General features: G+C 32.5%; 58 protein-coding genes and 4 pseudogenes (2 of these 62 cut by a window edge). 35 read left to right on the top strand and 27 right to left on the bottom strand.

Features of this window, described 5'->3' with window-relative positions; genetic code table 11:
• The 4 genes in view from P5P90_RS00555 to P5P90_RS00540 are tightly spaced (at most 12 nt apart) and all read left to right on the top strand, a layout consistent with a single transcriptional unit that may run on beyond the window.
• A protein-coding gene (locus P5P90_RS00555) for a TetR/AcrR family transcriptional regulator (protein WP_340696420.1) crosses the window boundary here: on the top strand, window positions 1–201 show its end. 426 nt of this gene lie to the left of the window's left edge; the window shows 201 of its 627 coding nt (coding positions 427–627); its start codon lies off the left edge, out of view; its stop codon occupies window positions 199–201.
• Window positions 191–1,528, top strand: a complete 1,338-nt coding sequence (locus tag P5P90_RS00550) for a TolC family protein (RefSeq protein WP_278035320.1) — start codon at window positions 191–193, stop codon at window positions 1,526–1,528. The genes P5P90_RS00555 and P5P90_RS00550 overlap by 11 nt, the downstream gene beginning before the upstream one ends.
• Before the next feature lie 12 nt (window positions 1,529–1,540).
• On the top strand, window positions 1,541–2,620 hold the full coding sequence (locus P5P90_RS00545; protein WP_278035319.1) for an HlyD family secretion protein: 1,080 nt from the start codon (window positions 1,541–1,543) through the stop codon (window positions 2,618–2,620).
• A 2-nt stretch (window positions 2,621–2,622) separates the two neighbouring features.
• Window positions 2,623–4,203, top strand: coding sequence for an MDR family MFS transporter (locus P5P90_RS00540; protein ID WP_278035318.1), 1,581 nt, complete (start codon window positions 2,623–2,625; stop codon window positions 4,201–4,203).
• 150 nt (window positions 4,204–4,353) lie between these two features.
• On the opposite strand, the gene yaaA is transcribed toward P5P90_RS00540, so the two are convergent.
• Window positions 4,354–5,112, bottom strand: a complete 759-nt coding sequence (yaaA, locus tag P5P90_RS00535) for a peroxide stress protein YaaA (RefSeq protein WP_278035317.1) — start codon at window positions 5,110–5,112, stop codon at window positions 4,354–4,356.
• Window positions 5,113–5,257: 145 nt separating this feature from the next.
• Between yaaA and nhaA the strand changes: the two genes are divergently transcribed.
• The 7 genes and pseudogenes from nhaA to P5P90_RS00500 all read left to right on the top strand — a co-directional run bounded on the left by nhaA (window position 5,258) and on the right by P5P90_RS00500 (window position 13,714).
• Window positions 5,258–6,415, top strand: coding sequence for a Na+/H+ antiporter NhaA (gene nhaA, locus P5P90_RS00530; RefSeq protein WP_278035316.1), 1,158 nt, complete (start codon window positions 5,258–5,260; stop codon window positions 6,413–6,415).
• Window positions 6,415–7,720: pseudogene (locus tag P5P90_RS00525) on the top strand (TIGR00341 family protein). The gene nhaA and the pseudogene P5P90_RS00525 overlap by 1 nt, the downstream one beginning before the upstream one ends.
• A 38-nt stretch (window positions 7,721–7,758) precedes the next feature.
• The gene (locus P5P90_RS00520) at window positions 7,759–8,382 is read left to right on the top strand and encodes an alpha-ketoglutarate-dependent dioxygenase AlkB family protein (protein WP_278035315.1); all 624 of its coding nucleotides are present in this window, start codon (window positions 7,759–7,761) and stop codon (window positions 8,380–8,382) included.
• Between the two features lie 194 nt (window positions 8,383–8,576).
• Window positions 8,577–10,535 carry a DUF349 domain-containing protein gene (locus tag P5P90_RS00515; RefSeq protein WP_278035314.1) on the top strand — a complete coding sequence of 653 codons (1,959 nt, stop codon included), beginning with the start codon at window positions 8,577–8,579 and terminating at the stop codon, window positions 10,533–10,535.
• Between the two features lie 168 nt (window positions 10,536–10,703).
• A complete protein-coding gene (gene hemN, locus P5P90_RS00510; RefSeq protein WP_278035313.1) occupies window positions 10,704–12,068 on the top strand; it encodes an oxygen-independent coproporphyrinogen III oxidase in 1,365 nt (454 codons plus the stop codon).
• A 253-nt stretch (window positions 12,069–12,321) separates the two neighbouring features.
• Window positions 12,322–13,122 carry a hypothetical protein gene (locus P5P90_RS00505; RefSeq protein ID WP_278035312.1) on the top strand — a complete coding sequence of 267 codons (801 nt, stop codon included), beginning with the start codon at window positions 12,322–12,324 and terminating at the stop codon, window positions 13,120–13,122.
• 217 nt (window positions 13,123–13,339) lie between these two features.
• Window positions 13,340–13,714 (top strand): multidrug resistance efflux transporter family protein, encoded by a 375-nt coding sequence (locus tag P5P90_RS00500; RefSeq protein ID WP_278036451.1) that lies wholly within the window; start codon window positions 13,340–13,342, stop codon window positions 13,712–13,714.
• A 62-nt stretch (window positions 13,715–13,776) separates the two neighbouring features.
• Here the strand turns inward: P5P90_RS00500 and P5P90_RS00495 are convergent, their stop codons facing one another.
• From P5P90_RS00495 to P5P90_RS00460, 8 genes and pseudogenes are all read right to left on the bottom strand, one after another.
• Window positions 13,777–14,478 (bottom strand): sulfite exporter TauE/SafE family protein, encoded by a 702-nt coding sequence (locus P5P90_RS00495; RefSeq protein ID WP_278035311.1) that lies wholly within the window; start codon window positions 14,476–14,478, stop codon window positions 13,777–13,779.
• A gap of 58 nt (window positions 14,479–14,536) precedes the next feature.
• The gene (locus P5P90_RS00490) at window positions 14,537–14,992 is read right to left on the bottom strand and encodes a FixH family protein (RefSeq protein WP_278035310.1); all 456 of its coding nucleotides are present in this window, start codon (window positions 14,990–14,992) and stop codon (window positions 14,537–14,539) included.
• Window positions 14,993–15,024: 32 nt separating this feature from the next.
• Window positions 15,025–16,442: pseudogene (gene ccoG, locus P5P90_RS00485) on the bottom strand (cytochrome c oxidase accessory protein CcoG).
• A gap of 91 nt (window positions 16,443–16,533) precedes the next feature.
• On the bottom strand, window positions 16,534–17,436 hold the full coding sequence (locus P5P90_RS00480; protein WP_278035309.1) for a cbb3-type cytochrome c oxidase N-terminal domain-containing protein: 903 nt from the start codon (window positions 17,434–17,436) through the stop codon (window positions 16,534–16,536).
• 21 nt (window positions 17,437–17,457) lie between these two features.
• Window positions 17,458–17,607, bottom strand: coding sequence for a CcoQ/FixQ family Cbb3-type cytochrome c oxidase assembly chaperone (locus P5P90_RS00475; protein WP_379775702.1), 150 nt, complete (start codon window positions 17,605–17,607; stop codon window positions 17,458–17,460).
• Between the two features lie 37 nt (window positions 17,608–17,644).
• Window positions 17,645–19,825, bottom strand: a complete 2,181-nt coding sequence (gene ccoN, locus P5P90_RS00470) for a cytochrome-c oxidase, cbb3-type subunit I (protein ID WP_278035307.1) — start codon at window positions 19,823–19,825, stop codon at window positions 17,645–17,647.
• Window positions 19,826–19,827: 2 nt separating this feature from the next.
• The gene (ccoS, locus tag P5P90_RS00465; RefSeq protein ID WP_278035306.1) at window positions 19,828–20,019 is read right to left on the bottom strand and encodes a cbb3-type cytochrome oxidase assembly protein CcoS; all 192 of its coding nucleotides are present in this window, start codon (window positions 20,017–20,019) and stop codon (window positions 19,828–19,830) included.
• 183 nt (window positions 20,020–20,202) lie between these two features.
• The gene (locus P5P90_RS00460) at window positions 20,203–22,578 is read right to left on the bottom strand and encodes a heavy metal translocating P-type ATPase (protein WP_278035305.1); all 2,376 of its coding nucleotides are present in this window, start codon (window positions 22,576–22,578) and stop codon (window positions 20,203–20,205) included.
• 106 nt (window positions 22,579–22,684) lie between these two features.
• Between P5P90_RS00460 and P5P90_RS00455 the strand changes: the two genes are divergently transcribed.
• Both P5P90_RS00455 and P5P90_RS00450 read left to right on the top strand, forming a co-directional pair.
• Window positions 22,685–23,347 carry a Crp/Fnr family transcriptional regulator gene (locus P5P90_RS00455; protein WP_278035304.1) on the top strand — a complete coding sequence of 221 codons (663 nt, stop codon included), beginning with the start codon at window positions 22,685–22,687 and terminating at the stop codon, window positions 23,345–23,347.
• 136 nt (window positions 23,348–23,483) lie between these two features.
• Window positions 23,484–23,720 (top strand): hypothetical protein, encoded by a 237-nt coding sequence (locus tag P5P90_RS00450; protein ID WP_278035303.1) that lies wholly within the window; start codon window positions 23,484–23,486, stop codon window positions 23,718–23,720.
• Between the two features lie 396 nt (window positions 23,721–24,116).
• Here P5P90_RS00450 and P5P90_RS00445 read toward each other — a convergent pair whose 3' ends face one another.
• The 4 genes from P5P90_RS00445 to P5P90_RS00430 are packed head-to-tail and all read right to left on the bottom strand — an operon-like array spanning window position 24,117 to window position 26,877.
• Window positions 24,117–24,872 carry a LytR/AlgR family response regulator transcription factor gene (locus tag P5P90_RS00445; RefSeq protein WP_278035302.1) on the bottom strand — a complete coding sequence of 252 codons (756 nt, stop codon included), beginning with the start codon at window positions 24,870–24,872 and terminating at the stop codon, window positions 24,117–24,119.
• 51 nt (window positions 24,873–24,923) lie between these two features.
• Window positions 24,924–25,241, bottom strand: coding sequence for a 2TM domain-containing protein (locus P5P90_RS00440; protein WP_278035301.1), 318 nt, complete (start codon window positions 25,239–25,241; stop codon window positions 24,924–24,926).
• Window positions 25,232–25,537: a 2TM domain-containing protein gene (locus P5P90_RS00435; protein WP_278035300.1), complete on the bottom strand. Its 306-nt coding sequence runs from the start codon at window positions 25,535–25,537 to the stop codon at window positions 25,232–25,234. Before P5P90_RS00435 ends, P5P90_RS00440 begins: the two co-directional genes overlap by 10 nt.
• A gap of 2 nt (window positions 25,538–25,539) precedes the next feature.
• A complete protein-coding gene (locus tag P5P90_RS00430) occupies window positions 25,540–26,877 on the bottom strand; it encodes a histidine kinase (protein WP_278035299.1) in 1,338 nt (445 codons plus the stop codon).
• Between the two features lie 359 nt (window positions 26,878–27,236).
• On the opposite strand from P5P90_RS00430, the gene P5P90_RS00425 reads away from it, so the two are divergent.
• Window positions 27,237–27,542: a YciI family protein gene (locus tag P5P90_RS00425; RefSeq protein ID WP_278035298.1), complete on the top strand. Its 306-nt coding sequence runs from the start codon at window positions 27,237–27,239 to the stop codon at window positions 27,540–27,542.
• Between the two features lie 88 nt (window positions 27,543–27,630).
• Here P5P90_RS00425 and P5P90_RS00420 read toward each other — a convergent pair whose 3' ends face one another.
• Window positions 27,631–27,771 carry a hypothetical protein gene (locus P5P90_RS00420; protein WP_278035297.1) on the bottom strand — a complete coding sequence of 47 codons (141 nt, stop codon included), beginning with the start codon at window positions 27,769–27,771 and terminating at the stop codon, window positions 27,631–27,633.
• A gap of 50 nt (window positions 27,772–27,821) precedes the next feature.
• Complete coding sequence (locus tag P5P90_RS00415; RefSeq protein WP_278035296.1) at window positions 27,822–28,826, bottom strand: transglutaminase-like domain-containing protein; 1,005 nt, start codon at window positions 28,824–28,826, stop codon at window positions 27,822–27,824.
• 495 nt (window positions 28,827–29,321) lie between these two features.
• On the opposite strand from P5P90_RS00415, the gene P5P90_RS00410 reads away from it, so the two are divergent.
• The gene (locus P5P90_RS00410) at window positions 29,322–29,729 is read left to right on the top strand and encodes a hypothetical protein (protein ID WP_278035295.1); all 408 of its coding nucleotides are present in this window, start codon (window positions 29,322–29,324) and stop codon (window positions 29,727–29,729) included.
• A gap of 279 nt (window positions 29,730–30,008) precedes the next feature.
• On the opposite strand, the gene mazG is transcribed toward P5P90_RS00410, so the two are convergent.
• The 3 genes from mazG to def form a co-directional block, all read right to left on the bottom strand.
• A complete protein-coding gene (gene mazG, locus P5P90_RS00405; RefSeq protein WP_278035294.1) occupies window positions 30,009–30,788 on the bottom strand; it encodes a nucleoside triphosphate pyrophosphohydrolase in 780 nt (259 codons plus the stop codon).
• Window positions 30,789–30,870: 82 nt separating this feature from the next.
• Window positions 30,871–31,344, bottom strand: a complete 474-nt coding sequence (locus P5P90_RS00400) for a DUF5606 family protein (protein ID WP_278035293.1) — start codon at window positions 31,342–31,344, stop codon at window positions 30,871–30,873.
• Window positions 31,345–31,422: 78 nt separating this feature from the next.
• Window positions 31,423–32,010 (bottom strand): peptide deformylase, encoded by a 588-nt coding sequence (gene def, locus P5P90_RS00395; RefSeq protein ID WP_278035292.1) that lies wholly within the window; start codon window positions 32,008–32,010, stop codon window positions 31,423–31,425.
• Between the two features lie 198 nt (window positions 32,011–32,208).
• Between def and P5P90_RS00390 the strand changes: the two genes are divergently transcribed.
• Complete coding sequence (locus P5P90_RS00390) at window positions 32,209–34,302, top strand: FUSC family protein (RefSeq protein WP_278035291.1); 2,094 nt, start codon at window positions 32,209–32,211, stop codon at window positions 34,300–34,302.
• A 174-nt stretch (window positions 34,303–34,476) separates the two neighbouring features.
• Here P5P90_RS00390 and P5P90_RS00385 read toward each other — a convergent pair whose 3' ends face one another.
• Complete coding sequence (locus P5P90_RS00385) at window positions 34,477–35,970, bottom strand: malate:quinone oxidoreductase (RefSeq protein ID WP_278035290.1); 1,494 nt, start codon at window positions 35,968–35,970, stop codon at window positions 34,477–34,479.
• Between the two features lie 113 nt (window positions 35,971–36,083).
• On the bottom strand, window positions 36,084–36,500 hold the full coding sequence (gene ruvX / locus P5P90_RS00380; protein WP_278035289.1) for a Holliday junction resolvase RuvX: 417 nt from the start codon (window positions 36,498–36,500) through the stop codon (window positions 36,084–36,086).
• 131 nt (window positions 36,501–36,631) lie between these two features.
• Here ruvX and P5P90_RS00375 point away from each other — a divergent pair, with 131 nt between their 5' ends.
• The 3 genes from P5P90_RS00375 to P5P90_RS00365 all read left to right on the top strand — a co-directional run bounded on the left by P5P90_RS00375 (window position 36,632) and on the right by P5P90_RS00365 (window position 38,616).
• Complete coding sequence (locus P5P90_RS00375) at window positions 36,632–37,447, top strand: 2,3,4,5-tetrahydropyridine-2,6-dicarboxylate N-succinyltransferase (RefSeq protein ID WP_071183404.1); 816 nt, start codon at window positions 36,632–36,634, stop codon at window positions 37,445–37,447.
• Window positions 37,448–37,550: 103 nt separating this feature from the next.
• On the top strand, window positions 37,551–37,874 hold the full coding sequence (locus P5P90_RS00370; protein WP_278035288.1) for a glycosyltransferase family 9 protein: 324 nt from the start codon (window positions 37,551–37,553) through the stop codon (window positions 37,872–37,874).
• Window positions 37,846–38,616 carry a glycosyltransferase family 9 protein gene (locus P5P90_RS00365; RefSeq protein WP_278035287.1) on the top strand — a complete coding sequence of 257 codons (771 nt, stop codon included), beginning with the start codon at window positions 37,846–37,848 and terminating at the stop codon, window positions 38,614–38,616. Before P5P90_RS00370 ends, P5P90_RS00365 begins: the two co-directional genes overlap by 29 nt.
• Here P5P90_RS00365 and P5P90_RS14290 read toward each other — a convergent pair.
• The 5 genes and pseudogenes from P5P90_RS14290 to P5P90_RS14075 form a co-directional block, all read right to left on the bottom strand.
• Window positions 38,585–39,415: pseudogene (locus P5P90_RS14290) on the bottom strand (glycosyltransferase family 2 protein). The gene P5P90_RS00365 and the pseudogene P5P90_RS14290 sit on opposite strands and share 32 nt — an antisense overlap.
• A 23-nt stretch (window positions 39,416–39,438) precedes the next feature.
• Window positions 39,439–40,197, bottom strand: a complete 759-nt coding sequence (locus P5P90_RS00355; protein WP_278035286.1) for a lipopolysaccharide kinase InaA family protein — start codon at window positions 40,195–40,197, stop codon at window positions 39,439–39,441.
• Window positions 40,178–40,963 (bottom strand): glycosyltransferase family 2 protein, encoded by a 786-nt coding sequence (locus P5P90_RS00350; protein WP_278035285.1) that lies wholly within the window; start codon window positions 40,961–40,963, stop codon window positions 40,178–40,180. The genes P5P90_RS00355 and P5P90_RS00350 overlap by 20 nt, the downstream gene beginning before the upstream one ends.
• 5 nt (window positions 40,964–40,968) lie before the next feature.
• Window positions 40,969–41,682, bottom strand: coding sequence for a hypothetical protein (locus P5P90_RS00345; protein WP_340696418.1), 714 nt, complete (start codon window positions 41,680–41,682; stop codon window positions 40,969–40,971).
• Window positions 41,651–41,833 (bottom strand): hypothetical protein, encoded by a 183-nt coding sequence (locus tag P5P90_RS14075; protein ID WP_340696417.1) that lies wholly within the window; start codon window positions 41,831–41,833, stop codon window positions 41,651–41,653. The genes P5P90_RS00345 and P5P90_RS14075 overlap by 32 nt, the downstream gene beginning before the upstream one ends.
• A gap of 53 nt (window positions 41,834–41,886) precedes the next feature.
• Here P5P90_RS14075 and glf point away from each other — a divergent pair.
• From glf to P5P90_RS00310, 7 genes and pseudogenes are all read left to right on the top strand, one after another.
• Window positions 41,887–42,998: pseudogene (gene glf / locus P5P90_RS00340) on the top strand (UDP-galactopyranose mutase).
• Window positions 42,991–43,293, top strand: coding sequence for a DUF4422 domain-containing protein (locus P5P90_RS00335; protein WP_278035284.1), 303 nt, complete (start codon window positions 42,991–42,993; stop codon window positions 43,291–43,293). Before glf ends, P5P90_RS00335 begins: the two are co-directional and overlap by 8 nt.
• Window positions 43,274–43,753, top strand: a complete 480-nt coding sequence (locus P5P90_RS00330; RefSeq protein WP_278036450.1) for a DUF4422 domain-containing protein — start codon at window positions 43,274–43,276, stop codon at window positions 43,751–43,753. Before P5P90_RS00335 ends, P5P90_RS00330 begins: the two co-directional genes overlap by 20 nt.
• Before the next feature lie 124 nt (window positions 43,754–43,877).
• Window positions 43,878–44,447: an L-threonylcarbamoyladenylate synthase gene (locus tag P5P90_RS00325; RefSeq protein ID WP_278035283.1), complete on the top strand. Its 570-nt coding sequence runs from the start codon at window positions 43,878–43,880 to the stop codon at window positions 44,445–44,447.
• A gap of 46 nt (window positions 44,448–44,493) precedes the next feature.
• A complete protein-coding gene (locus P5P90_RS00320) occupies window positions 44,494–44,868 on the top strand; it encodes a GxxExxY protein (RefSeq protein WP_278035282.1) in 375 nt (124 codons plus the stop codon).
• A 77-nt stretch (window positions 44,869–44,945) separates the two neighbouring features.
• A complete protein-coding gene (locus P5P90_RS00315) occupies window positions 44,946–46,364 on the top strand; it encodes a CCA tRNA nucleotidyltransferase (protein WP_278035281.1) in 1,419 nt (472 codons plus the stop codon).
• 27 nt (window positions 46,365–46,391) lie between these two features.
• Entirely contained in the window at window positions 46,392–47,414 is a 1,023-nt protein-coding gene (locus P5P90_RS00310; protein ID WP_278035280.1) for a COX15/CtaA family protein, read from the top strand.
• Window positions 47,415–47,474: 60 nt separating this feature from the next.
• On the opposite strand, the gene P5P90_RS00305 is transcribed toward P5P90_RS00310, so the two are convergent.
• Entirely contained in the window at window positions 47,475–47,690 is a 216-nt protein-coding gene (locus tag P5P90_RS00305) for a thioredoxin domain-containing protein (RefSeq protein WP_278035279.1), read from the bottom strand.
• A gap of 2,128 nt (window positions 47,691–49,818) precedes the next feature.
• Between P5P90_RS00305 and P5P90_RS00300 the strand changes: the two genes are divergently transcribed.
• The 9 genes from P5P90_RS00300 (at window position 49,819) to P5P90_RS00260 (ending at window position 56,850) form a co-directional block, all read left to right on the top strand.
• On the top strand, window positions 49,819–50,376 hold the full coding sequence (locus P5P90_RS00300) for a sugar O-acetyltransferase (protein WP_278035278.1): 558 nt from the start codon (window positions 49,819–49,821) through the stop codon (window positions 50,374–50,376).
• A gap of 8 nt (window positions 50,377–50,384) precedes the next feature.
• On the top strand, window positions 50,385–50,774 hold the full coding sequence (gloA2, locus tag P5P90_RS00295) for an SMU1112c/YaeR family gloxylase I-like metalloprotein (RefSeq protein ID WP_278035277.1): 390 nt from the start codon (window positions 50,385–50,387) through the stop codon (window positions 50,772–50,774).
• A gap of 196 nt (window positions 50,775–50,970) precedes the next feature.
• The gene (locus P5P90_RS00290) at window positions 50,971–52,242 is read left to right on the top strand and encodes a chloride channel protein (RefSeq protein ID WP_278035276.1); all 1,272 of its coding nucleotides are present in this window, start codon (window positions 50,971–50,973) and stop codon (window positions 52,240–52,242) included.
• A gap of 12 nt (window positions 52,243–52,254) precedes the next feature.
• Window positions 52,255–52,857, top strand: coding sequence for an HPP family protein (locus tag P5P90_RS00285; RefSeq protein ID WP_278035275.1), 603 nt, complete (start codon window positions 52,255–52,257; stop codon window positions 52,855–52,857).
• Window positions 52,858–52,961: 104 nt separating this feature from the next.
• On the top strand, window positions 52,962–53,501 hold the full coding sequence (locus P5P90_RS00280) for an IS1096 element passenger TnpR family protein (RefSeq protein ID WP_278035274.1): 540 nt from the start codon (window positions 52,962–52,964) through the stop codon (window positions 53,499–53,501).
• A 96-nt stretch (window positions 53,502–53,597) separates the two neighbouring features.
• The gene (locus P5P90_RS00275; RefSeq protein ID WP_278035273.1) at window positions 53,598–54,656 is read left to right on the top strand and encodes a nucleoid-associated protein; all 1,059 of its coding nucleotides are present in this window, start codon (window positions 53,598–53,600) and stop codon (window positions 54,654–54,656) included.
• Window positions 54,657–54,972: 316 nt separating this feature from the next.
• Complete coding sequence (locus P5P90_RS00270) at window positions 54,973–55,857, top strand: IS982 family transposase (RefSeq protein WP_422851717.1); 885 nt, start codon at window positions 54,973–54,975, stop codon at window positions 55,855–55,857.
• 114 nt (window positions 55,858–55,971) lie between these two features.
• Entirely contained in the window at window positions 55,972–56,418 is a 447-nt protein-coding gene (locus P5P90_RS00265; RefSeq protein ID WP_278035272.1) for a hypothetical protein, read from the top strand.
• Window positions 56,419–56,424: 6 nt separating this feature from the next.
• Window positions 56,425–56,850, top strand: coding sequence for a hypothetical protein (locus tag P5P90_RS00260; protein ID WP_278035271.1), 426 nt, complete (start codon window positions 56,425–56,427; stop codon window positions 56,848–56,850).
• Here P5P90_RS00260 and P5P90_RS00255 read toward each other — a convergent pair.
• On the bottom strand, window positions 56,847–57,671 hold the 3' portion of the coding sequence (locus P5P90_RS00255; protein ID WP_278035270.1) for a hypothetical protein. Its footprint extends 45 nt past the window's final position; only the last 825 of its 870 coding nucleotides appear in the window; its start codon lies off the right edge, out of view — the gene reads right to left on this strand; its stop codon occupies window positions 56,847–56,849. The two genes, P5P90_RS00260 and P5P90_RS00255, sit on opposite strands and share 4 nt — an antisense overlap.

Below are 57,671 nucleotides of genomic sequence, written 5' to 3'. Positions count from 1 at the left end.
GGAATCTTTAGAAAAGACGTAAATATTCCTTTGATTCCACCAACAATTATGGGTACGTTTTTTCACTTTAGTATGAACAAAGCTTATTTCAAAAAACTATTGAATCTCGAAACGGATGAAGCTTTTGAGGAGTACCTACAAACTAAATTTAAAACCCATATTCAACAAACAATAAAAGCACTGCTAACCTATGAAAGCTAATTATTTACTACTCTTTGGTGTTTTTATTCTGGGAATAGCTCCCACAAATGCACAAGACAAAAAGAGTTTGTCACTAGAGGAAGCCATCCGACTGGCTTGGGAGAAAAGCAATGAAGTTACTTTAGCCAATACCAAGGTAATGACTAAAAAACACGAATTACAATCGGTTAAAAACCACAGATATCCCGATTTGAAAGCTTCTGCTCAATACCAACGATTGACAAAAGCAGATATCGATTTAAAAAGTAATGATGCAACAAATGAAAGTGGTTCACAATCAAAAGCACCCAATGTAGACCAATTAGTACTTGGACAAATAACGGCCAACTTGCCTATTTTTTCTGGATTCAAATTACAAAACAGCATCAAGGTTTCGGATAATTTATACCAAGCAGAAACAGCCAATGCTTTGCAAACCAAAGAAGAAACGGCTATGCAGGTCATCAATTATTATATTGCCTTGTACCAAGCTGAAAAAACGGTTGAATTGCTTACTGAAAATTACAAAAGTGCAGCCCAACGTGTCAAAGATTTTACCGAATTAGAAAAAAACGAAATCGTACCTAAAAACGATTTGCTAAAAACACAATTGCAGCTTTCTAAGGTAAAATTGTCTTTAGATAAGGCAAAAAGCGATTTAAATGTAGTGAATTATGAATTGGCTACCTTATTAAAATTGAATCCAGAAACTAAAATTGAAGTGAATGAAAGTGATTTGGCTATTTTGGAAATGAATACACTTCCAAAAGATGAAAATCCAGCATTAGAAAATCGTAAAGATTTAGAAGCCTTACGTTTTCAAGAAAAAGCCAGTTTAGCTAGCATAAAGGTTGCTCGAAGTGGTTATTATCCTTCGCTATCACTTTTAGCGGGTTACACTACACTGGATTTAAAAAATGTAGTAATGGTGCAAAATGCCATGAATTTTGGAATAGGTCTTTCCTATAACATCAGTGATATTTTTAAAAATGGAACCGAAGTAAAAATTGCCAAAAGCAAAGCGGCCGAACTTCAAAACGCTGAAAACATGCTAACTGACTATATTAAAATTCAAGTACAAAAAGCATTAGAGAATTATGATTTAGCCCTAAAACAAGACGAAGTTTACTCACAGGCTGTTGAACAAGGCTCAGAAAACTACCGAATCATCAAAGACAAATACGACAATGGTTTAGCGGACACCAATGACTTATTAGAGGCCGATGTTGAACAATTAAGCGCTAAAATCAATAAAACGGTAGCCAAAACGAATGTAATTCAGAAATATTACAACGTATTAGCAGCTTCAGGCCAATTAAACCAAACTTTCAACCTTTCTAAAATATAATCGATACCTAAAATGGAAAAGAAAAATACAAATAAAAAATTTATAACTATAATAGGTAGTTTAGTACTATTAGGTGTTATATATGGTTCTTACAAATACATTCATTCCTTATCTCACGAAAGCACAGATGATGCTCAAGTAGAAAAATACATGACTCCTATCATCCCTAGAGTTTCTGGTTATATTAGCAAGGTGTACATCAAAGACAATGATTTTGTAAAAAAAGGAGATACTTTATTTACGATTGACCATAAAGATTACAAACTAAAAATTGATGAGGCCGAAGCAGCATTGGCAGCGGCTCAAGGAAATTATGAAGTTTCTAAAGCTGATGTAGGTAGTATTTTAGCTAGTGTTTCGGTTTCGGATGCTAATGTAAAATCGGCTACTGGAAATATTCAAACTGCTAAAATCAAATTAGGATTGGCAACAAATGATTTCAACCGTTACAGCAATTTGTATAAAAATCATACGATTACCAAACAACAATATGAACAGGCTTTAGCTGCAAAACAAGAGGCTGAAAATCAAGTTCGCATATTAGAACAACAACAAAGAGCTACCGCTTTTCAAAAATCTGTTACACAGGCTAAATCGGTAGTATCAGACAAACAAATTGATGTCGCTTCGGCTAATATCAAAAAAGCACAAGCTTTATTAGAAACAGCTAAATTGAACTTGAGTTACACTGTAGTAACAGCAGCAATGGACGGACAGGTTTCTAAAATTGACCTTCAACCAGGACAATTGGTACAACCAGGGCAATCTTTATTTTACATTATCAATAACAATGAAGCTTGGGTAATTGCCAATTTCAAAGAAACACAATTGAACAAAATGGTTGCTGGTCAAAAAGTAGCTTTAAAAGTAGATGCTTATCCTGATTACGAATTCAAAGGAACCATTACCTCCTTTTCTCCTGCTACAGGTTCTCGTTTTTCTATTTTACCTCCAGATAATGCAACTGGTAACTTCGTAAAAACGATTCAGCGATTACCGGTGAAAATTAGTATTGATGCGACTAATGATATTGAAAAAGTAAAACTATTACGTCCTGGAATGAACGTAGAAGTAGATGTACATATTAAATAAAAATGACAGTAGCAGACGACGATTTAGTAGAATATGGCTTTAGGAGGGTTATCATAACCATTACCGCAGTACTTTGTGCTTTGCTGGAAATTGTTGATACCACTATTGTCAACGTGGCTTTGACCGATATGAGGGGAAGCCTAGGAGCTACCCTAACGGATGTGGCTTGGGTAATTACTGCCTATGCCATTGCAAACGTTATTGTAATCCCTATGACAAGCTGGCTTTCGCAACAATTTGGAAGACGTAATTATTTTGCTGTATCGATCATTATTTTTACAGTTTCTTCTTTTTTATGCGGAAATGCTACTAACATTTGGGAATTAGTTGCCTTCCGATTTGTACAAGGTTTAGGAGGTGGCGCATTGCTGGTTACAGCCCAAACCATTATTACCGAAAGTTATCCTGTAGCTAAACGAGGAATGGCGCAAGCTATTTACGGAATGGGTGTAATTGTGGGCCCTACATTAGGGCCGCCATTAGGAGGATATTTAGTAGATAATTTTGCATGGCCTTATATTTTTTACATCAATATCCCTTTAGGAATTATTGCTACATTGTTAACCTTAAGCTTTGTAAGAAGCCCTAAATACGGTGAAAAATTAAAATCCAATCAGGTAGACTGGTACGGAATTATACTTTTGGCCACTTTTATTGGTTCTTTACAATTTGTTTTGGAACACGGACAACAAGACGATTGGTTTAATGATAGTTCAATTGTCGCATTAAGCATCATCTCTATATTTGGGCTCATTCTTTTTATCTGGAGACAATTAGTGTACAAATACCCAATTGTAAACTTAAAAGTATTAAAAGACAGTAATTTGCGAATTGGAACTATAATGAGTTTCATCATGGGTTTTGGATTGTACGGTTCAACATTGATTATTCCTATTTATACTCAGGCTATACTAGGATGGACAGCTACTGACGCTGGTTTATTATTGATTCCTGGTTCCATCACCACAGCGATAATGATGCCTTTTGTAGGGAAAATGATTCAGAAAGGTGTTCCTCAAAGTTACATGGTAGCAGTAGGGTTTTTAATCTTCTTCATTTTTACATTGAGCATGTATTACAACATGACTCCTGATACGGGTGTAGAACATATGTTTTGGCCTTTAATATTAAGAGGTGTTGGTTTAGGATTGCTTTTTGTACCTATCACTACCCTATCACTCTCAACATTAAAAGGAAAGAATATTGGTGAAGGAGCTGCTTTTACAGGAATGATGAGACAATTAGGTGGTTCGTTTGGTATTGCCATCATTACCACTTTCATCACCCGATTAACACAGATGCATCGTGTGAATTTAATAGCCAATCTTGACAGTACCACTTTTGAAGTACAACAAAGAATAGCTCAGTTGCAAAAAGGTTTTATGGCTAAAGGGTATTCGATTAACGAATCACTGAAAAAAGCTTACGAAGTACTTGATTTTTCGGTCATTAAACAAAGTACTGTTTTAGCCTACATGGATATTTTTCTCTATCTAGGTTTGCTGTTTTTATGCTGCATTCCTTTTATTTTATTAATCAAAAAAGGCAAAAACAAAGTCAATCCTGCCGATGCAATGCATTAATCCAGATTGCAGAATTTAGATTTCAGATTATAAAAGCTTGATAACAAAAAGCCGTTCCGAGATCAATCGGAACGGCTTTTTACTTATTTATACTTTAAAATTTCACTTAAAAATTCAAAAACTTATATGACTTATATGTTTCAAAAAAAACTATCGAGTAAAAACCAAATGATTCCCTTTAGACAAATTAGCATCAAATTGATAGCCTTCGTAATTAAAACCTTTTAAATCTTCAATCGTTTCTGCCTGAGTATCGATAATATAACGCACCATCATTCCCCTAGCCTTTTTGGCAAAAAAACTAATCATTTTTAATTTACCATCCTTATAATCCTTAAAATCAGGAGTGATTACAGGAACTTTCAACGCTTTGGCATCAATAGCTGAAAAATATTCATTGCTGGCTAAATTTACGAATAACTCATCCTTTTTTAATTCTTTATTCAAAGCATTGGTTAAGGTAGTTTTCCAAAAATCATAAAGATTTTTTTTGTCTTCGATAGGCAATTTAGTCCCCATTTCTAATCGATACGCTTGCATCAAATCTAATGGTTTCAAAATACCATACAAGCCCGATAAAATTCGTAATTTATCCTGAAGCACCTCCAGTTTTTCAACCGGAATCGTAAAAGCATCTAAACCTGTGTACACATCTCCATCAAAGGTATAGATGGCAGGACGAGCATTTTCAGTGGTAAAAGGCGTTTTCCACTCTTTATTGCGTTGCCAGTTCAAATCAGCCAACTTATCCGAAATAGCCATTAATTCGGATAATTCTTTTGGAGATTGCTGTTTTAAAACTTTATGTACTTGACGAGATTCCTTTAAAAAAGAAGGCTGTGAAAACTGAGCCGTAGGCAATTCTCTCTCAAAATTTAACGATTTGGCAGGGGATATAACTATTTTCATAAAGGCTTATTACAAATTTATAACTTGATTCAAAAATACTAATTGCAAACAAAATAAAATCTAAAGCTTTTAATAAATATTGTATTTCGCTATTTTTGTGATTCTCCATCTCTTACTAAATCGTTAAGAGAAATAAACCATTAAGATGAAAAAAACAATTAAACGCCTTTACAAAACAGACCTATTTAAAGAATTCTTTGAAAATGAAAAATCCAGTGGACTGGTATTAATCGCCTGCACGATTGTTTCTTTATTGCTGGCAAACTCTGCTTTTTCAACTGACTATTTACATACTTGGCACATGAAAATAGGTACAGAAAGCCTTGAATATTGGATTAACGATGGCTTAATGACTATTTTCTTCTTACTCATTGGATTGGAACTTGAACGAGAAATCTACCTTGGCGAACTTTCTAACATCAAAGAAGCCTTATTACCCATATTTGCTGCTCTTGGAGGGATGTTAGTCCCTGCTGGTATTTATTTAGCGCTCAACTGGGGAACTGTGGCACAATCGGGAGCTGGAATCCCTATGGCTACTGACATTGCTTTTGCCTTAGGAGTCTTGTCTTTATTAGGAAACAGTGTTCCTTTATCCCTAAAAGTATTTTTAACTGCTCTTGCGGTTATTGACGATTTAGGCGCCATACTTGTGATTGCTATTTTTTATACTAAAACTATATTCTGGTTCAATTTAGGAGTTGCGGCAGTTATTTTATTGGTTCTTTTCATCCTTAATCGAATGAAAGTAAGAAACCTAATTCCTTACCTTATTGGTGGAGTAATTATGTGGTATTTTATGCTGAACTCAGGAATACATGCTACCATTACAGGGGTTTTATTGGCATTTGTAATTCCTTTTGGAGATGGAAGCGAAAAATCGGTTTCTTATCAATTGCAACATTATTTACACAAACCGGTAGCCTTTTTTATCCTTCCCTTATTTGCCTTAGCCAATACAGCTATCGTTCTAGGTTCAGATATTGCTGAAACATTACACTTACATTACAGTAAGGGAATCATGTTGGGTTTAATCGCTGGAAAACCATTAGGAATTGCCTTGTTTAGCTTTTTAGCAGTTGCTATTGGTCTATGTAAATTACCTAAAGACTTAAAATGGAAAACTATCATTGGGGTTGGTTTCCTAGGTGGAATTGGATTTACGATGTCCATTTTTGTAACCTTATTGGCTTTTGATGATCACCATATCATTAACAATGCTAAATTTATTATTTTACTCTCTTCACTAACCGCTGGTATTATCGGTTTTATTGCCTTAAAACTAAATTTACGAAAAAAATAATGCAAGCAATACTAACGAAAATTTTCTCTTATACCAACCTTCACAAAGGGGAAGAGGATAAATCAAAAGTTTTAGATACTGTAAAAACTAACATTTCTTTTAGAGGTTCTAATTTATGGATTTTAGCCTGCGCTATTGTTGTCGCTTCTGTAGGTTTAAATGTAAACTCGACAGCTGTAATTATAGGTGCTATGCTTATTTCTCCTTTAATGGGACCTATTGTTGGCGCTGGTTTTGGTTTAGGAACCTATGATTTTGAGTTATTAAAAAAGTCCTTAAAAAACCTATTCATTGCAACAATTGTTAGTTTAATTGTATCTACCATCTATTTTTTTATAAGCCCTTTCAAAGAGGCTCAACCGGAATTATTATCGCGAACTTCTCCTAATATTTATGATATCCTTATTGCTTTTTTTGGAGGAATCGTAGGTGCTGTTGCAATAACAAGAGTCGAAAAAGGAAATCCCATTCCCGGTGTTGCCATTGCAACTGCCTTAATGCCACCGCTATGTACAGCGGGTTATGGTTTGGCTACAGCCAATTTAAAATACTTTTTGGGAGCGATGTATCTCTATGGGATTAACTGTATTTTTATATGTATCTCCACCTTTTTAATCGTCAAATACTTATCCTACCCAATTAAAAAACAACTTGACGAAACCACTCAGAAAAAAGTAAAATACTACATCAGCAGCTTACTTATTATTTTTATTCTTCCCAGTATCTATTTTGCGTATCAATTATTTGAAGAAAAAATTCCAACATGAAATTAATGTTTTTACTGAAAAAGAGTTTACCGAAAAAGGCATCACAATTGTTTATAAAAAATCCGTTTTTAACAAAAATCCAAAACGTTTAGAATTGGGTTTTCTTAGCAAACGATTTAACAAATCCGAAATCAAAGAACTCAACGATAGGCTAAAAGAATACGATCTAAAAAACACAAAGCTGATTATTAAACAAGACACGACAGATTTAAAAAGTGACATCTTAAACGAAATCAATTTTAACAAATCCTCTTTAAGTGAAAAAGACGTAACGATTCTTTCACTAAAAAACCAAATTGAAGCCAATAATTACAATACCTCAAAACTTCTGGCTGAAATGAAAATTTTGTTCCCAACAATAGAAAACATCTCGATTTCAAATCATGTTTTTAATGCTACAACTGATAGTATACGAACAGTTCCTATTCTTATTTATAAAAGTAAAAACGAATTAGAACAAGCAGAAAAAAACAAAATCATGCAATGGTTGAAACAGCGCTTATCTAGAAAAGATATCGAAATGTATCGCCAAAACTAAAAGCTATTTACGACAATAACCCTTTAGAAAATTTAAAAATGGATTTATTTAATCCCGAATTTAACCCAAAATACAACCGCTTACCCAAAGATGGAATGGTATTGTATTTTGGAAAAGTGATGGATTACCACAAAGCGCATTTTTATTTTAATCGTTTATTAGAAACAATTGAATGGCGTAATGATGAAGCGATCATTTTTGGCCAACTTATTACTACCAAAAGAAAAGTGGCTTGGTACGGGGATCGCAATTTTAAATACAGTTATTCAAAAATTACCAAAGAAGCCTTACCCTGGACCGAAGAATTACTTGCCTTAAAACAATTAGCCGAAGAAAAAACAGAGGAAACCTACAATTCCTGTCTGCTCAATTTATACCATGATGGCAATGAAGGAATGGCCTGGCATAGCGATGCCGAAAAAGATTTGAAAAAAAATGGTGCTATTGCATCGATGAGTTTTGGTGCCGAACGTAAATTTGCTTTCAAACATAAATCCACCAAAGAAACCGTGAGTTTGTTCTTAGAAAACGGAAGTTTACTAGTCATGAAAGACGAAACGCAAACCCATTGGCTCCATCGCCTGCCTCCAAGTAAAAAAATAGCAAAAGCCCGAATTAATTTGACCTTTAGGACTATCAATACTTTCGAAACCTCTTTATAAATTCTTTTCCAAAGTCAAATCTAATTTGTAAAACAAGCTAATTTGTGCATTTTATTTGACGAAAAATCCCCTTAATTCATTTTGTTTGGGCTATAAAAAGTGATAAACATAGGAAATATTTTGTTTTTCAAGAGACCTTTAGTATCTTTCACATCGATTTAACCAATTTACAGCAACCTTAAACATTTAAAAAAATGTTAGAAGAAATGAATGATAACCTGTCACAAACGAATATGGAGACAGATGGAAACTTAGCTACTGATGTTCAAACTACTACTGATGCAGCTAATGACCTAGCTACTGAAGAAACAGTAGAAAACACGGATGTTTTAAAAAAGCAACAAGCCTTAAATGAAATCGAGGCTTCGAATGCCGAAGAACACGAAGACGAAACCCTTAAAGGCCGTCATGAAATTCCAATGCTTGACTATGACAGCCTTTCAATGGAAACGCTTGTCGATGAATTGCAAAAACTGGTTTCGAATGAAGCAGTCATGTCGATACGTGAGCATGTAGAGGAAATTAAAAAGGCCTTTTTATCTAAATACAACCATTTTATAGAGGAAAAAAAGGAAGAATATTTTGCAGAAAATCTAGACACAACAGAAGATTTTCAATATCATTTCCCTTTAAAATCAAAATTCGATCAATTTTATACCCTTTATAAGGAAAACAAAAATACCCACTTTAAAAGTCTACAAAATAGTTTAAAAACCAATCTAGACAATCGTTTAGCCATTGTAGAAGAACTAAAAGAGTTGATCAATCCAAATGAGAATATTAAGGACACGCTAAAACATTTTAACGAACTTAGAGAACGTTGGAAAAATGCAGGTCCAATTCCAAAAGACAAATACAATCACGTTTGGAACAATTATCATTTCCATGTAGAAAATTTTTACGATTATCTGCACCTAGACAGAGAAGCCAGAGACTTAGACTTTAAACACAACCTTGAGCAAAAACAAAAAATTATTGCACGAGTTGAAGAACTACTTCACGAAGAAGACATCAATAAAGCATTCCGAGAATTACAAGACTTACACCGTATTTGGAAAGAAGAATTAGGTCCTGTTTCTAAAGAATTCCGTGATGAAATATGGAATCAATTTAGTGATTTAACTAAAAAAATGCATGATAAACGCGAAGTCCTTTTCGAAAAATTGAGAGGAACTGAGCTAGAAAATCTTGAGAAAAAGAAAAATATTATTGCTCAAATTGAAGAATTGGCTACGATAAAAGTCAATGCACATTCGCAATGGTTGCTTCAAATTGAAAAAGTAGAAGCCTTAAGAGAAGCTTTTTTCTCAACTGGAAAAGTGCCTGCAGATGTAAATGAAGACACTTGGGCTGCTTTTAAAAATGCTGTTAGAAACTTTAATGCCTTCAAAAATTCGTTTTACAAAGACATTAAAAAAGAACAAAACGAAAATCTAAACAAGAAAAATGCCTTGGTTGCCAAAGCAAACGAGTTGAAAGACAGTGAAGATTTTGCTGCTACAACTCCAATCATGAAGCAAATTCAGGAAGATTGGAAAAAAATTGGCCATGTACCTAGAAAATATTCTGACAAGGTTTGGGCTGAATTTAAAGAAGCTTGTAACCATTATTTTGACCGCTTAAAGGAACACCGTAGCGAACACAATACGGAAGAAATGGAAGCTTTCGACAAAAAGAAAGCCTATTTAGAGACCCTCAAAGAATTCCAACTTGTGGGTGACCACAAAACCGATTTGGATGCCATTAAACAACATATTGAGAATTGGAAAAGCTTTGGAAAAGTTCCTTTTACCAGACGTCATATTGAAGGTAAATTCAATAAAATACTAGATGCGTTGTTTGAAAAACTAAGTTTGAGCAAAAAAGATTCAGATATGATGCGTTTTGCTAACAAACTAGAAAACCTTTCGGAAAGTAATGATAGTAGAAAACTAGAAAACGAAAAGATTTTCATCATTCGTAAGATTGAAGAAGTACAAAACGAAATTTTCCAGTTAGAAAACAACATTCAGTTTTTTACCAACACTAAAAATGCCAAAAAAGAAAATTCAATTGTGCTAGAAGTACGTAAAAACATTGCTATCCACAAAGAGAGTTTAGAAACCTGGAAAGAAAAACTAAAACAACTTAGAAACCTTAATCAAGAAGAGTAATTTCTAAAAGGTAGTTTGAAGTTAGAAGAAGTTAGAAGTATAAAAACAGCGATTTTCAATTGAAAGTCGCTGTTTTATTTTTTTATATTTCACAACTCACAAAGTATGACAATTATCATTTCTAGTACGTTCTAATCGAACTACTTTTGGAAAGTAAAATAATTGATCATGAAAAATTCTTTGATTCAAAAATACAATGTACCTGGTCCTCGCTATACCAGCTACCCTACTGTTCCTTACTGGAATGAAACCCAATTTACTTATGAAAATTGGACCAACTCTTTCAAAAAAGCATTCAAAGAAAGTAATACCAAAGAAGGAATCAGCCTGTATATTCACCTTCCTTTTTGCGAAAGTCTATGCACCTTTTGCGGTTGTAACAAGCGAATTACAAAGAATCACGAAGTAGAATCACCTTATATTCAGGCGGTTTTAAAAGAATGGCGTTTGTACTGCAAACTGCTTGATGAAAAACCAATTATCAAAGAAATTCATTTAGGCGGCGGAACACCAACATTCTTTTCGACTAAAAATCTGGAAGATTTAATCAATGGTATTTTTACCTATGCAATTAAAGCCGAAAATCACGAATTCAGTTTTGAAGGACATCCTAATAACACCACCTATGCTCATTTGCAAAAACTTTACGATTTAGGCTTTAGAAGAGTGAGTTTTGGTGTACAGGATTATGCCGAAAAAGTACAAAAAGCCATCCACCGCGAACAGCCTTTCCATAATGTAGCCAAAGTAAGTTTTTGGGCCAAAGAAATTGGCTATACTTCCATAGGACACGATATTATTTTTGGTTTACCCTTCCAAACCATCGAAAACGTAGTGGATACCATCGAAAAAACCAAATCCCTACAACCCGATCGATTGGCTTTTTACAGCTATGCCCATGTGCCTTGGATAAAAGGAAATGGACAACGCGGTTTTAAAGACGAAGACATCCCAAAAGATGAAGAAAAACGAATTTTGTACCAAGTAGGCAAAGAATTATTGCAAAAAAACGGCTACCACGAAATAGGTATGGACCATTTTGCGCTGCCTACTGATAGCTTATACCAATCCTTCAAAAACGGACAATTACATCGTAACTTTATGGGCTATAGCTCGTCTAAAACACAATTAATGATTGGCCTAGGTGTATCATCTATTAGTGACAGCTGGTACAGTTTTGCTCAAAACGAGAAAAACCTCGACGATTACTACCAATTGTTAGAAAGGGACAAACTGCCTATTTTTAGAGGACATCAACTTACTGATGAAGACTTGATTATCCGAAAACACATTCTGAATTTGATGTGCCAGTTTGAAACTACTTGGAACACAACAGAAAACTACTTTCCTGAAATTCCGGAAGTACTAGAACAATTGCGCGAAATGGAAAACGACGGCATCCTCATCATCAAAGAAAACGGCATTCAGGTAACCGATAAAGGCAAAGCCTATGTTCGAAATATCTGTATGGCTTTTGACCTGCATTTAAAACGAAAAGCCCCTGAAACCGCCTTGTTTTCTATGACAGTATAACAACTTTTGTAAGCTAGAGCGTTGTCGAGAACCAAACACAATAACTTCCTTATCCGATTTGTTCACCACAAGTCGGATTTTTTATTTCATCATGCAATGACAATACTAATTCACAATCACTATTTCATGGATTAGCTTAACGACTATATTTTAGCCTTCGACAAGCTCTGGGTGATAAAATTAAAACGCTATATTTGTTTGTAGTCTGTGTTTTATTTCACAGGTTGACGTTAGGTTACATTTTTATCAGAACATGAAGAAAATATTACTTTTTATCGCATTCTATTCAATTATTGCTTCTGGACAAACATTAGACACAATAAAAAAAATTGAAATCTATTATGGAAATGGTGCCCAATGTTTTCCTATTGATGGTATATATGCTAAATCAGAAAAATTCGTTTATGAAAAAATATCTAATGGAAGTTTTGAGCTAGCAAAATATTATAAATTTTGGAAAACATCAAAAAACAATGCAACTGTATTCAGTAACGATTCTTCAATAACAAATCTTAATAAAAAATGCGACAACAAAGTCTTATTGGAATTAATAAATAATCTTAATACTGATAATCAGAATTTTTCATATTCATTTTTAAAGCAAAAAATTGATAAACCTTCACGTCACAGAATAAAAAAAATTGGTAGAGAAATGGATATGTTCTTCATTTTAAAATGTGACGGAATTTTTGATTGTGAAAATAGAAATGATGTAATTGACTCAATACAAAAATTCAATAGGTTTGATGAATATGTGTCAACAATGAATTTAACAAATAATCAAATACGCGTGATTGGTTCCTTTGATTATGCTAGAATTACAATTACATCACAAAACAATATTACTTCATACGATTTTTTATTTAATAATAATATTATTGGACAACCATTAATCAAATATTATAATAGAAACTATCTGAATGTATATTGCTATGTAAATCTCGTAGTCAATGAAAAAATAAGAGAATTAATTTTTCATAATACAATTACAAACAAAGCATTTAATTTAAAAAAAATAACAGACAGCTATGTTCGTTGGTATCTAGAACATTAAAACGAAAGCTAATAGCCGAAGCTGTTACAAACCTCCACTAAAAACAAATTTCGACTAAAAAACATAAAATTCGACCTCTTTTAAACCGATTTAAAAGAGGTTTATTTTTTAGTAATGCCAAAGACTAAAATTAAAATGGCTTACAATAATGTTTTTGAAGGTTTAAAATATTTACTAAAAACCGTACTGAATTTTCTACTGTAATTTTATCGTATAAATTACAAATGGAAAATTAAATGCTTTGGAACGAACTTTAGGAATGACGCTGGCTAGTTTGCCCTTTTGGTTTGGGTTATCACTCTATGGATTCACCATCAACGAATTACCTAGTATACCGCAATTGGGACAGACATTGGTTGTAGCGCTATGCTCTGGAGTGATTGCAACGGTTCTTTTCTTTATGGCAACTGATAAAGTACAAAAAGAGGAAAAAGCTTTAGCGTCAGTTGAAGCTACACAATCGGTAGAAGTGCTTTTTGCGCTCCTTGGAGAAATCCTTCTATTAAAAATACATTTGCCTGACCTGTTTTCTATCATTGGAATAGTATTAGTTATTATTGGTATGCTTTTGCATAGCTTGAAGAAAGAATAAAAAAAACGGCTTCCTAAAAAGAAAGCCGCTTTTCAACCGAATCTATTAAAATAAAAAAAACCTCAATGACAATTAGGATTCGCTTGTACAAACAAACTTACTGTTGCGGGTGACACATAAGGAATCCCCAAACCTAATCCTCTTAAAATGAACAAAAAACCTATTAAAACCACTACAAAAGGGATTAGTTTTTGAATACGGTTTCGCATACCTAAACTGATGAACGAATGAATATAAACCACTGAACTCATCAAAGGAACGGTACCTAATCCGAACAAAATCATATACAAAACCCCAAGACTGCTACTCTGCATGGCAATGGCTCCAAACAAAGCCACATACACCATTCCGCAAGGTAAAAAACCATTTAATAAACCAATGGTAAAAAGAGACTGATAGGTTTTCTTTTTAAATTGTTTCCCTAAAGCTTCTTTGACTTTAGCAATCAATCGAAATACCGGTTTGGAAAAATTATAGTTAGCAAATGTTTTTTCAGGAATTAGTATCACCAAAATCATTAAAAAGCCAATAATTATCGACATTTTTTGCTGCATCCCAGCCATGTAAAAACCTTTTCCTAATAATCCAAAAACGAAACCTACGGTTGCATAAGCCGAAATTCGCCCTAAATGATAACTCATTATCTGCATTATCTTTTTGCTCGGATTACTTCGATCTACAGGCAACATCATAGCAATAGGACCACACATCCCAATACAGTGTAGGCTACTAATTAGTCCGAATAACAAAGCGGTGTAAAGCATTTTTTTTCTGTTAGGAGTTTATTGTTTGTTGTTTATAGTTACAGTTCTAAACTATAAACTATAAACTTATATAAATCGGTTCTTTAGTCAAGTATTTTTTGCCGGCATACTGCCATTCCATATTAATGTCCCATTGACCGCCTACCAATTTTGATTTAGGTATGAGCAAAGTTGGATTAGACAACGAAATCGGAGTATCGAAATCTAATTTTTTGTTAGACGGTCTGTAGAGGGACACAGTACCTGTAATTTGGGTAGCATTAAAATCCTTTGGGAATTCAATTGTAATTCCTTCGCTGGTTTTGGTTATAATTGGTTTTACTTTTAAATCCTGTGCATTTTGTACACGATCCATTTCTTCTTGAAAACGGGCATCGTGTTTGTAATATTCCTCAACAACCAATTCATTATCGTATTTCGAATTAGACTGAACTTTAATCACAAAATACAATATAAAACTTATGAATAGTGCAATGGCTATGGCTAATCCTGTTCCCCAATTTATTTTTTTCATACTCTTATTTTTTTGAAGAAAACAATCCTTATTTAATCAAAACTTCTCGGGCTTAAAAAACTAGTACTGGTAGTTTCTATTTTTTTATCACCGTTATAGACTTCTATTTTTAATTTTGTTTTATCGCTTTCTAGCAAATATTTATTGATTTCAATAAATAAAGTTCCACTAGTCATTCCTTGTTTCGGTACTCGCAAAGTTTGCTTTCCTACTACTTTTAATTCTCCTTTGATATTTTTTAATTTAAAGTGAATTGCATTAAAATCGTCGTTAGTTTTGTTGATAATTTTATAGGTAAACACATTACTGATGTTCTCCCCTTTGTGCTGATACAACTGACCTGGTAATCGTAAAATCAACGCCTCAACATCTGTTCGCAAGAACAACAAACCTATTAACATTCCCACTAAAATAGTAAGAACTGCGGTATACCCTTTCATTCGGGTGGTGAATTTAAAAGGCGCTTTTTTCTCAATTTCATCTTCCGATGCATAGCGAATCAACCCTTTTGGCAATCCCACACTTTCCATGATGGTATCACACTCATCGATACAGGCGGTACAATTCACACATTCCAGCTGCGTACCGTTTCGAATATCAATTCCCGTAGGACACACATTCACACATTGACGGCAATCGATACAATCTCCTTTACCAGTTAAGGTTCTATCTTCTTTTTTATTGAATTTTGCACGTCCGGTTTCTTTTTCGCCTCTAACAAAATCATAGGCTACATTTATTGATTTATTATCTAAAAGTACCCCTTGCAACCTGCCGTATGGACAGGCAATAATACATACCTGCTCTCTGAACCACACAAAAATAAAATAGAAGATTCCAGTAAAAATCAATAACGAAATCAAGGTTTTTAAATGATGAGCAGGATTGTCTCCAATTATTTCAATCAGATTATCACTTCCTATCAAATAGGCTAAAAATACATTGGCAATTCCGAAAGAAATCATCAAAAAAACCGTCCATTTTAATGCTTTTTTCTAATCTTTTCGGTATTCCATTCCTGTTTTGCTAATCGCATTTGAGCTCCCCTATCGCCTTCAATCCAATATTCTATTCTTCGAAAGACCATTTCCAAAAAAATAGTTTGCGGACAAATCCAACCACAAAAAATACGTCCAAAGATTACCGTAAACAGAATAATAAATACTACCCCAATAATCATAAAAAGCACAACCAGATAAAAATCCTGAGGCCAAAATGGATAACCAAAAATATTAAAGCGACGCTCTAAAATGTTGAACATCATGAACTGATTTCCATTTACTTTCAGAAACGGATTCGAAATAAGAATTAGCAACAAAAAATAACTCACCCACTTGCGGTAGTCGTAAAACTTTCCGGAAGGTTTTTTAGGGTAAATAAATTTCCGTTTCCCTTCATTATCAATCGTTCCAATGCTATCTCTAAAAGCTTCGTTGGCTATCTTTGACATTTTGTATCTTTTTTAAACCATTAAGAAAGTTAAGAGTATTAAGTTTACACATAATAACTCTTAATACCTTAATGGTTTGTAATAACTTTTACTATTTTGCTTCGGCTATTGATGAACTTTCTTCTTCCCAAATTTCTCCTTCAGCTTCTTTGGCATCTTTAGGATTACTTCCCTTTAAAGACATAATATAACTGGCTACTTTTTGGATTTCTTTAGGTTTCAATGTCCCTTTCCAAGAAATCATTCCTTTTCCGTCTCGACCACCATTAGTAATCGTGTTGAAAATATTTTTAATTCCTCCGCCTAAAATCCAGTGATCATCGGTTAAGTTGGGTCCAATTTGCCCTCCTGCATCGGCTCTGTGGCAAGCGGCACAATTAGCTTCGAAAGTTGCTTTTCCAATAGCCAGATCAGCAGGTTCTGTAAGTTGCGTTACTGTTTTTTCATCCATCAAATCAGGAGCATTTTTCATATACTCTGCCACTTCAATTTTGGCTTGAGCCAATTCCTTTTTCAATTCCATTTCCTGGTTATCAGCGCCTAAAATTTCAAAACGAACCAAATAAATTGCTGCAAAAATGATACAAGCATAGAAAGAATACACCCACCATGGTGGTAAATTATTGTCTAACTCTTTGATACCATCGTAATCGTGGTTTAACAGCAAGCTACCTTCATTTTCGATAGGAACGCTCTTTGTTAACTTTTTCATCAAATTTTTAAACCAAGTTGATTCTTTAAGTGGCAATTGTTCTTCGGCAGCTAATCTTGCTTTTTCTTCCTCTGGCAACAATTGATAAACGATAGCATCTGCAGCGCTAATTACCATTTCTACAGCAATCAATAGCACTAAAATTATCACTAAAACAAGGTCAACCATAGGGTATTTGATAAAGGCTGCCCTATCTCCAGAGTCAATAAAATATTCTATAGCACCAAAGATGATGAAGAAAAATACTGGTACTCTTACATATGCTGGGATTAATTTTTTCATTTTACTTATTTTGAAATTATACTACAAACTATCTCTTAATGGAATTTCGCTCATTTCATCGATTTTTTCCTTTTTATAGGAGAAAACCCAAAGTGCTAATCCCACAAAGAAGGAAAAGAAAATCAACAACGACAGTATTGGATAAATCTCCACTCCTGCTATAGTTTCCATATTGTGCTTTATTTGTTCAAACATGATACTTCTTTATTTAGTTCGTTTTCACTTTAATATCAGTTCCTAATCTTTGGATGTAAGCAATTAAGGCTACAATTTCTCTATCTTTCATTGGAACAAATTGCTCTCCTCTTGCTGCTGCTTTCTTTTTACTTTCTTCATAACTTTTTACAAAGTCAGGATCAGAGTGTAAACTGGTTTCAATTTTTTTAGATTGCTCTTGAATTGATTTTTCAGCATTTGCAATATCAGCATCCGTATAAGGAACGCCTAGAGTTCTCATTACTTCCATTTTTCCTTCGATATCAGAAATATCCAAAGCTTTATTGTCAAATAACCATTTGTATCCTGGCATGATAGAACCTGCAGAAGTACTTTGTGGAGACCACATGTGGTTAAAATGCCAGTTGTCATTGTATTTTCCTCCAACTCTTAACAAATCAGGACCTGTACGTTTTGAACCCCAAAGGAATGGATGATCGTAAACAAATTCCCCTGCTTTAGATTGAGGACCGTAACGTTCTACCTCACTTCTAAACGGACGTACCATTTGAGAGTGACAAGCCACACAACCTTCACGGATATACAAATCACGTCCTTCTAATTCTAATGGTGTGTATGGTTTTACACTTGTAATGGTTGGTATATTCGATTTTACCATAATCGTAGGAACGATTTGAATAATTCCTCCAATCAGGATTGCTACAGTAGCTAAAATGGTCAATTGGATAGGTTTTCTTTCTAACCAAGGGTGGAATTTCTCCCCTTTAATTCTTCCAGCACTGATTTTTTGTAAAGCTGGTGCTTCTGCTAACTCATCTTCAACAATACTATTGGCTTGAACTGTTTTGTAGATATTATACACTAAAACTAAAATACCAGCTACATACATCGTTCCTCCTACTGCTCTCATCCAATACATTGGAATAATTTGAGTTACGGTTTCTAAGAAGTTACCATAAGTTAATGTTCCATCAGGATTGAATTGTTTCCACATAGAAGCTTGTAAAAAACCAGCAACATACATTGGTAATGTATAAAGGATAATTCCTAAAGTACCAATCCAGAAATGAACATTAGCCAATTTTAAAGAGTACAAAGGTCCTTTAGTCATTCGAGGTACCAACCAATAAATGATACCAAAAGCCATAAATCCATTCCAAGCTAATGCGCCAACGTGTACGTGAGCAATAATCCAATCGGTGAAGTGCGCAATAGCATTTACATTTTTAAGAGACAACATTGGACCTTCAAAAGTAGCCATACCATAACCTGTAACTGCCACGACGAAGAATTTCAATACTGGTTCTACACGTACTTTATCCCAAGCACCACGCAATGTCAATAATCCGTTAATCATACCTCCCCAAGACGGAGCAATCAACATTACTGAGAATACAACTCCTAAATTCTGTGCCCAGTTAGGTAAAGCAGAATACAATAAGTGGTGTGGTCCTGCCCAGATATATAAGAAAATTAAAGACCAAAAGTGCACAATTGATAATCGATAAGAATATACAGGACGATTAGCCGCTTTAGGAATAAAATAATACATCATTCCTAAGAAAGGGGTTGTCAAGAAAAATGCTACCGCATTGTGGCCGTACCACCATTGTACTAAGGCATCTTGAACACCAGCATAAACAGAATAACTTTTTAATGCTGAAACAGGCAAAGCCAAACTGTTAAAAATATGCAATACCGCTACAGTAACAAAAGTGGCTAGGTAGAACCAAATCGCTACATACAAGTGACGCTCTCTTCTTTTTAAGATTGTTCCAATCATATTGATACCAAAAACAACCCAAATAAGTGCAATTGCAATATCGATAGGCCATTCTAACTCGGCATATTCCTTAGATGTTGAATATCCTAGAGGAAGCGAAATAGCCGCTGCTACGATAATTAATTGCCATCCCCAGAAGTTAATGTTACTCAAAAGGTCGCTAAACATTCTGGCTTTTAAAAGTCGCTGTAACGAATAATAAATCCCCGCAAACATCGCGTTACCAACAAAAGCAAAAATAACAGCATTAGTATGCAAGGGTCTTAATCTACCAAAACTCAACCAGGAAACTCCATCAGTCAGGTTAGGGAATAAAAATAAGATTGCTAATAAAAGTCCGACAGACATCCCTACTACCCCAAATACTATGGTAGCGTAGATGAACTTTTTAACAATTTTGTTGTCGTAATAAAACTGTTGCATTTCCATAATTAATTACTTTTTTCTTCTGTTGTTTGTATTTCTTTTTTGGCTTTTAATTTTACTTCATCGTCAAAAAGCATTCTGACTGATGGTGTGTAATCGTCGTCAAACTGACCGTTTTTGACTGCCATAAAAAAGGCAATCAGAAAAGCAACAGCGACGATTATGCTAATGGTGATTAATAAATAGATGACACTCATACCTTAAATTTGTGTTAACAAAATTACTTTAGACCTTTTAGAGAAAATATGACATTTATCATACAAGCTGTTTTTATTTTACTTCAAAGACTCGTTACGTTTTAATTGCTTCTGCTTTATGATTTTATTCAAAAAAATTCGCTACGTTTTTCAACCCATAACTCATACCCCACAACTCACAACTCACAACTTCTTCGCATAATAATTACTCATTACCGTCACAAAACTCACAATGGTTACTGTACTTAAAGGCATTATAATGGCTGCTACTAAAGGTTCTAATTGCCCCGTTACAGCATAAGTTAGCCCTACTACATTATACAGTAAAGACAATCCAAAACTCATTTTGATAACCAACATTGCTTTCTTTGAAAATTTTAAAAAATAATGCAGTTTTTGAAACTGACTTGCTTCTAAAATCGCATCACAGGCAGGCGAAAAAACATTTACATTTTCCGAAATAGAAACGCCCACATTACTTTGTGCTAAGGCTCCAGCATCATTCAATCCGTCTCCTACCATCATCACATTTTTCCCCTTGTCTTGTAATTGCTTGATGAATGCTAGTTTTTGTTCTGGTTTTTGATTGAAAACCAATTCGGTTCCGGCAGGTAAAAGTGTTTCTAAAGCGGCTTTTTCACCTTCATTATCACCAGACAACACTTTTATTTGGTAATTGGATTTCAAACTTCTGAAAAGCGTTTCTAAACCATCACGATATTGATTTTTAAAAATATATTTTCCATAATAGATTCCATCAATTTGAATGTGAACCGAAGTTTGTAAGGTCGAATTCGCTTCAGAACTTCCTGCAAAGTTTGCCGAACCTATTTTAACCGAACTTTCCACCACTTTTGCCTGAATTCCTTTTCCGGTGATTTCTTCAAAATCGCTGATTTTCACTTTGCCTACATCTGGTAAAAAGTCATATAACATGCGACTTAAAGGATGGTTAGACCCCCGAAGCACTGATTTAACCTGAATTAAATTAGTTTCAGAAAGAGGCTCTCCTTCATACGAAATATTCGATTTTTTATTGGTGGTAATCGTTCCGGTTTTATCAAAAACAATCGTATCTACTTTTGCCAATTGTTCGATTACCAAAGCATTTTTAAGATAAAATTTTTGCTTGCCTACAATTCGCAATACATTTCCCAAAGTAAAGGGAGCTGTCAAAGCCAAAGCACAGGGACAAGCTACAATCAATACCGCTGTAAAAACATTAAAAGCAGTATTTACATCTTTAAAAATCCAATAAGCAAATCCCACAAAAGCAATCAATAATAATATGGGTGTGAAATAACGTGAAATGCTGTCGGTGATGTTTTTGTGTTTTTGTTCTACATTTTTCTGGAATACATCATTGCTCCATAATTGCGTCAGATAGCTTTGAGAAACCGAAAACAGCACTTCCATTTCGATTACTTCCCCTATTTGTTTTCCTCCTGCAAAAACTTTATCACCTGATTTTTTGTTTATAGGGATGGCTTCACCGGTAACAAAACTATAGTCAATAGTCGCATTTTCACTTATCAGGATTCCGTCAACGGGAATTAATTCCTGATTTCTAATGAGTAATCGGTCACCTTTTTGAATATCATAAACAGCTACACTTTCTTCAGAAGCATCGGTATTAATTCGGGTAACAGCAACCGGGAAATAGGATTTAAAATCTCTTTCGAAACTCAAAAAACTATAGGTTTTAATCTGGAACATTTTGCCCAAAAGCATAAAGAAAACCAAACCTGTCAAACTATCAAAAAAACCAGAACCGTAATCCATCACAATATCAACCGTGCTTCGAATAAAAAAAACAACAATTCCTAAAGCAATCGGAATATCAATATTGAGCATTCCGGATTTAATACTTTTATAAGCCGAAACATAATAGCCACTGGCCGAATACAAAAAGGATGGCAATGACAAAGCAAAAATCAACCATCTGAAAAACGGTTTGTAATTGTCCAGCCAAAATTCCTTCACCTCAAAATATTCCGGAAAAGAAAGCAGCATAATATTTCCAAAACAAAAGAAAGCCACACCTAATTTATAGGTTAAACTTCGATCGACTTTTTGTTTTCCTGTTTCGTAATTTTCCAGACTGATATAAGGTTCGTAGCCAATGGAACACAACAATTTTACAATTTCGCTAAGCGAAACTATCTGTGGATTGTAGTTAATACGCACTTTTTTATCAGGAAAATTAACTTGAGAAACATTTATTCCCTTTTGAAGGCGTTGTAAATTTTCCAGAATCCAAATACAAGAGCTACAATGTATATGAGGAATGCTAAGTGAAACAATAGCGGTTGTATCCTCTTGAAATTCCAATAATTTTGAAACGATGTTTTCATTTTCTAAAAAATCATATTTACCATTATTATCCTGCGGAGTTGCTCCAGGTGATTTTTCGAAATCATAATACGAAGTCAAATCATTCTGACTAAAAATTTCGTAAACCGTTTTACAACCGGCACAACAAAATTTCTTTTCATCAAAAATAATTTCAGCTTCTTTTTCAATATTTAAACCACAATGGAAACAGTTTTGTGTATCCATAACTTTGCTCATTTACCTGATACAAAGGTCTTAAATGAATATTAATTAAAATATGATATATATCATATAAATGATTAATTTTACAGTATCAAAAAACCATTTCGATATGAGTAAATGCGAACAATGTATCGTGAGAGAATTCAGCTCCTTAAAAGCACTGAGCAAAGAAGAACTTGTTAAACTTGCAGAATGCAAAACTTCACGTATTGTCAAAAAAGGTGAGGTAATTTTTGAAGAAGGCGAAAATGTAAATGGTATTTTTTGCGTTAAAGACGGCGTTTGTAAATTAACAAAATTGAGTCCGAATGGGAAAGATCATATCGTCAAACTGGTAGCCAAAGGCGAACTTTTAGGACAACGCTCGATGATAAGTGAGGAACCTGTAAACCTTAGCGCTGTGGCGCTTGAAGACATGCAAATTTGCTTTGTTCCTAAAAGCGAAATCATGGGCTTTTTTGACAATAACAACCAATTTTCGATGAATGTGATGAAAACCATTTGCGGTGACCTGAAAGAAGCCGACAGCCAAATGGTAAATATGGCACAAAAAACCGTAAAAGAACGTCTGGCCGAAACTCTACTCTATCTTCAGGATACTTTTGGCAAAAACGAAGACGATACCTTAAAAATCCAATTGACACGAGACGAATTAGCTAGTATGATTGGTACCGCTACCGAAAGCTGTATTCGTTTACTTTCCGATTTTAATAAATCTGGATTGATTGAATTAAAAGGAAAAAAATCATCCTTAAAGATATTCCTAAGCTGAAAAAGATGGTTTAAGGTTAAATCTAAATACAAATCAAAAAGCGTTTTCGGACGCTTTTTTTATGCTCCAAAAGAACGTATAAATTACTATTTTATAAGAAAAATGGTTTATATTTAAAATACTAACAGTTATAATTATGAAAAAACTACAATACAGCGTGAACATCAATGCAGCTGTGACTAAGGTTTATGATTTAATGCTGGGAATTAGTAATAAAACTACATATGAGCAATGGACTGCTATGTTTCAACCTACCTCTACCTATGAAAAAGGCAACAAAATACTTTTTATTGGGGTAGATGAAAATGGCAATAAAGGAGGTATGGTTCCCGACCGCTCGGATTTACACACAAACGTTAGCGCGGATTTATAATCCGTGCCCGTTCCAATAAAAAAAATATTGAAATACTGGATGAGATTGCTTCGTCACTCGCAAAGACTGGCTTGACGGTTTGGGTCATTGCGAGCGATAGCGTGGCAATCTAACTAAACTTAGGCTATGAAAAGCCGACTTCTCAGATTTACATACAAACAGTTAGCGTAGAATTGCACTCTGTCCTCGCAACAATAAGAAACATTGTAGAAATCCTACATGAAATGCTTCCTTCGTTAATAAGTCTAATTTTTGAGATGTATTTGACTTTATTTTATCATTCACTCAACAGAGTCCGTTGAGTAGGAGTTAAAGCTAGAAATATATTAAACAATCCTATTAATTCACAAATTCTTACAATTGTAATGCTCTTACCTAGAAACTTCATTTTCAACTTTAATTTATCCAGGCTTTAAAATCAGAAACACGTTCTCGGGCTACGATTATTTCTTCGGATGTAAAGTTTTTTAAAATTAATTTCAATCGGGAATTGGAATATAACTGAATCTCTTCTATTGCCTTTAAGGCAATTACGTATTTTCTATTGATTCGAAAAAAATCTTTCGGGTTGAGTTCGGCTTCAATATTTTCCAATGAAACATCTAACAAATAATCCCGTTTTTCATTGGAATACAAATAAGTTCCTTTGTTTTCACTATAAAAACAAACTGCATTTTCAGTAGGGATAATCTTGATTTGATTCCCAATTTTTACTGAATAACGTGTTTTGTATTCTTTTTCAATTGGATTCACTAACAATCTTTTTATTGCTTCAAAATCGAAAGTAGCAATATTATTTGATTGAAAATGCTTTTTAAATTTTGCAATGGCAAGCTCTAAATCATCTTCATCAATAGGCTTTAACAAATAATCGATACTGTTTAATTTAAAGGCACGTAATGCATATTCATCATAAGCGGTTGTAAAAATGATGGCACTGCTAATATTGACCTTTTCAAAAATTTCAAACGACAAACCATCGGAAAGTTGAATATCCAGGAAAATTAAATCGGGTTGCTGATTATTTTGAAACCAAGCCAAAGCTTCTTCAACCGAATGCAGCATTTGATTTACGGTATAACCCAGCTTTTCCACTTTTCGCTGTAGTAATCGCGCTGCCGGTTTTTCGTCTTCTATGATGATAATTTTCATGTTTTACAGTAGATGGTTTATAGTTACAATTTACACTTGATATTGAAATTGTTATTGATATTTCTTCTTTTCTTGTTCCATCAGTTCATTTATTTTGCGTTGTTCCCATTCTTTTCCTAATAAAAAGTTTGGTAGAAAAACATTGGCAGCATGACCTAACAAACCTATTCCCCAAAAGAATGGTGTTGCTAAGTTTTTCCATTGTAATAGATTTTCGCCTGTAGGTAAATCTTTCACATTAGCTACAAAAATAAAAATGTTAACTATTACATATACAATCAAATGGGTATAAAAACCTTTAATTTGTTTTACTCTCTTTTTCGCTTCTGTGTATTGAATTTCATTAGTTGCTTCCATAACTATTCCCATTTTTTTTGATTATGATTTTCTTTTTCTATTAATTCGTTGATTTTCTTTTGTTCCCAATCTTTCCCAAAGAATGGTATAATTTCAAATGTTCCCAAGGCGTGAAACAAAACACCTATTCCCCAGCCCATTAATGTCCAAATAAACCAAAGATATTGAGGTGTGTAGTAGAAATTGATAAAAGCTAAAAACGAAACTACAATTACGTATGTTAGCAAATGGCTATAAAAATCTTTAAGCTTTTTTACCTTTTTTTGAGCGGCTTCATAGCGTTCAAATTCTGATTTGTTTGTTTCCATGATTAATTATAGTATTTTTTGTTTGATTTATCGTTGTTGATTAATTCTTCTATTTTTCTTTCTTCCCAATCTTTTCCAAAACCGAAAACATTAACGGCTTTTAAAGCTATTGACATTCCCCAGGCTGCTAACACAATCCAAAACCAATTATTACTGTAATGTGGATAGCTGGATACGGCTAAGAAGGAAATTACGATGACGTAAACAAATAAACTTTTATAAAAGTTTCTTATTTTTTGAACTCTTTCTTTTGCTTTTACATAAGCTAAATCTTCGTTGTAAGTGGCTGTTGCATTCATAGTTATTGTTATTTGTTTGGTTAATATGGGAAGATTTACTTTAAAAATGGCGTCACTTTCTTCAATGCTAACTTTTCTATCTGTTAAAATCGCATAGCGACTGATGATATTTTGCAATCCAACGCCTTTTCTGTCTTGTAATACTTCTTTCTTTTGTTTGTTATTTTCAATTATTAATTCGTTTTTTTCGATGTAAATTTTAATATGCAATGGTTTGGGTTCACTTACCGTGTTGTGTTTAATACAATTTTCCAATAAAAGTTGTAATGATAAGGGCACTACTTTGGCTTCGGGAATAGTAACAACTTCGGGTAATTCAAACGAAATGCTGTTTTCAAAACGCATTTTCAACAAATTCATATAGGTTTTGGCGAAAGCCAATTCTTCTTCAACAGTTACCAATTCTTTATCACGCTGTTCCAAAACATACCGATAAACCTTTGATAATGATGTGGTAAACTTTTGTGCCGAATCCGGATTCTCTTCTATTAAAGAACTCAATACATTTAAACTGTTGAATAAAAAATGAGGATCGAGTTGGTTTTTTAAACTTTCAAATTGAGCAGAAGCTGTACCGGCAATTATTTTTTCTTGTTTTACGCGGTTTTCCTGATAATTTTTATAGAAATACAACAGATGTATTACAAGCGAAACAATTACTGTTATAATCAATGCCACAATGTAATACGATGGTTTTTCTCCGTTTAAAAAATCAGCTACCGGAGTTTTATCAATAATTACTTCTTCTAAAAATCGTAAAACAAAAATGGTGATCATACTCAGCCCAAACGACAAGCCAAAACCAATTAGAATTCTATTAAAACTAAGCGCAGTGATTTTATTTTTTTTATAAACCAAAGCAAATACATACGCATTAGTAAAATAAAGTACCACCGTGTATAAAAGCGTATAAAATAAATTCCATTGTAAGCTTTCTAAAGTTGGAAGCTGCAAACTGGCACTGTAATTTATAATTTGAATAACTACAAATACAATTAAGCCAATTCCAACCGATTTTACTAATTCTTTTTGAACATTCATTTTGTTATCAATTATATTTTACCAATTTTTCCTGTTTGTATTCGGTTTTCTAATCGAAATATAAACTTTACCGATGTTTAAAAATACTAAAAAGTTAGACAAGCTTTTTAAAACAATACACCATAGCTAATTCTCTTATATTTTGAGCTTTTATTTTAGACATTAAACTTTGTTTTTATTGATTTACAAGACAAAGTTGCAACACTGGGTTTAACTTTAAAAAAAGATATTACCGAATTGTATTATTTTGAGGATGAATTGTAGATAATGGTATTAAAAAACGATAACGGGCTCTATTTTGAGTAACTTATTAATTATTTTAGCAGGATAGTAAAACCTACAAATTAATCACAAGACCAATGGAAAAACAATTTTACGCTGTATATCTAAACCCTTGTCGTCCTGATTTTGCCATGACTATGACTGATGAAGAAAAAGCTATCATGATGGAACATATTGCTTATTGGACCGAAAAAATGAATCAGGGAAAAGTATATGCTTTTGGACCGGTAATGGATCCTAAAGCCATTTATGGTTTGGGAGTTGTTGCAGTTGCCAACGAAGACGAACTTAAAGATTTTATTGCTAATGATCCGGCTGGTAAAATCAACAATTATGAATATTTCCCAATGAGAGCGGTTGTTCCTGCACTTGCAGGAGAGTAAAAAGAAAAATAGTTTAGGAAATATACATCAAATGAAAACTTGTAGTATTTCCTAAACTATCGTATTTCTAATAAATCAATCAAACGACTTATTCTTTTTTATACAATTTATATAATTCTTCCTTATCCTTTACTGCGATATCGGTTCGTTTTTCTTTTCCGTTAGCGTCTTGATAAACTAATTGATAGGATGCATTTTTATTGACTTTGAATTTTAAAAACTTATTCAAATCATCTATGGGTGAAGGAGAATAACCAAAATCTACTGCATTACCTTCTTTTAAATTACTATTTTCTCAGCCACACGTTGAAGCTCTTTGTCTGATTTCGATTGGAACAATTGCAAACTAATCCAAACCTCATCTGGTTTTAAGTTTTCCAAAAGTTGTTGTTTAGCGTACAAATCAATATATCTTTTGGTCACATTTTCGGCATGAATAGCTGTTGAGAGTGTATCCCATTCCAGTCTGAAATAAGTCTCTTTAGGTTTATAAGAAGAAGCATAAATCCAGTGTCTTGGATTCGAGATATCGGCTCTTCCGGCATCGGCTAAAAACCAGGCTTTATTTAAATCTTCTGGATAATACTCTGTAAAATACCACTGACCATCTACCCAAACCTCAACCCAACTGTGATTTCCTTTCATATTCGTCCACATTGGAGTTCCAGCCATTCTAGCAGGAATACCCACAGAACGAAAAGCATCAACTAATAAAAAAGAAAGTCCGGTACAAGTTGCCATTTTTTCTTTGATAGATTGAAATGGACTAATATTTACTATGCTACGTTTTGTATTGTATTCTACGGATAATAACTCTCTAATATTAGCATTAACTGCTTTAATCGCTTGACGAACATCTTTGGTATTTTTAACCAAAGGGGAAAATTTCAAATAAAAATCATTACGCCAGTTATCTCTTTCTTCATCAAAACAATAGTACGGTAAAACTTCGTTAAAGAAAATAGAATCGGGTAGTTTAGAACACCAAGGAAACTCTTTTTTCACCTTATAGGCTCCATCAATTTGATCTTTGATATAAGGAATACTCAAGGTTTTCAAATCGCGTTCGGGCATGTATGCAATAAGAAAAGAAGCCGCTTCATAATGCTCCTTGGGAACAGTATTTAAAAAATAGCGCAAGGAATCCTTTCTTTCACCTGATTGTAGCAAAGCTTTCTTTAATAATTTATCGTATTTAGGCAAGAACGCTCTGTTTTTAATTTGGCCGAACGCCAAAAAAGGAATGATGATAAAAATACAAACAAGACGACTCAATTTCTTCATTGATGTATATTTATAAAGGTTATGTAAAACTAAAAAAAATAGAATTTTAAGACTAAAATTAGACAAATCCTTTAATAACTTGCTATTTACGAATCCTATTTAACATTTGATAAAACCTGTATTTTTTTGAATTACTATTGAAAAAAAAGACCCTATTATGAAATTAATAAATTGCAAATTCTAAATTTTTTAAAATAGAAAAATCAGAAATTTTTATTTTAGAATTCATAAAAAAAATTTCATTACTCGAGATGCAGAATTGCTTTCCATTTTTATAAAAATCAAAAAATTAACAAGAACTTCGTCAGAAATATTGGGGTTAAAATATTCTTTAAGACAATTTGTTCTTTACTAGTCCTCTTTACATGGAAGTATTCGCTTTATCAAAAACAAAATAGTATTCTATTTTTTAGTAATTTAATAGTAAATTTTATCATCTACCTCAGCGTTGCCGAAAACTGCATATTGAAAGAGTAGGCCTTAATTTTTGGAACTATGAAAAAGTTTATCATTTCAATAGTCATGGCGTTTTTAGTGCTTAATGCATTTTCACAAACAGCCAAAACCCCTTTTACAAGAGACTATTATTTGGAAAAAAGTCAAAAACAGAAAAAAATGGCTTGGAGACTGTTTGGTGCAGGGTTAGGTATTGCAGCAATTGGAGGCATCGTACAATTAAGCAATACAAATTCAAATACTTGGGAATTTGATTTCACAGGTGCCTATATTGCTGCAGGTGGAGGTGTTTTAACCTTAGCGAGTATTCCCTGTTTTGTGAATGCTGCGAAAAACAAAAAAATGGCTATAGCCATAACTATGGACAATCAGAAGATTCTATTTCCTCAAGAAAGTACTTTTATTTTCAAAAAACAAGCTGCTCTTTGTTTTAAGATTGATTTTTAGTTTAGGGGTTATATTACTTTAGTTTTAGGTTTTAGGTTCATTGCTAACCTCTAATTTCTAACCTCTAATTTCTAACTCCTAAAGTCGCTTCGCTTCCTCCCAAAATTGGAATATGTGAAAATCAAAGATTTTCAATTCCTGTTATTTTGGAAGCCGCTTCGCTTCCTCCCAAAATTGGAATATGTGAAAATCAAAGATTTTCAATTCCTGTTATTTTGGAAGCCGCTTCGCTTCCTCCCAAAATTGGAATATGTGAAAATCAAAGATTTTCAATTCCTGTTATTTTGGAAGCCGCTTCGCTTCCTCCCAAAAAACATCCATTTCAGCGAGAGTCATATCTTTTAGGGATTTACCTAATTCCCCTGCTTTGCTTTCCAGATATTGGAATCTTTTAATGAACTTTTTATTGGTACGTTCTAAAGCGTCTTCGGGATTAACATTTAAAAAACGGGCATAATTAATCATTGAAAATAAAACATCGCCAAATTCGGCTTCTATTTTATCCTGATTTCCTGATTGTACTTCGACTTGCAATTCTTCTAATTCTTCTTGCACCTTATCCCAAACCTGATGCGATTCTTCCCAATCAAAGCCTACACCTTTTACCTTATCCTGAATACGACTCGCTTTGACTAAGGCTGGCAAACTTCTTGGAACTCCCTCTAGTACAGATTTTTTTCCTTCTTTAAGTTTGAGTTTTTCCCAATTTTGCTTCACCTCTTCTTCATCTTTCACAGAGACATCACCGTAAATATGGGGATGACGATGAATCAATTTTTCGCAAATATCATTACAAACATCGGCAATATCAAAATCCTGAGTTTCACTACCAATTTTTGCATAAAAAACAATATGCAATAACAAATCGCCTAGCTCCTTTTTGACTTCATTTAAATCATTATCCAAAATGGCATCACCCAATTCGTAGGTTTCTTCAATTGTTAAATGACGTAAACTTTGCAAGGTTTGCTTTTTATCCCAAGGACATTTTGCACGCAAATCGTCCATAATATCTAATAATCGTTCAAAAGCTTGTAGTTGTATTTGTCTTGCGTTCATTATGAATAGTTTTGTGTAAAAATAAGAAATCCTGTGTTCTAAGATGATTAGAGCACAGGATTTTTATACTGTTTAGAAGTAATTATTCCGTTACTTTTTTAGCTTTTTTTGGTTTTTCTGCTGGTGCTTCTGCTTCTACAGCTACGGTCTCAGCTACTTCTTCTGATGCAGCTTCAGCTTCAATGAATCCCTTAGACTGCAATGTATTGTACCAGTTTATTATTTTCTTAATATCAGAAGCATATACTCTTTCATCGTCATAATTAGGTAAAATTTCTTTAAAGTAAGCAGCCAAAGTTGCATTATCTTCTTTGTGAGAAATTGCAGGACCGTTGTTTTCTTTAGTGGCAATGCTAGCAATAACTTCTTTTAGTGGTTTTTCACCTTCATAAGTGTACACTGAAATTTCAGATAACAAACTCACATTACTTTTTAAATTTACCGTGATTTTCTTTCCGTCAACTAATGATTCAGCAACAAAACCAGTACGTGTTTGCACTTTTAAAACATATAAACCTGGTTTTCCTGAAATCGCTAATATTTTTTCTAAATTCATGCTTTATTAATTATTATTAAGAATTGATTTTTTTATTATGTGTCAAAATTTTGTCAAAAACGATACCAAAACAAGTTGTTATCTTGATTTTTTACCAAAAAAACGCATTCTATAATCTTGGAATGTTTTTCCTTCCATGATATTTTTCAGCTTTCCTTTGATTAATCGTTTTTTCAAAGAAGAAATTTTGTCGGTAAACAAAATACCTTCGATATGATCGTATTCGTGTTGGATTACACGAGCAATCAAACCGTCGAAAACTTCTGTTTTCATTACAAAATCTTCTTCACAATATTCAATAGTAACTTTTTCTTTACGATATACATCCTCACGAACATCTGGAATGCTCAAACAGCCTTCATTAAACGCCCACTCTTCACCTTCTTCTTTTATAATTTTAGCATTAATAAAAGTACGTTTAAAACCTTTTAATTGATTTTGTTCATCGGCTTTTAAATCTTCGTCGTCACTAAATGGTGTTGCATCTATAACAAATAAACGTATCGCTAATCCTACTTGAGGAGCCGCTAATCCTACTCCTGAAGCGTTATACATTGTTTCGTACATGTTTGCGATCGTTTCTTTCAAATTAGGATACTCAGGAGTTATATTCTCTCCTACCTTTCTTAAAACCGGATCACCATATCCTACAATTGGTAAAATCATTGTTATTGTATTAAAAATTTATTAGGCTATTTAAAGCTATAATCCCTTAGATTAGGATTGCCAAAAATAGTAAATTTAAAACAATGCTTAAAGGATTAACAATAAATAGTCATTTAAAATTTACCCCTTAAAAAAGAGTCCTTTTTTGCCTGTTAATCCACCTCACAATTCATACCTTTGTATATTATCTAAAAAAGTATGATTTCAAGAATTCAGAAATTTGTTTCAAGTACTGAGTTTACTAATGCTCTCAAAATAACAATTGCCGCTGTTTCACCTGTTTTGTTATTTTCCTATCTAGATAATTTTGCGATTGGTTTTACTATTGCTTTAGGCGCTTTCTTTACTTTCCATAGTGACATTCCGAGCAATTTAAAACATAAAATAAATGGTTTATTAGTTACTTCATTTATTATTGCTGGAGTAAATCTGATTATAAATCTGACTTACCCATTACCCTGGTTATTTTATCCCACATTGATTGTATTAATCTTTTGTGTATCGATGATTTTAGTGTATGGACAGCGTGCAACCATGGTTTCATTTTCGGCATTATTATCTTTATCTCTTGCTTTTGCACACTTGAATACAGGATGGGAAATGCTAGAATATTCAGGACTACTATTAGCGGGTGGTTTATTTTACACTCTCATTTCAGTGATTTTTTTTCATATTAAACCCAATCGCTATGTCGAATTACAGTTGGCCGAATGCATCCGACTTACCGCAAAATATCTAAAATTACGTGGTGATCTTTGGGAACTGAACTCTAATCGAAAAGCGATTACTAAAAAACAGTTGCATCTTCAGGTTGAACTAAATGTTTTGCATGAAAATATCCGAGAAGTACTTATTACTAACCGAACCAAATCGGGTTCATCAGGACAAAACCGAAATTTATTATTGAGTTTTATCTCTTTGGTTGAAATCTTGGAATTAGCTATTTCAACTTCTTTTGATCATAATAAATTTCACCAAAAATTTGATGGTTATCCAAAAGCACTCGAATCCTATCAAAATTTAGCATACAGCTTAGCTAAAAACATGAAAGCCTTGTCGAGAAGTATTGAAAACCACAAACCGTATTTGGCTGAACACAACTTAATTGAAAACTTACAACAATTTGAATTAGCGATAAACGATTATAAGAAAAATATCCAAAACGAATCTTCCTCAGAAGAGGTTTTGATGCTCATTACCATGCTCCATTATGCAGAAAAACAGGTGGAGAAAATCATTACACTTGAGCGTGCTTATTCGACAAATAATAATACTAAAGATTTAATAAAAGGGAGAGATAAAGACATTGAAAAATTTATCAAACCACAGTATTATCCGCTTAGTACTTTTGTAGAAAACCTAAGTTTCAAATCGACTGTTTTTAGACATTCGCTACGAATAACTATTACTATTCTTTTGGGATATATGATTGGAAAAATACTCCCTTTAGAAAATGTATACTGGATTATTTTGACGATTGTGGTTATTATGAAACAAGGTTTTGGAATCACAAATGAACGAACCTATCATCGAATAATAGGAACTCTTATTGGTGGTCTTATTGCTTTTGGTATTCTATATATAGTCAAGGATTCTTATGTTATTAGCACAATGGCTATCATTGCCATGTTACTTGGTTTTACCTTTAATCCAACCAATTACAAAATTGGTTCTACTTTTATTACTATTTATGTAGTTTTAATTTACGGTGTATTATCACCAGACAACGGCAATGTATTAGAATACCGAATTTTAGACACTATTGTAGGCGCTTGTTTATGCTTATTAGCTAATTATTTTTTATGGCCATCTTGGGAGTTTTTAAATCTTCCTTCCTATATTCAAAGTGCTATTGAGGCAAATCGAAACTACTTAAAAGAAATTTCTGTAATATACAACACAAAAGTGGATGTATCAACAGAATACCGACTGGCTAGAAAACAAGCCTTCATTGAAATAGGAAATCTTATGGCTTCGTTCCAACGAATGCTACAAGAACCCAAGTCTAAACAAAACAAATTGCCACAGGTTTACAAGCTAACTGTTTTAAACCATTCGTTACTTTCTTCACTAGCTTCATTGGGAACCTATATTCAATCGCATAAAACAACTGAGGCGTCTAAAGCTTTCAATGTTGTTGTAAACAAAGTGATTTCTAATTTAGAAATAGCGATGGAATTATTAAAAAATCCAAATCCAGATGCCAAAACTTTCGTGTCCAACGAAGATTTAAATCAAAGACTTACTGAATTGAAAAAATTAGAGCAAAAGAACTCCAACAAATTCAATTAATTGACGAAGAAGCTTACCAAATAAAAATGCAAGAAGCGCAATTGGTCATCGAACAATTAATTTGGATGACTGGATTGTCCGAAAACATATTAAAAACCACACAGTTACTTACAACTGTAAAAAGAGAATCCCAACAATAAGTTGGGATTCTCTTTGATTTCTATAAAAATTAGCTTATTGTAATTTTAAAACAGTTGCTGTATGCTCTCTAACTTGTTTTAACAACTCTGGATTTTCGTTTAATTTTTGTCCGTAAGAAGGAATCATTTCTTTAAACTTAGCCTGCCATTCAGGAGTTTTCATTTCGTCTTTATAACATCTGCTAATAACATCAATCATAATAGAAACAGCTGTAGATGCACCAGGTGACGCTCCTAGTAAAACGGATAAAGTACCATCTGCAGAAGTAATAACTTCTGTTCCAAACTCTAACTTACCACCTTCTTTTTCGTCTTTTTTAATGACTTGTACACGTTGTCCTGCACGCTCTAAAACCCAATCTTTAGATCGAGCCGATGGAACATATTCTCGTAAAGCTTTTATTCTATCTGCAGGCGATTGACGTACTTGTTCAATTAAATATTTTGTTAATGGGATGTTTTTAATTCCAGCCATCACCATTGGTACAATATTATCCAATTGAATAGATTTTGGCAAATCCGAATATTTACCATTTTTCAAAAATCGGGTAGAGAATCCTGCAAATGGACCAAAAAGCAATTGTTTTTCCCCATTAATCATTCTTGAATCAATATGTGGAACCGACATAGGTGGTGCTCCTACACTTGCTTTACCATAAACTTTAGATTCATGTTGCGCAATTACATCTGGATTGGTACAACGCAACCATTGCCCACTTACTGGAAATCCTCCAAAACCTTTTCCTTCTGGAATATCTGCTTTTTCTAACAATGGTAACGATCCTCCCCCAGCTCCAATAAAAACAAATTTTGTGTAGGCTTTTCTAACACTTCTGTCAGTCAAATTGTTTATTTTGATTCTCCAAGACTTATCTTCACGTTGTCTTAATTTTTTAACTTCATGGTGAAAGTACATGTTTACTCCTTCCATTTTAGTTAAATGACTAAACATATTTCGAGTCAATTCACCAAAATTCACATCTGTACCAATAGCCATTGTAGTACCAGCAACCTTACCTGATTCTTTTCTACCTTCCATTACTAGAGGCATCCATTTTTTTAATTCCGTAAAATCGGTACTGAATTGCATTTCTTCAAAAAGTGGATTTGCTTGTAATACTTTGAATCGTTTAGTTAAGTATTCTACATTTTCATCACCCCAAACAAAACTGATGTGTGGAATTCTTTTTATAAAATTCTCCGGTGAAGATACTTTTCCTTGCTGTACTAAATAAGCCCAAAATTGACGAGAAACCTCAAAAGACTCTGCTATGCTAATCGCTTTATTAGGATTAATGCTCCCATCTGGTCCCTCAGGAGTATAATTCAACTCACAAAACGCTGAATGACCTGTCCCTGCATTATTCCACGCATCTGAACTTTCGGCAGCAGCATTATCTAATCTTTCGTAAATATCAATAGTTAAATCAGGTTGTAATTCTTTTAGAATCAAGCCTAGAGTTGCACTCATTATTCCAGCCCCAATAAGAACTACATCACTTTGTGAACGTATGGTTGTATCAGACATAATATTATTTTTAATCGGCGCAAAGATACTCTAATATTATTGTAATTAAAAGAGTGATTTGGATTGAAAAAGTTACATTTATCACTAAATTTTATCGTTTTAACAAAGAATTATTAAAACATTTTTCGAGATAAATAATCTTGCAACATTATAGTAGCCGAAATCTCATCAATCAATGCTTTATTTTGACGTTGTTTCTTTTTTAAACCACTATCTATCATGGTTTGAAAAGCCATTTTGGATGTAAATCGTTCATCCACACGAACTACTTTCATTTCAGGAAAATGATTGGTAAAATGGGTCACAAACCCCTTAATAATGGAAGCACTTTGAGAAGGCTCACCATTCATTTGTTTAGGCTCACCTATAAGTACCAATTCTACTTTTTCTTTCGAAAAATAATCTTTTAAAAAATCGATAGTGGTAGCCGAAGGAATCGTTGTTAAGCCCGAAGCGATGATTTGAAGCTCATCGGTAACAGCAATCCCTGTTCGTTTTTGTCCGTAATCTATAGCGAGAATTCTTGGCATTATATTTTTTTCCAAAGATACTGAATTAATAACTCAAATAAGAACCTCCCAAAAAGCAAACTAATGAAAAAAACTTTCCTTTTTTGCTTTTACTTAAAAAGCCTATATTTGCCAAAAAATAAAATTAAACGATGAGCAATTTACAAACAATTATAGAACAAGCCTGGGAAAACAGAGCTTTGTTGCAAGAAGAAACAACTACTAATGCTATTAGAGAAGTAATCGAATTATTAGATTCAGGAAAATTACGTGTTGCTGAACCAAAAGGTGACGGATGGCAAGTAAACGAATGGGTTAAGAAAGCGGTAGTAATGTACTTCCCTATTCAAAAAATGGAAACTTGGGAAGCTGGAATTTTCGAATACCACGATAAAATGGAATTGAAAAAAGACTATGCTGAAAAAGGTGTTCGTGTAGTTCCTGGTGCCTCTGCTCGTTACGGTTCGTTTATTTCTAGTGGAGTTATCATGATGCCAAGTTATGTAAACATTGGTGCTTATGTTGACGCGGGAACGATGGTTGACACTTGGGCTACTGTAGGTAGTTGTGCTCAAATTGGAAAAGACGTTCACTTAAGTGGAGGTGTTGGAATTGGTGGTGTTTTAGAACCATTACAAGCTGCCCCTGTGATCATCGAGGACGGTGCTTTTATTGGTTCTCGTTGTATCGTTGTAGAAGGTGTTCACGTAGGTAAAGAAGCAGTTCTTGGTGCTAATGTTTGTTTGACTGCTTCTACAAAAATTATTGACATAACTGGTGACGAACCAGTTGAAATGAAAGGTTTTGTTCCTGCTCGTTCAGTGGTTATTCCTGGAAGTTACACTAAAAAATTCGCCGCTGGTGAATACCAAGTTCCATGTGCATTAATTATTGGTACTCGTAAACCATCAACTGACTTAAAAACATCTCTAAACAATGCGTTAAGAGAGTACGATGTAGCAGTTTAACAAAAAACTAATATTTTAAATTCCAAATTCCAATAGAAACATTAAATTGGGATTTGGAATTTTTATTTGCTCCAATTTATATAATCATTTGATTTTCTAGAAAATGAAAATACTTGTAATTCAAAACAAAATGATTGGCGATGTGTTGATTAGTAGCATCATTTGCAACAATTTAAAAAAAGCATATCCAAATGCACAAATTGATTATTTAGTTAATGATAATACAATCGATGTTTTAAAAGGAAACCCTAATATTGATTCATTAATCATCTTTGAAAAGAAACATCAAAACAGCACTTACGAACTTATAAAATTTGCTTTAGGACTTAGAAAAAACAAATACGATTTAGTTATTGATGCTTATTCAAAACTACAAAGTTGGATAATTGTATTGCTTTGTGGAGGTAAGAGAAAAAATTTCATATAAAAAAATTGGCCGCACATTTTTATATGATGAAAACATCCCATATGCTGAAAACCCTTCAACTAATTTAGGATTAGCAATTGAAAGAAGACTTTCTTTGTTAACTCCATTGAATTTGAATTTTGAACTTGATGGTCAACCCAAATTATTCTTAGACCAATCAGAAAAAGATTTTGCTGATAAAATATTTGAAAATCACAAAGTAGACAAATCAAAAAAAATAGTAATGATAAGTTTATTAGGAAGTGAAAAACTTAAAACCTATCCTCTTCAATATATGACAGAAATTATAGATTTTATTTCTGATAAATATAACGTTAACATATTGTTTAATTATTTTCCGAAACAACTTGAAGAAGCTAAAATTGTTTTTAATAGCTGTAAAAAAAGTACTCAACAAAATATTTATTTTGATTTACTAGGTTCTAGTTTACGAGAATATATTGCAATTATGAATAAATGCGATTTAATCATAGGTAATGATGGTGGTGCCATAAATCTTGCAAAAGCACTTAACAAACCTTCTTTCATTATATTTTCGCCTTGGATAGAGAAAAAAATCTGGGCTACTTTTGAAGATGAAAAAAAACATTTATCTATTCATTTGAATGATATCGAACCGAATTTAATTAGTAGTAAAACCGAAAAAGAATTAAAAGAAAACGCTATACAACTTTACGAAAAATTAGAACCAAGATTTGTAATTGAAAAAATTACTCCTTTTTTAGATTCTCATCTTTTATAATACCAGTTGAAATCCAAGTAATATTATTTTTAATGTTATACGCTCTTAATGCTAAATTTTTATTCCACTCTTCTTGATTGAAATAAGCGCGTGCATGATCTAAATGCAAACAAACAGCACTATATCGAATTTGTTTTGAAAGTATTCCTAAATTAAATAGTCGTTCACCCACTTCTCTATCTAAACCACCATATTGCATTATTTCGTTAAAACCATTCACCGCAATTAAATCTTTCTTAAAACAAGAAGTATTATGTCCATTGAAGGTTCTTTTTATTGGAGTTAACCAATTCATAAAAGAAGCAAAAAGAGAAAATTTGGTCAGCTTTGATAATTTAAAGGTTTTGGAAACTCCATTTTTTATCAACCAAGAAATGGAAAAACAATCTTGATTTTGTATGTTTTCTTATGAAATTTCATGAGAAGTTTCCATTGGTAATTTAAAATAACCTCCCGACAAGAAATAACCTTCTTCTTTGTGTTTTAAATGTTGAGCAACAAAATCTTTTCGTGGAATACAATCGCCATCAGTAAAAAGTAAATAATCGGAATTGGTTTTTAAAATGGCTTTATTTAAGATTTTGCATTTCTGAAAACCATTATCCTCTTGCCAAACATGAACAATAGGAAACTGAAATTTATCCCGAAAAGAGTCAATAACCAATTTTGTTTTTTCGATAGAACCATCATCGGCTATGACAATTTCAAAATCAAGCTCTGTTTGGACACTTTATCCAACAAGCACTTTTTGAAGCCATTCTTCCGAATTGTAAGTAGTGACGATTACTGATAATTTCATCTAATGAATAAAAAGTGTAAATACTACTTTTTCCAGAACTTTAAATTCTTTTTGAGTCTTTTTTTTCGGTGATAACGATATTGAAATTCTTCTGTAAACTTCCACATCGTTTCACAAACAGTATTTTCATTTTCTCCAGAAACTTTAGCATATTCATTAGCCATAATAACAATCATTTCTTTTTGTGGCGTTAGATGAGATAAATTCTTCATTCGCGTTTGAAAATCAATACTTTCATGAAATTTCATTCGATTTAAATCTACTAGATAGAAGGAATAAGTTCCATCGTTATTGTCTTTTATCAAAGTATTTCCGGGTGAATGATCTAAAAACTCAACTCCTTTTTGGTGCATCTGATAAGAAAATCCAACAAACTGCCTTATAATACTTTCACGTTGATTAAAATCTTCATTTTGAACTAACGCTCTGAATTCGAAAACATCTTCTAAATGTTCACAAACGTAGTAACTTTCATTTAATCCTATAAAATCGAAATTCTCGAAATAAGCAATAGGTTTTGGAGTTCCAATTCCTAAATCCATCAATTTTGAAGCGTATTCAAACGAGCGTCGTGCTTTAGATTTTCTGAAATAACGATAAGCGATTTTGTTAACTAGATTCGGTTTTTTGAAAGACTTAATATTTAATGTAATGCCATCGATTTCAAATAATTTTATGGCATTTCTTTGTCCTTGAACAAAATATTTTCCTTGTGATTGAAAATTGACAATACAATTATCAATCAGGTTTTTATTATTACCTTTACAAGTATTGTTCCACACCTTTTTCACAACGAGTAATTTTCTGATTAATGGTTTTCTCTTGAATAGAGTTGTTTAGCTCCAAATTGTGTTTTGAATTTACTTTATGATAAATGTGATATAAAATACCCGCATATCTTAATCTTTTTGCTTTTACTCCTAAATTTCCCATTCTGATAACTAAATCCGAATCTTCTCTGCCCCAGCCTTCAAAATCCTCATTGTATCCATTGACTGCTAAAAAATCTGAACGCCAATAAGACACATTACAACCTCTAAATTTCTTAGAAATACCATCATGTTTACTTTGTAGCTTAGAAAAAAATGGAATATGTAAAGTCCGTGTTTTATTTTTAATTTCTTTCGAAAACAAATTAAACTTAATTGTTTTTTTTTCAAAAACACTTTTTACATAAAGGGGTAATATATTTACCCTAGAACCATATAAATACATTTTTTTTTCCGAATTACAAATATGATCTTCAATGAATTTTTCATGGAGTATACAGTCGCCGTCTATTTGTATTATATAATCTGCATTAGTATTTGCTATAGCTATATTAAGTATTTTCGATTTTCTAAAACCTTTATCCTCTTGCCAAAAATGTTTTACTGTGAATGGGAATTTAGCTGAATAAAATTGGATTAGTTCTTTTGTTTCCTCTCTCGAACCATCATCTGCAATTAAAATTTCATCAGGTAATTTGGTTTGAATTAATATACTCTCAAAAATCAATTCTAGAGCTTGAGGCCAATTATAAGTGGATATTAACAATGTTGTTTTCATTTAGATTATTTTTTAAATAAAAATTTGAACCGTTGACCGAAATTCTTTTTTGTCAAATAAAATTTTGATGGCACAAAGTTATTATCATTAAAGTTCTGAATTGCATCATTAATTGTATTTCCTTTTACATAATTTAATTTACGCCATTTATGAGGTTCTAAATAAAATAAATTTGAAAGTGATTTATAATTATCTATCGTTGCGGATTTCCATTTTTCTAAAAATTGAGGATTTATTTCGTCTTTATGTCCCCAATTATTAAATTTGAATTCTAACTCTTTCTCATCTCTAGATAGCGTTTCGTGAAACATTAAATGTTTAGTGTAAATTACTCGCCTCCTTGTATTTCGCCCAACTTTATAGTTAGGAAAATTTGTTGCTGCCATACATTTAGAAGCACAATCTACATATAAAAATCCAGTTTCAACTTGTTTGTAAATATTAATAAGAAAAACAGCAATTTGAATTGGATTTTTTTGTGGATTATCTAAAAATCTATTGTATGATTCTAATGTTTTTACAAAATTTTTAAAGTCTAAAAAATATTCATCTGCATCAAGTTGAATTAACCAATTTCCAATTCCCATTTTATTGGCGAGCATTTTTCTTTGACGCACTTCACATTCCATGGTAGAAAGTTCAGGAACATAAAAATTATCTTCATATAATTCAATTTTATTATCTTTATCAAATTCTTTTAACCATAAAAAAAGAATCATCAATGTAAAATAAATTGCCATTCCAAGTTAATCTATCTTTGTCAATCGCTAAAAAAATTGAATCAGCGCTGTCATAAATAGGTGGTATCGCATTTTTTAATAATTCGTAATCGTACGAAACTAAATAACCTACCTGAATTTTACCCCTCATAAACTTTAATTTAAATTTCTTGCAATTTACTATTTAATATCTAATTTTGCATTATGAAGAAAAAATATGACTATTTAATAGTTGGATCAGGTTTATTTGGAAGCGTATTTGCGCATGAGATGAGCAAATTGGAAAAAAAATGCCTAGTTATTGATAAAAGAAACCACAGTGGAGGCAACATATACTGTGAAAACATTGAAAACATTAATGTACACAAGTATGGTCCACATATTTTTCATACCAATGATAAATATATATGGGATTATGTAAACCAATTTGCCGAATTCAATCATTTCGTATATTCACCACTTTCGTATTCTAAAGGTAAACTTTTCAATTTACCGTTCAACATGAATACATTTTATCAGTTATGGGGATGTTTAAATCCAAACGAAGCTCAACAAAAAATCAAATCTCAAATTGAAGAGTTTGGAGTAGAAAATCCTAAAAACTTAGAAGAACAAGCCCTATCATTGGTAGGCAAAGACATATATGAAACTCTAATTAAAGGATATACAGAAAAACAATGGGGAAGAAAAGCAACAGAACTCCCTGCGTTTATCATAAAAAGACTACCTGTACGATTTACATTTGACAATAATTATTTCAACGATAAATACCAGGGAATCCCTATTGGAGGTTACAATAAAATCACGGAAGGTTTGTTAAAAGGTATAGAGCTACAATTAAATACTAATTTTTTCGAAAACAGAGACTATTATGAATCTCTTGCTGACAAAATAGTATTTACTGGGAAAATTGATGAATATTTTAATTTCGAATTTGGACAATTAGAATATCGTTCGTTGCGTTTTGAAACAGAAGTTCTAGATATTGAAAACTTTCAAGGTAATGCAGGCATAAACTATAATGATATCGAATACTCATTCACAAGAATAATCGAACACAAGCACTTTGAATTTGGCAAACAAAAAAAACCATAATCACACGTGAGTATCCTGAAGATTGGACACCAAAAAAGGAGGCATTTTACCCAGTAAATGATAAAAAAAATCAAGATATTTACCAATTATACAAACAGAAATCGGAACAATTAGACAATATCATATTTGGAGGACGACTAGCCGAATATAAATATTATGATATGCATCAAATCATTGCATCGGCATTAAATACAGTAAAAAAAACAACTAACAATGGTTAAAATTTTTGTAGTTACACATAAAGAAGCTCCTCTTTTACAAAACGATTTATTTATACCTATGCAAGTAGGTACAAACCCTTCTATTTCGGATAATATTTTAAAAGATAATACTCTAGATAATATAGCTTCTAAAAACCCAAATTTTTGCGAACTAACCGCTACATATTGGATATGGAAAAATTATACAGAGGCTGAATATGTTGGAATATGCCATTACAGAAGGTATTTTAATTTTTACAATCCTTCCTATAATTTAAAACCATCAAAACAAAAAAATAACAGGAGAGGAATTTAAAAAAACCAAACTTTTTAAATCTGATCCCAAAAAAACTTCTAAAAAAATCGCTTCTATTTTGCGAGAGTATGACGTAATTGTTGGTATCCCCTATAAACTAAAGAAATACACTTTAGGAATTAATTACTGTAAAGATCATAGAAAAGAAGACTGGGATGAAACAAAAAAAATAATTCTTGAAAAATTTCCAGAATACGAAGAAAGCATTAATATTCATCTTGAAAATGGAAAATTATTCCATATTGGAAATATGATGTTATGTTCAAAAAAATTATTTGACGAATACCATACTTGGATTTTCTCTATTCTTTTTGAGTTAGAAAAAAGAATTACGATCCCTACTGACCAATACCAAGCAAGAGTTTTTGGTTTTATTTCAGAACGACTAATTAACATGTATATTTATCACAATAAACTAAAAATAAAGTCAGTTCCTATTTATAAAATTACTGATGTGTAAACACAAAAAAGAAGGGTATTATACTTAAAAAAAACAATTCCCAAAGCCTTTTTTTACATTAAAAACAACAAACAAATTTCTTAAAACAACTTGTATTGAATACCTTTGCTTTTATTTAGATTCCATGCAAGATATTAATACCGAAGTACACAAAGCCTACGAAATCATTAAAGAAGGAGGTATTATTCTATACCCTACTGATACCGTTTGGGGAATTGGATGTGACGCCACAAACCCCGAAGCAATTGCCAAGATTTACAAATTAAAACAACGTGAAGAAACAAAAAGCATGATTGTTTTAGTAAATGGTGAAAGAATGATTTACAATGTTTTTAAAGAAATTCCAGAAGTCGCCTGGCAAATTATTGATCTATCTGAAAAGCCAACTACCTTAATCTTGGATCATCCTCGAAATGTTGCTAAAAACATCATTGCCGACGACGACACCTTAGCTGTTCGATTGGTAAAAGAACCTTTTTGCTATAAGTTATTGGAGCGAATGAAAAATCCTTTGGTTTCTACATCAGCTAATATTTCTGGAGAACCTACTCCAAAATCATTTAAAGAAATCAGTCCCGAAATTATAAAAGGTGTAGACTATGTTGTAAATTTACATCGCGAAAAAATTTGCCAGAATCCTTCAACTATTATTAAGTTGACTAATGATTCTCAGGTGAAGATTATTAGAAAATAATTAATGAGCCACGAATTCACGAATTACATTTAAACAAAAAAGTTTAATGACACAAATTATACACAAAGAAGAAAGTTTTCAATTAATGGGAATTCTTTTTGAAATCCATAAAAATTTAGGTGGAGGCTTTTCTGAAATTGTTTATAAAGATGCTTTAGAATATGAATTAAAAAAATTAAATATTCCTTTCGAAAGAGAAAAAGAATATACTGTTCAATACAAAGACATTATCTTAAATCATAAATTTTATGCAGATTTCGTGGTATATGATACAATTATTTTAGAACTAAAATCATGTGAAAAATTAGATTCTAAACACATAGCTCAAAGTATTAATTACTTAAAAGTTTCGTCAAACAAACTAGCAATTTTAGCCAATTTTAATAACAACTCACTTGAATACAAAAGAATAGTTTTGTAAAATCAAGGAAAAAATTTGTGCCATTTTAAAGAAAAAAATAAAAATTATTTAATTCGTGAATTCGTGGCAAATAAACTATGAACTACAAAGAATCATTACATCATCCCATTTTTAAAATAATAACTCAAGCTTCACATGAAATTCAAGTTGAAAGTTACGTTATTGGTGGTTTTGTAAGAGATTTGATTTTAGGTCGTGATTTTAAAAAAGACATTGACATTGTGGCGGTGGGCAGCGGAATTGAATTAGCCTTGAAAGTATCAGAATTACTTCCTAAGAAACCAAAAGTTCAGGTATTTAAGAACTATGGAACGGCAATGTTGCGTTATGAAGACACCGAAATCGAATTTGTAGGGGCTCGTAAAGAATCCTACAACCGTGATAGCCGCAATCCAATAGTTGAAAACGGCACTCTCGAAGACGACCAAAACCGAAGAGACTTCACCATCAATGCCTTAGCTTTGTCGTTGAATGAAACAACTTTTGGAAACTTATTAGACCCATTTGACGGACTAACAGACATGAAAAACAGGATTTTAAAAACACCTTTAAATCCTGACATTACCTACTCTGATGATCCATTGCGAATGATGCGTGCTATCCGATTTGCTACCCAATTGAATTTTGATATCGAAGAAGATTCACTTAAGGCTATTTCAAAAAATGCCGAACGTATCAAAATCATTTCTGGAGAACGAATTGTTGACGAATTGAACAAAATTTTATCAACTGAGAAACCTTCTATTGGTTTTTTACACTTATACAAAACGGGACTTTTAGACATATTAATTCCTGAATTAACTGCTTTAAATCAGGTGGAAGAAATTGAAGGTCAAACACATAAAAACAATTTTTACCATACTCTTGAAGTAGTCGACAATATTTGCCCTAATACTGATGACGTTTGGTTGCGTTGGGCGGCACTTTTGCATGATATTGGAAAAGCACCAACAAAAAAATTCAATAAAAAACAGGGCTGGACCTTTCATGGACACGAATTTTTGGGTGGAAAAATGGTCAAAAGACTATTTGAACGCCTTCACATGCCATTGAACCAAAAAATGAAATTTGTTCAAAAAATGGTCATTATGAGTTCACGACCAATTGTTTTAGCACAGGATATCGTAACAGATTCTGCTGTTCGAAGACTGGTTTTTGATGCAGGTGAAGATGTCGAAAACCTAATGACCCTTTGCGAAGCGGATATCACAACTAAAAACCCTGCGAAATTCAAGAAGTACCATAAAAATTTCGAAATAGTTCGTAAAAAAATTGTCGAAGTTGAAGAAAAAGATTCCATCCGTAATTTCCAACCACCTATTACTGGGGAACAAATTATGGAAATATTCGATTTGAAACCTTCTCGTGAAATTGGTATCCTAAAAGAAGCAGTAAAAGAAGCCATTCTGGAAGGCGAAATCCCAAATGAATATGAAGCAGCCTACCAGTTTGTTTTAAAACGTGCCGCAAAACTGGGATTAGAAAAAGTAAAATAAGTTCCAAAACAATATAGAAAACATAAAATGAAAAAAGAGAACAAACCCGTTATCATTTGGCTACTTTCAGGCTGTGTATTAATCTTCATAATGGTTGTTGTAGGAGGAATCACAAGGTTAACAAACTCCGGTTTATCCATGACCGATTGGCACCTAATCACCGATACGCTACCGCCACTTACGGAAGCAAAATGGCAAGAAGCATTTCACCAATACAAACAGTTTCCTGAATACCAAAAAATAAATATCCATAACAACTTTACGCTTTCTGATTATAAATTTATTTATTTTTGGGAATGGTTTCATCGTTTTATTGGACGTGCTATCGGTATCGTATTTATAATCCCATTTGTCTATTTCCTGATTAAAAAGCGTTTAGACAAGGAAACCTTAAAAAAATGCCTTATCCTCTTAGGACTGGGAGGTTTACAAGGCTTCTTCGGTTGGTTTATGGTTAAAAGCGGTTTAATCGACAATCCAGATGTAAGTCACTTTAGACTTGCGCTACACCTAACTACGGCTTTCATTACCTTTGCATATACATTTTGGGTAGCTTTAGATTTGATTTACCCTGTAAAACGAAACGTTGAAAAAACACTGCGTAGCATAGCCCGATACACACTATTTTTCCTTTTATTACAAATTATATACGGGGGTTTTGTTGCAGGTTTAAATGCAGGTTTAATTCACAATCACTGGCCATTAATGAGCGATGGGCAATTTATTCACGACAGTGTTTTCTTAGAACAAGATAGTCTTTTGTTAAGTTTCACTGAAGGAAAAAGTGGCGTACAATTCATCCATAGAACTTTAGCTTATGTTGTAACTGGTATGATTCTTTTTTTATATTACAAAAGCAGCAAATACAACATTGACTTTAACCAAAAAAGAAGCTTACAAACACTTGTATTCCTAGTATTTGTGCAGTTTGCCCTAGGTGTATTTACATTACTTTACGGCGTACCATTATGGCTAGGATTAATTCATCAAGTAAACGCATTTTTCCTTCTATCTGCAATGACCTATAGTTTACATCGTTTTTCGAAATAACACAAATAAGTAAAAAAAACTGCACCCAGAAAGTATAAAGCTTTTTGGTGGCAGTTTTTTTTATGATATATTATTATTGATATTATACAATACTACTTTTTTTACCTTAATACCACACCCAATTGCTTTAGTTGTTTCTGGAGAAGGAGTTTTACCACTTTCTAAAGCAGCAATAGCATCTTCAAGGTATTTTTCCTTTACATCAGCAGGACTATCTACATTATCGTCAATGGCACCAATGTATTTTACCACCCTGTTTTTATCTAATAAAAACACATGAGGTGTTTTTGTAGCACCGTATTGAGGATATTTTTTTTATCCTCGTCTAACCAAGGAAAAACGAAAGCTTTTTCTTTTGCACCTTTTAGCATCATTTCAAAGTTATCTGACGGTTAAAGTATTGGATCATTAGGGTTAATTGCTACAAAACATAACCTTTTGACTTGTATGTTTTAGCTAACTCATTAACTCGATCCTAGTATTTTTTTTGCAAATGGAAAATGATTGCAAGTAAACACCATTATAAAGTCATTTTCTTCTTATTATCAAATATGCTATACATTTTTATCATCAACTGGTTTTAATATTAAATCAGTAGCTATAACACCTACTTGATAAGACAAAGGAGTATTAAAAGTAAAAACCAAAGTTAAAAATACGGCTACCAAAAGAAATAAAACTGAGACTTTTTTTAATAGTGTAAAATTATTATTTAATAATTAAATTGACAGGTTGGTATAATTCTTAGTAACTAGAAAATGCATTCTCGATAAAAAAATTCACCACTTTTTGATTATTAAAGTTATCTGAATATCGCCTGAACAGCCTTTATTAACTAATGACAAGCAGCTATCATAATCTTTATTTGTAGTAAAAACATCTGAAATTTGATTACTTTTTTTGCTAAAAAAAGCAATAAGTCTACCTCATATTGACTTTTAAAATCCAAATAAAACAACACTGCTTTTGACTCATTGTTCTCTGAGTTGAGTTGCTCAAAATAAGGTAATTCTTCCACACATTGATGACACCAAGTTGGCCAAAATTCACTACATAAGTTTCGTTTTTATCACTCAAAACCTTCTTTTATAATTCAGAATACGAGTCAAAAATAGCCACCTTTTGAGCTTGAAAAGTCATTGAAAAAACACCAAAAAAACCAACCAAACTACTTACTTCATATTAGTAATTTTGATTTTAAAGCCTCCCGAATTTACAATCTTTATATTGTTTTATCCTTCTACTTAACAAAAAATTAGTACTGTTTATTACTGAAAAAAGAGATCAAAATCACTTCTTAAAAACACATTTTCCATTATCAAAACGACACTATTCCAACTCAAAAAAAGCATCAATTTCACACTTAAAAAAACCTACTTTTCAGACTTCAAGAAACAAGATTTCTGAAATCAAAATTGACTCTAAAAAACTACCAAAATCCAACTCAAAATACGCCTCGAAATCAGCAAAAAAACACCGAAAAAAAAACACCGAAAAAAAAGCCAAAAAAAATCCAATTTTGATCTTTTAAAAAGAGTCTGAAACCAACTTAAAAATCAATCCCAAAATCAACATCAGAAAATGAAAATCAAAAAAATCATTTCAATTACTATTTTTCAGTTTCATTTTCAACTAAAAATTGAAGAAGAAATCAATACACCAAAATGCTCCTTAACATCACTTTTTTTTAGACAAAAAAATGAAATAAAATAAACTTCAAAACATCATTCTAAATCTAAAAATAAAAACTATTTTTGAAAACCATAACTTCATTATACACTCAAACCAAATTAAGAACTAAAAAATATATAAATCTTGATTTCTTTGATAAAATCCAGCAAAAATCCTTTAAAAATCTATAATTTGCAGCTATAGAAATAATCTATAATAACAATTTAAAATATTAATTTCCAGTATTTTAAATTTGATTATTTAAACAACAAAATTAATAACTAAAAAATAATCAATAACAACTTAAAAAATACTTCATGAACTCAAAAATAACAAATACAATCAAAAAAACTAATACCATTAAATATATTTACATAAATAATAACTTTAAGTAAAAAACCATCCGTTTTAGCTTCAAAAAAAAAGCTAATTTTTAATTCTAAACAACCTCCACTCTGGCTACTTTTAGCTTCAAAAATTTACCCTTAAAAGCATCTCTCAAAAAACAACCTCTATTCTATCCATCAAAAAATACCACTCTAAAGAAATTCCGTTTTTAGATTTTTAACCTATATTTACCAGTAAGATTCATCTCTTAAAAATGCACATTTAAAAAGCTTTTTTTTCGTCATTTTTGAGACTAAAAAAAGCCCCACAAAAACACTATTTCCAACCTTCAAAAACAGCTAAAAAACGACCTGAAAAAACACCTTAAAGAAGCACCAAAAAAAACATGAAAACAGAGAGAGAAAAAATGATCGATGGAGAGTATTATTTAGCGACTGACCCCGCCCTAATTAAAGACCGAAGAAGAGCTAAAAATTTGCTACACCGATTAAACATTACTGAATACCGAGTAACCAAAAAAGCAAAAGAAATTGTAAAAGAATTAATCCCGAATGCTGGTCAAAATTTATACATCGAACCTCCTTTTCATTGCGACTATGGGTACAACATTTTTTGTGGGGACAATGTTTATTTTAATGTAAACTGTGTCGTTCTCGATTGTGCAAAAGTAACTATCGGTTCGAATGTATTTATAGCACCCGGAGTTCAACTCTACACCGCTACTCACCCTCTCGATGCCGAACTAAGAAAGACACTTGAAAACGCACTACCCATCTCCATAGGAAACGATTGTTGGATAGGAGGCAATTCAATTATTTGCCCCGGAGTAACAATTGGAAACGGATCTGTTATCGGAGCCGGTTCGGTGGTAACCAAAAACATCCCCGACAATTCTCTTGCAGTTGGCAATCCTGCCAAAGTAATTCGCAAACTAAATCAATAAATTCAAGAATGCTTCAACTCAACAAAATCCATCATGTTGCCATTATCTGTTCCGATTACGAAAAATCGAAACAATTCTACACTGAGATTCTCGGTTTGAAAATTATCAGAGAAGTTTATCGGGAGGAACGCCAATCTTACAAACTCGATTTGGCTTTAAACAACAATTATTGTATCGAATTATTTTCTTTCCCAAATCCACCCGCAAGAGTTTCCAGACCTGAAGCATGCGGATTACGTCATCTCGCATTTGCAGTAACCAATCTTGATGATACCATTACTTTCCTAAACACTAAAAAAATCAATAGCGAACCCATTCGTATTGACGAATTTACCAACAAACGATTCACTTTTATTTGCGATCCTGATGAACTTTCGATTGAATTTTACGAACTGTAATTTCTTAAGTTAATTTACCTCTAAAACAAAAAAAACTCAAATTAACCGATTCTTTGTTGTAAAATCTCATTAGTAGATAAATCAAAAGCAGATATTCAACATTTTTCCATAGTTAAAAAAAACTAATTTTTTGTTGCGAAAACGCAGGTTTTTATTTTTTTTACATAATTTTGGCGTTCATTAAAGATTTCAAGTAATGAAAACCACTGCTCGAATTAAAAAAAACTACCACCTAATTAAATTTCAAAAACTAGTAATCGTCTCTATTTTAATTGGTTTTCTTTCTGCTTTTTTAGGAATAAGTTTAAAAAAAATGACGGAACATTACGAAGAAATATTTTTTCATCAAGCCAATGTTAATCCGTATTTCTATATTTTATTTCCTGTTTTTGGTTTATCGGTAATTTATTTTTTACGTGAATATCTCTTTAAGAAAAAAGAAAACAAAGGAATTAAAGAAGTTTTTGAAAGCACTAATTCTAAAACTAAACATCTCCCTTCGTACAAAATCCCTTCGCACACCATCAATGGTTTATTAACAGTAATTTTTGGAGGATCTACCGGTATCGAAGTATCTACTGTTGTTGCCACCGCTACCATTGGCTCAGTAGCACATCAAAAAGAAAATATATTTCGCCAATACAAAACCGAATTGATATGCGCCGGTGTTGCAGCAGGAATTACCGCTTTATTTAGCAGTCCAATTGCCGGAATCCTATTTGCAATTGAAGTTATTTCCAGAAAAATTAGCAGGGCATTTATCATCTCAAATTTAATTGCTGTTTCAATTGCTTTTGGATTATTAACTTTACTAAAAGAAGAACCTCTTTTTTCAGTTAACATTGCTACCTGGCATTTTAAAGCAATTCCTTATTTTATTTTATTGGGAATTTTAGCCGGAATCAATTCGGTATATTTAACTAAATGTGTATTGTTTTTCAAATCTAAATTTGCAAAAATTGAAACTCATTATTACAAAATCATACTAGGCTCTTTTATTTTAAGCATATCCCTTTTTATCTTTCCTCAATTATACGGAGAGGGTTATCATGCAATAAAAACAATTATCAACAGCAATGAAATACCTCTAACACTTACATTAGGATTTAGTTTTATTGGTATTTTGCTTTTAAAACCCATAGTAGCCTCAATCACTCTGGCTTCCGGAGGAGATGGAGGTGTTTTTGCGCCTAGTTTATTTATTGGTGCTTTTCTGGGAGCATTAGTAGCCTCTGTACTCAATACTTTTTTCGACACTCAAATAATCCCTGTCAATTTTATGATCATAGGCATGGCAGCTGTTTTGAGTGCGAGTATTCACGCTCCTTTTACCGCCATCTTCCTTGTATGTGGACTAACAAATAATTACACCTTATTTTTCCCAATATTAGCTGCTTGCTTAATTTCTAAATATACCGCAAAAATGATTTACCCTAACACGGTTTACACCTTTGTTCCCAGTATTTAAATTTTAAAAATCATGCCAACTTCTAAAATTAAACGCGGTTATCGCAAAACCCGTTACATCCTTTACAAGGAAACATTAATTGATTACAAAGAACATTTTTGGTCATTCATAGGATCATTTATCGGAATAGGTCTTATTGCATATTCGCAAAGTCAACAATTTTCACATCAGGATGTGGTGTATCTTATTGGTTCTTTCGGAGCTTCAAGTGTACTGGTTTACGGAATTATAGAAAGCCCCTTTTCTCAGCCTCGCAATCTTATTGGCGGACATTTAATTTCTGCCTTTATTGGTGTCACTGTTCATTATTTATTCCCTGAAACCGTTTACATAGCCGCACCTTTAGCTGTTTCCTTATCGATTGTTTTAATGCAAATCACTAAAACCCTACATCCCCCAGGAGGAGCTACTGCTCTGATAGCGGTTATTGGCACACAAAAAATAAAAAGCTTAGGTTATTGGTACATACTGTCTCCTGTATTAAGTGGCGTAGTAATCCTGCTGCTCACCGCTTTAATTTTCAACAATATGACACCAAGCCGTAAGTACCCTACACACAGCACTTATCACAAACGTTACCATAAAATCATCAAACGCCTTAGACGCAACAACTAATTATATATCAAATACTTCATTGTTTTTTTAATAAAAATTAACGAATCGCATTGGGATTAAAAAGGATTAAATGTACCTTTGGCTTTTTATAAAAAACAACGATTATGGTTTATAAATTTAGAGTAATCTTAGACGCAGAAGAAGATATTTTTAGAGATATCGCGATACTTGATGATGATACTTTAGAAGATTTACACAACGCTATCTTCAACTCTTTTGGATTTGATGGTATGGAAGTCGCTTCTTTTTACACTTGTGATGAAACTTGGAATCAAGAAGATGAAATTTCACTTTTTGACACTGGTGATGTTCCTGGTGAACAACGAATCATGAGTGATTATAAACTTTCGGACATTCTTGACAAAGAAAACACTAAAATCATTTATGTTTATGATTTTATCAACATGTGGACTTTCTTAGTAGAATTGGCAGCCATTGAAGAACAAACTGCCGGAGCTATCTATCCGGAAACACTTTTCGCACATGGTGAAATGCCTGATGAAGCTTTAGAGAAAAACTTTGAAGCAGATAATGCAGATGATTTTTATGACGAATTTGAAGATGGCTTAGATGATGACGACATGGATATGTTTGAAGGAGACGACAGCTACGAAGATTACGGCTTTGAAGAAAATTGGAACTAGAATAACCCGATAAAAATTATTCAAGAGCCAAGATGAAAGACCACTAAAAAAACAGTCTTTTTTCTTGGCTCTCGCATCTAAAAAAACAAACAAAACATGATCAACTTATTCAACGCACACATCGAAACACTTTCTATTCACAGAGTAGGAAATAAAAGCCGAAATGAGGCTATCTTTTTATCAGAGCAACCTTTTAGCTTACAAGATGAAATTGTTCCGCTTATCAAAGAATTCTTCTTGAAACCTTTCAGAGAGAAAGAAGAAAACTATTATCAATTTGCTCACGAAGTGGATTTGGATTACAATGACATGTACAAATATGCCACTGAAATTTTTGAAAACCCAAATAACACCCATGAGGTTTCTAAAAAAATCACCAAACATTTATTTGAACAATCAAATCATCCACATATAAAAAATGGAGAAGTCTATATTGCACATATTACGAATGTAAATATCGACAATACACCAGTGGATGTTGTAGGTATTTTTAAGAGCGAATTACAAACCGATTTTTTACAATTTGAAGAAAAAGCTTCTAATCTAGAAATGATTCTACAACAAGGAATCAATTTAAATAAATTAGACAAAGGCTGTTTGATTTTCAATCATAAAAAAGAAGAAGGATACAAAATCCTAACTGTTGATAGCAACCGTTATGATGCGCGTTATTGGCTAGAACACTTCTTATCTGTTGATGCGTTTGAAGATGAAAACTTCATTACTAAAAAGTATCTTAAATTCTGTCAGGGATTTGCTAAAGATGTTGTTTTCCCAGCAGAAGACAAAAAAGAAGAGGTAATGTTCATGAACCGTTCGGTAAACTATTTTGCCAAAAACGATCAATTTGAAGAACAAAACTTCCTGAATGAAGTGTTAGACAATCCTGATTTGATTCCTGAGTTTAAAAATTATAAAGTAGACAAAGGTGAAAAATACAGCATTGAAGACGTTACTTCCTTCCCGATTGCTAATGCAGCCGTAAGTGATGCTAGAAAATCTATCAAAAATGTTATTAACCTTGACACCAACATTCAAATCAAAATGGATTTTATAAATCCTGAAAGTGCTGAAAAGTTTGTTGAAAAAGGATGGGACGAAGAAAAACAAATGTATTACTACTTAGTTTATTTTAACAAAGAACAAAAATCTTAGTTATCCCAATTTTACCATTTCTTTAGTTTATTTATTAATCTCCAATGGTTCATACTATTGGAGATTTTTATTTACCAACTATTTTTAAAATAAAACAAGACTTACAAAACACACAAAAACAAGTACTTAGTCGATTTTTTACGTATTTATATCTAGGTTTTAATATTTTTATAATCCCAAAACCAAATTAACCTCTAGTTCTATGGATTTTAAATTAAACCCGTTGGGTGAAATTATTTGAAGTAAATTAAATTGATTAGATATTGGTCAAGACACTGCAAAGCAGTATCTTAAAGTCGCTAAACAACCAACATCCATGTCAAATATAGTTAAAAATTATTTTAAGGTTTTAGAAGTTATAAGTTCTTTGAATTATGATTCATTATTTAAATCAAGAGTTGGAAGAAGCGGCAAGATGTCTGATTTAGAGGTCGTAGCACTTAGTTTAACTGCTGAATTTATGTCTATTGATAGTGAAAACTCACTTTTCAAACAAATTAGTCCAGATTTAATTCCTAACTTAATTGAACGCAGTCAATTCAACAAAAGAAGAAGAAAACTGTTTTTGTTTTCTGAAGAAGTCCGAAGCAAACTAGCGAGTCGATTTCTTGAGTTTGAGAATTATTTTATTGTTGACAGTATGCCGTTGGAAATCTGTAAATTTTCTCGTCATTGCCGAATTAAAATATGTAAAGAGCATTTTGAAACAGCTCCTTCCAAAGGTTTTTGTGCCTCACAAAACAATTGGTTTTATGGATATAAATTACATGGAGTTTGTTCTGTAGATGGTGTTTTCCATTCTTTAGAGATTACAAAAGCAGAAGTTCATGATGTTCATTTTCTAAAGAATATAAAACAACAATTATCTGATTGTGTATTACTTGGAGATAGAGGGTATTTGTCAGAATCGATTCAGCTAGACCTATTTCGAACAGTAAAAATCCAATTAGAAACACCAATGAGATCCAATCAAAAAAACTATAAGCCTCAACCATATATTTTTAGAAAATCAAGAAAAAGAATTGAAACCCAGTTTTCACAATTATGCGACCAGTTTTTAATTCGAAGAAATTATGCTAAATCTTTTGCTGGTTTTAAAACAAGAATTTTAGCAAAAATAACAGCAATGACTCTAATTCAATATATCAATAAATTCATATTTGATAGACCTATAAATAATATTAAAAATCAAATTATTTAATTTCACCCAACGGGTTATACTATAAATCATTTTAAGCAGAATCCTTATACTTTTAAACACATTTTCAAAGCCAACTATTATTTTGCTACAGATGGTTTTGAGTTTAATTACCAATTGGATGTTCCTAAATTAATTGGAAAATGGAATTTTGGTTTTGATACTCAATTTACAAGTCCCAATTTTGCAATCAATTATTTTGGCTATGGAAATCAAACTGCTAATACCGATGAAATCAACGGTATGAATTATAATCGGGTTAAAATTAGTATGTTAAAATTGGCTCCAAAGATTGAAAAAATAGGTCGTTTAGGGAGTAAACTAAGTTTCCAAGTTGCTTATGAAAATTTTGATGTAGAAAACACCCCAGATCGTTATATTTCAATCCCCAATATTGTTAATCCTAAAATCTTTAAAAACCAACAATTTGCTGGAATAACAACACAGTACAGTTATGAAAATTACGATATACCTTCACTTCCATCCATGGGTATGGGATTTTTGATAGCGGCAAATTGGAAAATAAATACAAACAACAGCAAACAAAACTTTCCAACATTGTAATCCAAATTGAATTTCAATCATAAAATAGATGCTCAAGGCAAAATTGTTATAGCTACTTTATTTAAAACAAAAGCTATTTTGAATTCTAATTATGAATTTTATCAAGCTGCAGCCCTAGGAGGCGATTTTGACCTTAGAGGATTTAGAAATCAACGTTTTATTGGAAATCAATCTTTTTTTCAAAGTAGTGATATCCGATTTTCCATTGGAAAAATTAAAAATAGTTTAATTCCAATGTCGTATGGTTTTTTTGGTGGATATGACTACGGTAGAGTTTGGCTAGAGGGCGAAAGTTCTAACAAATGGCATCAGTCTATAGGTGGTGGTTTATGGCTCAATGGTTTAAATACCCTAACCGCTCGACTAAGCTATTTTAAAGCCATTGCCAATGAAGAAGTCCGAATCGCATTTGGTCTTGGATTTGGATTCTAATGCATTGCATCCAAATCCAATTGATACAACTTACCTCCTATTTTTTTCGTTTTTTCATCCACAATTAAAAGTGTTTTGTTGTCTTTAAAACAAATTGCTTCTTTTTGCGAAAAATGATTGAGTTTGACTCTGTTTACGGCACCAGAGAAAAAATTATCGGAAGTAAAATTTTCAAAAATCCAGATTTGACTATGGCTAAGTAAAACCACTTTTTTACCATCATTACTAATGGTGGCACTTGTAATAGCTGCATTTTCAAAATTACCTTCTGCCTTAAACTTAGCAAACAATTTAGCGGAATGAAAACCGGATTTATTGGGTACTTTGTATAAAAATGTGGTTCCGTCAAAACCTTTACTACGGTTTTTAGTAAAAAGATAAAAGTTGTTGTTGTACTCCACAAAAGCCTCTACATCAAAAAAGAGTTGGGTCTTTTTTGGTGGAAATTCGGTTTGCTCAGGATAAGCAAAACTCACTTTATAGGAAGGTATCACCGACTCATTATCCAAGGAATCTTTAGCAATTTTATAGATTGCCAAGTCTTTTCTAATGTTGTCATTATTACCAAAATCACCTATGTATAAGTTTTCTTGACTATCTTTAGTAATATCTTCCCAATCTATATTATTAGTTTGAGAAATTGTTATTGTTTTTACAAGTTTTCCCTCCTTATTAATTCCGTAAATTTCATTAGCATTCCCACTATCTTCCAATAGCCATGCTAAATTTGAGTTATTTGTATACGTAATTCCTGAAACTTCCTTTAATTTCTTAGGCAAATCAAATAATTCATTCACAATTGGAGTTTCACTTTGACAAAA

The sequence above is a fragment of the Flavobacterium nitratireducens genome, assembly GCF_029625335.1.
GTDB classification, from domain to species: Bacteria; Bacteroidota; Bacteroidia; order Flavobacteriales; family Flavobacteriaceae; genus Flavobacterium; species Flavobacterium nitratireducens.
The sequence above is the reverse complement of the archived record's forward strand: the minus strand, read 5'-3'. Positions and strand labels throughout refer to the sequence as shown.

What these genes read in the sequence shown, in the direction of transcription:
- P5P90_RS00310 (WP_278035280.1), top strand. Translation starts at nt 46,392, where the DNA reads ATGAAAAAAGAGAACAAACCCGTTATCATTTGGCTACTTTCAGGCTGT.
- P5P90_RS00375 (WP_071183404.1), top strand. Translation starts at nt 36,632, where the DNA reads ATGAGCAATTTACAAACAATTATAGAACAAGCCTGGGAAAACAGAGCT.
- P5P90_RS00390 (WP_278035291.1), top strand. Translation starts at nt 32,209, where the DNA reads ATGATTTCAAGAATTCAGAAATTTGTTTCAAGTACTGAGTTTACTAAT.
- P5P90_RS00350 (WP_278035285.1), bottom strand. Translation starts at nt 40,963, where the DNA reads ATGAAAACAACATTGTTAATATCCACTTATAATTGGCCTCAAGCTCTA.
- P5P90_RS00440 (WP_278035301.1), bottom strand. Translation starts at nt 25,241, where the DNA reads ATGGGAATAGTTATGGAAGCAACTAATGAAATTCAATACACAGAAGCG.
- P5P90_RS00400 (WP_278035293.1), bottom strand. Translation starts at nt 31,344, where the DNA reads ATGAATTTAGAAAAAATATTAGCGATTTCAGGAAAACCAGGTTTATAT.
- P5P90_RS00460 (WP_278035305.1), bottom strand. Translation starts at nt 22,578, where the DNA reads ATGGATACACAAAACTGTTTCCATTGTGGTTTAAATATTGAAAAAGAA.
- def (WP_278035292.1), bottom strand. Translation starts at nt 32,010, where the DNA reads ATGATTTTACCAATTGTAGGATATGGTGATCCGGTTTTAAGAAAGGTA.
- P5P90_RS00300 (WP_278035278.1), top strand. Translation starts at nt 49,819, where the DNA reads ATGAAAACAGAGAGAGAAAAAATGATCGATGGAGAGTATTATTTAGCG.
- P5P90_RS00450 (WP_278035303.1), top strand. Translation starts at nt 23,484, where the DNA reads ATGAAAAAACTACAATACAGCGTGAACATCAATGCAGCTGTGACTAAG.
- P5P90_RS00315 (WP_278035281.1), top strand. Translation starts at nt 44,946, where the DNA reads ATGAACTACAAAGAATCATTACATCATCCCATTTTTAAAATAATAACT.
- P5P90_RS00325 (WP_278035283.1), top strand. Translation starts at nt 43,878, where the DNA reads ATGCAAGATATTAATACCGAAGTACACAAAGCCTACGAAATCATTAAA.
- ruvX (WP_278035289.1), bottom strand. Translation starts at nt 36,500, where the DNA reads ATGCCAAGAATTCTCGCTATAGATTACGGACAAAAACGAACAGGGATT.
- P5P90_RS00335 (WP_278035284.1), top strand. Translation starts at nt 42,991, where the DNA reads ATGGTTAAAATTTTTGTAGTTACACATAAAGAAGCTCCTCTTTTACAA.
- P5P90_RS00370 (WP_278035288.1), top strand. Translation starts at nt 37,551, where the DNA reads ATGAAAATACTTGTAATTCAAAACAAAATGATTGGCGATGTGTTGATT.
- P5P90_RS00445 (WP_278035302.1), bottom strand. Translation starts at nt 24,872, where the DNA reads ATGAAAATTATCATCATAGAAGACGAAAAACCGGCAGCGCGATTACTA.
- P5P90_RS00435 (WP_278035300.1), bottom strand. Translation starts at nt 25,537, where the DNA reads ATGGAAACAAACAAATCAGAATTTGAACGCTATGAAGCCGCTCAAAAA.
- P5P90_RS00490 (WP_278035310.1), bottom strand. Translation starts at nt 14,992, where the DNA reads ATGAAAAAAATAAATTGGGGAACAGGATTAGCCATAGCCATTGCACTA.
- P5P90_RS00545 (WP_278035319.1), top strand. Translation starts at nt 1,541, where the DNA reads ATGGAAAAGAAAAATACAAATAAAAAATTTATAACTATAATAGGTAGT.
- P5P90_RS00285 (WP_278035275.1), top strand. Translation starts at nt 52,255, where the DNA reads ATGCCAACTTCTAAAATTAAACGCGGTTATCGCAAAACCCGTTACATC.
- P5P90_RS00540 (WP_278035318.1), top strand. Translation starts at nt 2,623, where the DNA reads ATGACAGTAGCAGACGACGATTTAGTAGAATATGGCTTTAGGAGGGTT.
- P5P90_RS00515 (WP_278035314.1), top strand. Translation starts at nt 8,577, where the DNA reads ATGTTAGAAGAAATGAATGATAACCTGTCACAAACGAATATGGAGACA.
- yaaA (WP_278035317.1), bottom strand. Translation starts at nt 5,112, where the DNA reads ATGAAAATAGTTATATCCCCTGCCAAATCGTTAAATTTTGAGAGAGAA.
- P5P90_RS00480 (WP_278035309.1), bottom strand. Translation starts at nt 17,436, where the DNA reads ATGAAAAAATTAATCCCAGCATATGTAAGAGTACCAGTATTTTTCTTC.
- P5P90_RS00385 (WP_278035290.1), bottom strand. Translation starts at nt 35,970, where the DNA reads ATGTCTGATACAACCATACGTTCACAAAGTGATGTAGTTCTTATTGGG.
- P5P90_RS00275 (WP_278035273.1), top strand. Translation starts at nt 53,598, where the DNA reads ATGATCAACTTATTCAACGCACACATCGAAACACTTTCTATTCACAGA.
- P5P90_RS14075 (WP_340696417.1), bottom strand. Translation starts at nt 41,833, where the DNA reads ATGAGGGGTAAAATTCAGGTAGGTTATTTAGTTTCGTACGATTACGAA.
- P5P90_RS00270 (WP_422851717.1), top strand. Translation starts at nt 54,973, where the DNA reads ATGTCAAATATAGTTAAAAATTATTTTAAGGTTTTAGAAGTTATAAGT.
- P5P90_RS00455 (WP_278035304.1), top strand. Translation starts at nt 22,685, where the DNA reads ATGAGTAAATGCGAACAATGTATCGTGAGAGAATTCAGCTCCTTAAAA.
- mazG (WP_278035294.1), bottom strand. Translation starts at nt 30,788, where the DNA reads ATGAACGCAAGACAAATACAACTACAAGCTTTTGAACGATTATTAGAT.
- P5P90_RS00415 (WP_278035296.1), bottom strand. Translation starts at nt 28,826, where the DNA reads ATGAAGAAATTGAGTCGTCTTGTTTGTATTTTTATCATCATTCCTTTT.
- P5P90_RS00505 (WP_278035312.1), top strand. Translation starts at nt 12,322, where the DNA reads ATGAAGAAAATATTACTTTTTATCGCATTCTATTCAATTATTGCTTCT.
- P5P90_RS00345 (WP_340696418.1), bottom strand. Translation starts at nt 41,682, where the DNA reads ATGATTCTTTTTTTATGGTTAAAAGAATTTGATAAAGATAATAAAATT.
- ccoN (WP_278035307.1), bottom strand. Translation starts at nt 19,825, where the DNA reads ATGGAAATGCAACAGTTTTATTACGACAACAAAATTGTTAAAAAGTTC.
- P5P90_RS00320 (WP_278035282.1), top strand. Translation starts at nt 44,494, where the DNA reads ATGACACAAATTATACACAAAGAAGAAAGTTTTCAATTAATGGGAATT.
- P5P90_RS00290 (WP_278035276.1), top strand. Translation starts at nt 50,971, where the DNA reads ATGAAAACCACTGCTCGAATTAAAAAAAACTACCACCTAATTAAATTT.
- hemN (WP_278035313.1), top strand. Translation starts at nt 10,704, where the DNA reads ATGAAAAATTCTTTGATTCAAAAATACAATGTACCTGGTCCTCGCTAT.
- nhaA (WP_278035316.1), top strand. Translation starts at nt 5,258, where the DNA reads ATGAAAAAAACAATTAAACGCCTTTACAAAACAGACCTATTTAAAGAA.
- P5P90_RS00520 (WP_278035315.1), top strand. Translation starts at nt 7,759, where the DNA reads ATGGATTTATTTAATCCCGAATTTAACCCAAAATACAACCGCTTACCC.
- P5P90_RS00475 (WP_379775702.1), bottom strand. Translation starts at nt 17,607, where the DNA reads ATGGAAACTATAGCAGGAGTGGAGATTTATCCAATACTGTCGTTGTTG.
- ccoS (WP_278035306.1), bottom strand. Translation starts at nt 20,019, where the DNA reads ATGAGTGTCATCTATTTATTAATCACCATTAGCATAATCGTCGCTGTT.
- P5P90_RS00425 (WP_278035298.1), top strand. Translation starts at nt 27,237, where the DNA reads ATGGAAAAACAATTTTACGCTGTATATCTAAACCCTTGTCGTCCTGAT.
- P5P90_RS00430 (WP_278035299.1), bottom strand. Translation starts at nt 26,877, where the DNA reads ATGAATGTTCAAAAAGAATTAGTAAAATCGGTTGGAATTGGCTTAATT.
- P5P90_RS00550 (WP_278035320.1), top strand. Translation starts at nt 191, where the DNA reads ATGAAAGCTAATTATTTACTACTCTTTGGTGTTTTTATTCTGGGAATA.
- P5P90_RS00280 (WP_278035274.1), top strand. Translation starts at nt 52,962, where the DNA reads ATGGTTTATAAATTTAGAGTAATCTTAGACGCAGAAGAAGATATTTTT.
- gloA2 (WP_278035277.1), top strand. Translation starts at nt 50,385, where the DNA reads ATGCTTCAACTCAACAAAATCCATCATGTTGCCATTATCTGTTCCGAT.
- P5P90_RS00410 (WP_278035295.1), top strand. Translation starts at nt 29,322, where the DNA reads ATGAAAAAGTTTATCATTTCAATAGTCATGGCGTTTTTAGTGCTTAAT.
- P5P90_RS00495 (WP_278035311.1), bottom strand. Translation starts at nt 14,478, where the DNA reads ATGCTTTACACCGCTTTGTTATTCGGACTAATTAGTAGCCTACACTGT.